At 42.8% G+C, this 57671-nt stretch carries 46 protein-coding genes and 1 riboswitch; of the genes, 40 read left to right on the top strand and 6 right to left on the bottom strand.

The features are described 5' to 3' along the window. Nucleotides 1-144: 144 nt before the first annotated feature. The 9 genes from MHI53_RS19505 to MHI53_RS19465 all read left to right on the top strand — a co-directional run bounded on the left by MHI53_RS19505 (nucleotide 145) and on the right by MHI53_RS19465 (nucleotide 15606). Nucleotides 145-1671: a sugar ABC transporter ATP-binding protein gene (locus tag MHI53_RS19505; RefSeq protein ID WP_340372015.1), complete on the top strand. Its 1527-nt coding sequence runs from the start codon at nucleotides 145-147 to the stop codon at nucleotides 1669-1671. Then, nucleotides 1652-2653 (top strand): ABC transporter permease, encoded by a 1002-nt coding sequence (locus tag MHI53_RS19500; RefSeq protein ID WP_260320100.1) that lies wholly within the window; start codon nucleotides 1652-1654, stop codon nucleotides 2651-2653. Before MHI53_RS19505 ends, MHI53_RS19500 begins: the two co-directional genes overlap by 20 nt. Next, entirely contained in the window at nucleotides 2653-3705 is a 1053-nt protein-coding gene (yjfF, locus tag MHI53_RS19495; RefSeq protein ID WP_340372014.1) for a galactofuranose ABC transporter, permease protein YjfF, read from the top strand. Before MHI53_RS19500 ends, yjfF begins: the two co-directional genes overlap by 1 nt. A 400-nt stretch (nucleotides 3706-4105) precedes the next feature. Further along, entirely contained in the window at nucleotides 4106-7483 is a 3378-nt protein-coding gene (locus tag MHI53_RS19490; RefSeq protein ID WP_340372013.1) for a PA14 domain-containing protein, read from the top strand. Between the two features lie 495 nt (nucleotides 7484-7978). Further along, nucleotides 7979-8575 carry a TlpA disulfide reductase family protein gene (locus MHI53_RS19485; RefSeq protein ID WP_340372012.1) on the top strand — a complete coding sequence of 199 codons (597 nt, stop codon included), beginning with the start codon at nucleotides 7979-7981 and terminating at the stop codon, nucleotides 8573-8575. A gap of 124 nt (nucleotides 8576-8699) precedes the next feature. Beyond that, on the top strand, nucleotides 8700-12203 hold the full coding sequence (locus MHI53_RS19480) for a family 16 glycoside hydrolase (protein ID WP_340372011.1): 3504 nt from the start codon (nucleotides 8700-8702) through the stop codon (nucleotides 12201-12203). A gap of 191 nt (nucleotides 12204-12394) precedes the next feature. Beyond that, a riboswitch (ZMP/ZTP riboswitch) is annotated at nucleotides 12395-12473 on the top strand. Between the two features lie 147 nt (nucleotides 12474-12620). After that, a complete protein-coding gene (locus tag MHI53_RS19475; protein ID WP_061140792.1) occupies nucleotides 12621-13820 on the top strand; it encodes a phosphoglycerate dehydrogenase in 1200 nt (399 codons plus the stop codon). Nucleotides 13821-14190: 370 nt separating this feature from the next. Beyond that, the gene (locus tag MHI53_RS19470; protein WP_340372010.1) at nucleotides 14191-15252 is read left to right on the top strand and encodes a M4 family metallopeptidase; all 1062 of its coding nucleotides are present in this window, start codon (nucleotides 14191-14193) and stop codon (nucleotides 15250-15252) included. Between the two features lie 33 nt (nucleotides 15253-15285). After that, a complete protein-coding gene (locus MHI53_RS19465) occupies nucleotides 15286-15606 on the top strand; it encodes a protealysin inhibitor emfourin (protein WP_061140790.1) in 321 nt (106 codons plus the stop codon). 53 nt (nucleotides 15607-15659) lie between these two features. On the opposite strand, the gene MHI53_RS19460 is transcribed toward MHI53_RS19465, so the two are convergent. Next, nucleotides 15660-16190: a DUF4309 domain-containing protein gene (locus tag MHI53_RS19460; protein ID WP_340373708.1), complete on the bottom strand. Its 531-nt coding sequence runs from the start codon at nucleotides 16188-16190 to the stop codon at nucleotides 15660-15662. Between the two features lie 524 nt (nucleotides 16191-16714). On the opposite strand from MHI53_RS19460, the gene MHI53_RS19455 reads away from it, so the two are divergent. From MHI53_RS19455 to MHI53_RS19445, 3 genes are all read left to right on the top strand, one after another. Further along, nucleotides 16715-17815: a DNA sulfur modification protein DndB gene (locus MHI53_RS19455; protein WP_061140787.1), complete on the top strand. Its 1101-nt coding sequence runs from the start codon at nucleotides 16715-16717 to the stop codon at nucleotides 17813-17815. After that, a complete protein-coding gene (locus MHI53_RS19450) occupies nucleotides 17802-18833 on the top strand; it encodes a DNA sulfur modification protein DndB (RefSeq protein WP_061140786.1) in 1032 nt (343 codons plus the stop codon). Before MHI53_RS19455 ends, MHI53_RS19450 begins: the two co-directional genes overlap by 14 nt. Nucleotides 18834-18983: 150 nt before the next feature. Next, a complete protein-coding gene (locus MHI53_RS19445; RefSeq protein ID WP_061140785.1) occupies nucleotides 18984-19541 on the top strand; it encodes a competence protein ComK in 558 nt (185 codons plus the stop codon). A gap of 51 nt (nucleotides 19542-19592) precedes the next feature. On the opposite strand, the gene MHI53_RS19440 is transcribed toward MHI53_RS19445, so the two are convergent. After that, the gene (locus MHI53_RS19440; RefSeq protein WP_061140784.1) at nucleotides 19593-20489 is read right to left on the bottom strand and encodes a LysR family transcriptional regulator; all 897 of its coding nucleotides are present in this window, start codon (nucleotides 20487-20489) and stop codon (nucleotides 19593-19595) included. Between the two features lie 325 nt (nucleotides 20490-20814). Between MHI53_RS19440 and MHI53_RS19435 the strand changes: the two genes are divergently transcribed. From MHI53_RS19435 to MHI53_RS19400, 8 genes are all read left to right on the top strand, one after another. Then, a complete protein-coding gene (locus MHI53_RS19435; RefSeq protein WP_340372009.1) occupies nucleotides 20815-22128 on the top strand; it encodes a GntP family permease in 1314 nt (437 codons plus the stop codon). 36 nt (nucleotides 22129-22164) lie between these two features. Continuing rightward, nucleotides 22165-22596, top strand: a complete 432-nt coding sequence (locus MHI53_RS19430; protein WP_061140782.1) for a lipocalin-like domain-containing protein — start codon at nucleotides 22165-22167, stop codon at nucleotides 22594-22596. A 37-nt stretch (nucleotides 22597-22633) separates the two neighbouring features. After that, nucleotides 22634-23389 carry a 3-hydroxybutyrate dehydrogenase gene (locus MHI53_RS19425; protein ID WP_185113016.1) on the top strand — a complete coding sequence of 252 codons (756 nt, stop codon included), beginning with the start codon at nucleotides 22634-22636 and terminating at the stop codon, nucleotides 23387-23389. 269 nt (nucleotides 23390-23658) lie between these two features. Then, the gene (locus tag MHI53_RS19420; RefSeq protein WP_061140780.1) at nucleotides 23659-23928 is read left to right on the top strand and encodes an excalibur calcium-binding domain-containing protein; all 270 of its coding nucleotides are present in this window, start codon (nucleotides 23659-23661) and stop codon (nucleotides 23926-23928) included. A 195-nt stretch (nucleotides 23929-24123) separates the two neighbouring features. Then, entirely contained in the window at nucleotides 24124-25101 is a 978-nt protein-coding gene (locus MHI53_RS19415; RefSeq protein WP_340372008.1) for a D-glycerate dehydrogenase, read from the top strand. Nucleotides 25102-25509: 408 nt separating this feature from the next. Beyond that, nucleotides 25510-27849: an RNA polymerase recycling motor HelD gene (gene helD, locus MHI53_RS19410; protein WP_340372007.1), complete on the top strand. Its 2340-nt coding sequence runs from the start codon at nucleotides 25510-25512 to the stop codon at nucleotides 27847-27849. A 181-nt stretch (nucleotides 27850-28030) separates the two neighbouring features. After that, on the top strand, nucleotides 28031-28162 hold the full coding sequence (gene sspL / locus MHI53_RS19405; protein ID WP_061140778.1) for a small, acid-soluble spore protein L: 132 nt from the start codon (nucleotides 28031-28033) through the stop codon (nucleotides 28160-28162). A 250-nt stretch (nucleotides 28163-28412) separates the two neighbouring features. Continuing rightward, nucleotides 28413-31583 carry an ATP-binding cassette domain-containing protein gene (locus tag MHI53_RS19400; RefSeq protein WP_340372006.1) on the top strand — a complete coding sequence of 1057 codons (3171 nt, stop codon included), beginning with the start codon at nucleotides 28413-28415 and terminating at the stop codon, nucleotides 31581-31583. A 70-nt stretch (nucleotides 31584-31653) separates the two neighbouring features. On the opposite strand, the gene MHI53_RS19395 is transcribed toward MHI53_RS19400, so the two are convergent. Together MHI53_RS19395 and MHI53_RS19390 are read right to left on the bottom strand one after the other, a co-directional pair. Beyond that, nucleotides 31654-32922 carry an ATP-binding protein gene (locus MHI53_RS19395; protein WP_340372005.1) on the bottom strand — a complete coding sequence of 423 codons (1269 nt, stop codon included), beginning with the start codon at nucleotides 32920-32922 and terminating at the stop codon, nucleotides 31654-31656. A 346-nt stretch (nucleotides 32923-33268) separates the two neighbouring features. Then, nucleotides 33269-34063, bottom strand: coding sequence for a DeoR/GlpR family DNA-binding transcription regulator (locus MHI53_RS19390; protein ID WP_061140775.1), 795 nt, complete (start codon nucleotides 34061-34063; stop codon nucleotides 33269-33271). A 369-nt stretch (nucleotides 34064-34432) separates the two neighbouring features. Between MHI53_RS19390 and MHI53_RS19385 the strand changes: the two genes are divergently transcribed. The 9 genes from MHI53_RS19385 to MHI53_RS19345 all read left to right on the top strand — a co-directional run bounded on the left by MHI53_RS19385 (nucleotide 34433) and on the right by MHI53_RS19345 (nucleotide 43895). Then, on the top strand, nucleotides 34433-35557 hold the full coding sequence (locus MHI53_RS19385; protein ID WP_061140774.1) for an alcohol dehydrogenase catalytic domain-containing protein: 1125 nt from the start codon (nucleotides 34433-34435) through the stop codon (nucleotides 35555-35557). Nucleotides 35558-35639: 82 nt separating this feature from the next. Continuing rightward, entirely contained in the window at nucleotides 35640-36911 is a 1272-nt protein-coding gene (locus tag MHI53_RS19380) for an MFS transporter (protein ID WP_340372004.1), read from the top strand. 148 nt (nucleotides 36912-37059) lie between these two features. Further along, complete coding sequence (rpiB, locus tag MHI53_RS19375) at nucleotides 37060-37542, top strand: ribose 5-phosphate isomerase B (RefSeq protein WP_061141044.1); 483 nt, start codon at nucleotides 37060-37062, stop codon at nucleotides 37540-37542. Then, the gene (locus MHI53_RS19370; RefSeq protein WP_061140772.1) at nucleotides 37526-38530 is read left to right on the top strand and encodes a dihydroxyacetone kinase subunit DhaK; all 1005 of its coding nucleotides are present in this window, start codon (nucleotides 37526-37528) and stop codon (nucleotides 38528-38530) included. Before rpiB ends, MHI53_RS19370 begins: the two co-directional genes overlap by 17 nt. A 13-nt stretch (nucleotides 38531-38543) precedes the next feature. Beyond that, nucleotides 38544-39194, top strand: a complete 651-nt coding sequence (dhaL, locus tag MHI53_RS19365; protein WP_340372003.1) for a dihydroxyacetone kinase subunit DhaL — start codon at nucleotides 38544-38546, stop codon at nucleotides 39192-39194. Between the two features lie 146 nt (nucleotides 39195-39340). Next, nucleotides 39341-40312, top strand: coding sequence for a class II fructose-bisphosphatase (gene glpX / locus MHI53_RS19360; protein WP_061141043.1), 972 nt, complete (start codon nucleotides 39341-39343; stop codon nucleotides 40310-40312). 382 nt (nucleotides 40313-40694) lie between these two features. Beyond that, nucleotides 40695-41153 (top strand): SRPBCC family protein, encoded by a 459-nt coding sequence (locus tag MHI53_RS19355; protein ID WP_061140770.1) that lies wholly within the window; start codon nucleotides 40695-40697, stop codon nucleotides 41151-41153. Between the two features lie 601 nt (nucleotides 41154-41754). Next, entirely contained in the window at nucleotides 41755-42987 is a 1233-nt protein-coding gene (hemA, locus tag MHI53_RS19350) for a 5-aminolevulinate synthase (protein ID WP_340372002.1), read from the top strand. Next, on the top strand, nucleotides 42984-43895 hold the full coding sequence (locus tag MHI53_RS19345) for a DMT family transporter (RefSeq protein WP_061140768.1): 912 nt from the start codon (nucleotides 42984-42986) through the stop codon (nucleotides 43893-43895). The genes hemA and MHI53_RS19345 overlap by 4 nt, the downstream gene beginning before the upstream one ends. 201 nt (nucleotides 43896-44096) lie before the next feature. Here the strand turns inward: MHI53_RS19345 and MHI53_RS19340 are convergent, their stop codons facing one another. Next, the gene (locus tag MHI53_RS19340; RefSeq protein ID WP_340372001.1) at nucleotides 44097-44870 is read right to left on the bottom strand and encodes an alpha/beta hydrolase-fold protein; all 774 of its coding nucleotides are present in this window, start codon (nucleotides 44868-44870) and stop codon (nucleotides 44097-44099) included. A gap of 347 nt (nucleotides 44871-45217) precedes the next feature. On the opposite strand from MHI53_RS19340, the gene MHI53_RS19335 reads away from it, so the two are divergent. The 8 genes from MHI53_RS19335 (at nucleotide 45218) to MHI53_RS19300 (ending at nucleotide 53281) form a co-directional block, all read left to right on the top strand. Then, nucleotides 45218-45967 carry an ATP-binding cassette domain-containing protein gene (locus MHI53_RS19335; protein ID WP_340372000.1) on the top strand — a complete coding sequence of 250 codons (750 nt, stop codon included), beginning with the start codon at nucleotides 45218-45220 and terminating at the stop codon, nucleotides 45965-45967. Further along, nucleotides 45960-46622 carry a methionine ABC transporter permease gene (locus MHI53_RS19330; protein ID WP_340371999.1) on the top strand — a complete coding sequence of 221 codons (663 nt, stop codon included), beginning with the start codon at nucleotides 45960-45962 and terminating at the stop codon, nucleotides 46620-46622. Before MHI53_RS19335 ends, MHI53_RS19330 begins: the two co-directional genes overlap by 8 nt. An 18-nt stretch (nucleotides 46623-46640) precedes the next feature. Continuing rightward, nucleotides 46641-47468, top strand: a complete 828-nt coding sequence (locus MHI53_RS19325) for a MetQ/NlpA family ABC transporter substrate-binding protein (RefSeq protein WP_340371998.1) — start codon at nucleotides 46641-46643, stop codon at nucleotides 47466-47468. Between the two features lie 197 nt (nucleotides 47469-47665). Next, entirely contained in the window at nucleotides 47666-48733 is a 1068-nt protein-coding gene (locus MHI53_RS19320; protein WP_061140763.1) for an iron ABC transporter permease, read from the top strand. A 3-nt stretch (nucleotides 48734-48736) separates the two neighbouring features. After that, the gene (locus MHI53_RS19315; protein WP_061140762.1) at nucleotides 48737-49498 is read left to right on the top strand and encodes an ABC transporter ATP-binding protein; all 762 of its coding nucleotides are present in this window, start codon (nucleotides 48737-48739) and stop codon (nucleotides 49496-49498) included. 16 nt (nucleotides 49499-49514) lie between these two features. Then, complete coding sequence (locus tag MHI53_RS19310; RefSeq protein ID WP_340371997.1) at nucleotides 49515-50537, top strand: ABC transporter substrate-binding protein; 1023 nt, start codon at nucleotides 49515-49517, stop codon at nucleotides 50535-50537. 127 nt (nucleotides 50538-50664) lie between these two features. Continuing rightward, the gene (locus tag MHI53_RS19305; RefSeq protein WP_061140760.1) at nucleotides 50665-52383 is read left to right on the top strand and encodes an ABC transporter ATP-binding protein; all 1719 of its coding nucleotides are present in this window, start codon (nucleotides 50665-50667) and stop codon (nucleotides 52381-52383) included. Nucleotides 52384-52954: 571 nt separating this feature from the next. Then, on the top strand, nucleotides 52955-53281 hold the full coding sequence (locus MHI53_RS19300) for a hypothetical protein (RefSeq protein ID WP_340371996.1): 327 nt from the start codon (nucleotides 52955-52957) through the stop codon (nucleotides 53279-53281). A gap of 89 nt (nucleotides 53282-53370) precedes the next feature. On the opposite strand, the gene MHI53_RS19295 is transcribed toward MHI53_RS19300, so the two are convergent. Then, on the bottom strand, nucleotides 53371-54564 hold the full coding sequence (locus MHI53_RS19295; protein WP_340371995.1) for an MFS transporter: 1194 nt from the start codon (nucleotides 54562-54564) through the stop codon (nucleotides 53371-53373). A gap of 292 nt (nucleotides 54565-54856) precedes the next feature. Here MHI53_RS19295 and MHI53_RS19290 point away from each other — a divergent pair, with 292 nt between their 5' ends. Genes MHI53_RS19290 through MHI53_RS19280 form a run of 3 tightly spaced genes read left to right on the top strand, consistent with a single transcriptional unit; the run spans nucleotide 54857 to nucleotide 57589 of the window. Continuing rightward, a complete protein-coding gene (locus MHI53_RS19290) occupies nucleotides 54857-56641 on the top strand; it encodes a T7SS effector LXG polymorphic toxin (RefSeq protein WP_340371994.1) in 1785 nt (594 codons plus the stop codon). A gap of 6 nt (nucleotides 56642-56647) precedes the next feature. Continuing rightward, a complete protein-coding gene (locus MHI53_RS19285) occupies nucleotides 56648-57079 on the top strand; it encodes an SMI1/KNR4 family protein (RefSeq protein ID WP_340371993.1) in 432 nt (143 codons plus the stop codon). Between the two features lie 48 nt (nucleotides 57080-57127). After that, entirely contained in the window at nucleotides 57128-57589 is a 462-nt protein-coding gene (locus MHI53_RS19280; RefSeq protein WP_340371992.1) for a YrhA family protein, read from the top strand. Nucleotides 57590-57671 lie beyond the last annotated feature (82 nt).

Here is a 57671-nt window from a genome sequence, read left to right as displayed (position 1 = left end):
TGGCTCTTCTTTATGCGTATGTAATGTATTCGCTGAAATTTGTAAAAAAAGACCCTTTTTTTTAAATACATAAAATTATCGCCACTTTATACTTAATTTAACAATTTACATGTTCATTAAATAGTGATAAAGAAGGTGTTATAGATGGGTCCAATTTTACTGAAGGCTGAAGGGATCACGAAATCGTTTCCAGGTGTTAAAGCATTATCGAACGTCCATTTCAATTTGCAACGGGGAGAAATCCACTCTCTTATGGGGGAGAATGGAGCCGGTAAATCGACATTGATCAAGGTGCTGACAGGCGTACATGAGAAAAACGGAGGCACGTTCTATCTGGAAGGTGAGAAGATAGAACCAGGGTCTCCCGAAGAAGCACAGCATTTAGGCATCAGTACTGTCTATCAGGAGATAAACTTGTGTGAGAATCTCTCTGTTGCAGAAAATATCTTCATAGGAAGGGAGCCGATGAAGAAAGGGAGAATCGACTGGAAGGAAATGAACCGAGGAGCAAAGAAGGTACTCTCGGAACGTTTGAATATTCACATCGATGTAACAAAGATTTTATCTTCCTATTCCACGGCGATCCAACAAATGGTGGCAATCGCAAGGGCTGTCGATATTTCCAGCGGTGTGCTGATCTTGGATGAACCAACTTCAAGTCTGGATAAGAACGAAGTGAAGCAACTGTTTGAGGTGATGCGAAGCTTAAAGAATGAGGGGATGGGCATCATTTTTGTCAGCCACTTTTTAGATCAAATCTTTGAAATTACCGATCGAATCACGGTGTTGAGAAATGGTGAACTCATTGGTGAATATGAGACGAAGACGATCTCCAGGGCAGAGCTTGTATCAAAGATGATTGGCAGGGAATGGGGAGAGGATTCTATACGAGATAACGAGAAAAAGAGGCATATTGGTCAGGAAGTCTTTGTGGATGCGAGCAGCTTGGGCAGGCAGGGAACGATAAATCCGTTTAACTTAAGCCTGCGGCGAGGTGAAGTCCTAGGGTTGGCGGGATTGTTGGGTTCGGGCAGGACCGAGGTAGCCAAACTGATTTTTGGCATAGAAAAAGCGGATGAAGGAATCATGTCCGTCGATAATGAAACGATCAGGTCGATGAACCCTAAGCTTGCTGTGGATATAGGGCTAAGCTTCTGCCCGGAGGATCGCAAACTGGAGGGAATCGTCAACGATTTAACGATTCGCGAGAATATCATTTTAGGATTGCAAGCTAAGCGAGGTTTATTCAAGTACATTCCGATGAAGGAACAAAGGGATATCGCACAAAAATATATCGAGTTGCTAAGAATCAAAACACCTAGCATGGAACAAAGAATCGATAATTTGAGCGGCGGGAATCAGCAGAAGGTTATCCTTGCGAGATGGTTGGCGACAAATCCTAAATTATTGATCTTGGATGAACCGACACGGGGAATCGATATTGGCTCAAAACGGGAAATCCGCAAGTTGATATTGGATTTGGCAGCGGCTGGAATCACGATTTTGTTTATCTCCTCGGAATTGGAAGAAGTGGTAGCCTGTTGTGATAGAGTCATTGTGCTGCGTGACCGAAACATCATTGGTGAATTACAAGGTGATGAAATGAGCGAATCCAAAATCATGGATATGATTGCAAAGGGGGCTGAGAGTATTGAATCGATACCTGTTTAGGCTGGCCCAAACGAAAATATTTTGGCCGCTCGTAGCCTTATTGGTCCTCCTGCTCCTGAATTTCTTTTTGATTCCTGGGTTTTATTCGGTTGAAATGAAGAATGGGCATTTATTCGGTAGCCTGATTGACATTTTGAACCGTGTCATCCCGTTATTGATCATTTCCATCGGCATGACTTTAGTCATTGCAAAAGGAGGGATCGATATTTCGGTCGGTTCCGTTTTGGCCATTTCAGGAGCCTTGGCCGCCTATATCATGGAAACCTCCTCCGTTTGGGTTGCGCTGATTGCAGCCGTCGGCGTCGGGATCGTATGCGGCATGTGGAACGGGGTCCTTGTTTCCATATTTGAGATACAGCCGATGGTCGCCACGCTCATACTTCTGACGGTTGGCAGGGGAATCGCCCAATTGATAACGGGTGGACAGATTTTAACGATCGATGATGAAATTTACAAATATATCGGCTCTGGATTCTTTATGGGGCTGCCATTTTCGATATTCATCGGCGGTGCCATTTTACTGATCATGTTCTATATGAAGAAAAGAACGGCGATGGGTTTATTCCTAGAATCGATCGGCAATAACATCACGGCAAGTAAATTCGCTGGAATTCAACCAAGGAAAATCATTTTTCTCGTCTATACCATTAGCGGAGTGTGTGCAGCGATCGCTGGAATCATTGTCAGTGCAAATGTAAGCAGCGCTGATGCTAATAACGCAGGATTATGGATGGAGCTCGATGCCATCTTGGCCGTAGTGATCGGCGGTACCTCGATGCGCGGGGGTAGATATTTCCTTGGCGGAACGGTGGTGGGCGCTTTATTCATTCAAACACTTTCGACAACGATCTATTCGGTCGGGATAAATCCCCAAATCGTGATGGTCGTCAAAGCCTTTGTGGTGATCATGGTATGTCTAGTTCAGTCAGAGCAATTCAGAAGCATATTTTTGCAGTTTAATAAAAAGAAGGTGTCCGTCTAATGAAGCATGTGAAGTTCGGAATTAAAGAGAATCATATATTCATAATGGCGACAATGGCATTGATCGTCTTGTTATACGGATATGGCTCGATTGCCTTTGCGGGGTTTTTTAGTACACAGGTATTTCTGAATCTATTTATTGATAATGCATACTTAATCATTGTAGCTACCGGTTTGGCCTTCGTCATCATTACTGGCGGGATCGACCTATCCGTCGGGGCCTTGGTTGCCTTCATCAGCATGGTTTCTGCCTCGTTGCTGGAAGCAGGCGTCAATGGGTATCTGGTGATGGCCCTTTCGTTACTGATTGGAATCGCCTTCGGTGCCTTCCAAGGCTATTTCATTTATCGCTTCGATCTCCATCCCTGGATCGTCACACTAGCGGGGATGTTCCTGGCAAGAGGTGCAAGCTTCCTCATCAGCACGGATAGCATCGTCATCACCAATGATACGTACAGTGCCATTTCGCAAGCGAAGGTCTATTTGATCGGCGATCATTACATTTCAATAGGGGCGGTCGTTGCCATCATGGTTGTGGCTTTTGCGGTTTATATCGCCAAATGGACGAGGTTTGGCCGCAATGTATATGCCATTGGCGGCAATGTCAAATCAGCTGCGTTAATGGGCTTGCCTGTTAAACGAACCACTATCCTGGTCTATGTTTTTTCAGGGTTTTGCTCGGCTTTGGGCGGCGTGGTATTTACCTTATATATGTTATCGGGATATGGTCTCCATTTATTGGGGATGGAAATGGATGCGATTGCAGCCTGTGTCATTGGCGGAATCCTGTTAACCGGGGGGTTTGGCTATTTAATTGGTCCGACACTGGGTGTAATGAGCATGGGGATCATTCAGACGATCATTATGTTTCAAGGTACACTCAGCTCGTGGTGGACAAAAATTGCAGTCGGGTTTTTACTGTTTGTATTCATTCTCCTCCAACGGCTCATCGTCATGAAAAGAAGGAAAAGGAAAGTCATTCGTCTCAAGAAAGTACCTAGCCATGTAAAAGTCCAGTCTCCATCACAGTCAGTTTCAAGTGAATACAAGTAGGTGTGCGAATCAGCATCGTTCAGGAAGTCCCAATGCTCTATCAGTGGGGCTTCTTTGCATGTCTTTCCAATCGATAGAAATGGCCCGCCTTCGCTGGGTTATTAATCGATGCTGCCAATGGACCTAGCACATGTCATCCACATTGGTGACACCGACCTATCTGTTGGAAAGCGATATGGGACCCCCGATGTGTTCAGGCGGATGGAGAAAAAACAATTATCTGAAAAGTGTAAAATGTAACTGCTTTTTACAAATAATTTTTCTTGAAGGCTTGGTAAAGTAGTAAGGGAAAGGAGTAGATATCGATGCATTAGTTGAGTGGTGTTTCGGATTATGATTTTGGAAGCGGTAACATAATGTTTTGGCAATGAACGTACTTAGGGGAGGGAATCATTTCATTATGAAGAAGACATGGATGGGTTGTTTATTCGTTAGTTCTATCGTAATCGGCGGCCTTAGTGGGTCACCTGCTTCAGCAGCCGGGGATGCTGCTGATGGGAACCACGGGCTGAAAGGGGAGTATTATACTTCAACCAAAGCCGGAGTATTCGATTTCAACCGATTGAAAACGACAATAATGGATTACAATATCGACTTCTCGGACCTTAATCCAGCACTACAGCAATTCACGGGGCAAAGTGATGCCGCAGCCGTGAGATGGACTGGGAAAATGATCCCTGAGCATTCTGAGGACTACACGTTTTATATGAAAGGCGACAACGGGTTCAGATTATGGATCGACGGGAAACTCGCCATCGATTTTTGGGAAGATAAATGGGACATTGAACAAAAAAGCAAGGAGATTGCGTTGGAAGCAGGCAAGGAATACGACATAAAAGTTGAATATTTCGAACATGAGGGCGGAGCGAATTTAAAACTATTATGGTCGAGCGACAGTGTGGCAAAACAGATCATTCCTAGCAGTGCCTTTTATTTGCCTGAAGACTATGAAATGGACGGGACGGTTCAATCTGCACAAGTCCTTGAAGATGGCAAACAAGTGGAGCTGACATTTGCAAGCCCATTAGATAAATTGCCTCGAAATCTTAAAGATCATGTCGCTGTCAAATTGAACGGAAGAGATTGGGAAGTTGAGGATGTCGCTTTTAAACAGAATAGCAAGTCTACTGTCGTCATTCACACTAAACAGCCCATTTACGAACGGACAGGCAATCAAGTCCTGATCACGTATGATGGAAAAGGTGCCTTGCGCTCGGATGGGAAGGATGTTCCAACCTTTTTGAACAGGGTGGAAAATCATTCACAATTCAACATTGAAACGAAATGGGCAGATAAGGTCAATAAGGAGAACGTGCTGCCAGAATATCCAAGACCTCAATTGGCCAGGCAAGATTGGATGAATTTGAACGGCGAATGGGAATTCCAAGGTGCCTCTGATGGAGATTCGCTGCCGACAGGGAAAAAATTAAAAGAGAAAATCCTCGTGCCTTTTCCAGTCGAATCAGCTTTATCCGATATCGAGAGAATGGAAGAACATATGTGGTATAAACGTGATTTCACCTTACCGGATAAATGGAAGGGCGATCATATTAAATTGAATTTCGGAGCAGTCGATTGGAAATCCACCTTATATGTGAATGGGGAAAAGGTAGGGACCCATACAGGCGGGTATGATGCTTTCAGCTATGATATTACAAAGTATTTGGTGAAGGGAAAAAATGAACTGATCCTGGAAGTGCATGATCCAACTGGCGGCGGACAGGCGAGAGGTAAACAAACTCGTGTGCCAGAGGGGATTTGGTATACACCAGCATCAGGTATTTGGCAAACGGTATGGATCGAGCCCGTACCAAAGGCTAATATAGCTTCGTTGAAAACGACACCTGATATAGATTCCGAGCAACTGAAATTAAAAGTAAACGCAGACGGTGTGAAAAACGAAACCGTGGAGGCCATCGTCTATAAAAAAGGCAAAAAAGTGAGCACAATAACGGGCAAGGTAGGCAAGGATATTGCCGTGCCTGTTCCCAATGCACGCCTATGGACAACAAAGGATCCGTTTTTATATGACTTGGAAGTGCGCTTAAAAAAGAATGGCAAAACAGTTGATACGGTAAAAAGTTATTTCGGGATGCGGGAAATTACCATTGGCAAGGTAGATGGTAAGCTGCGTCCGTTAATCAATGGGGAATTCATATTCCAGATGGGGCCATTGGATCAAGGATATTGGCCAGATGGAAACTATACAGCCCCAACAGATGAGGCATTGAAATTCGACATTCAAAAGACAAAGGACCTTGGCTTCAATATGATCCGAAAACACATTAAAGTGGAGCCAGCCCGCTGGTATTACTGGGCAGACAAAATGGGCATGATCGTTTGGCAGGATATGCCGAGTCTAGAAGGCTCATCAGCTGGAGGCAGGGCTACTGCAGATGAAAGGAAGCAATATGAAAAAGAATTCAAGGAAATGGTCCAAGAGAAGTACAACCATCCTTCCATTGTGCAATGGACCGTCTTCAACGAAGGTTGGGGACAATATGACACGGTGCGTTTAACGAATTGGGTAAAAGGGCTTGATCCTACTCGTGTCGTAACCAATGCAAGCGGCTGGACCGATTATCCTGTCGGGGATGTCATCGATTGGCACACCTATCCGAACCCAAGGTCACCGAATGTCGAGGAAGATAGAATTGCGGTCATTGGTGAGTATGGCGGTTTAGGATTGGATGCACCAGGCCATGAATGGGGTACGAGTGGCTGGAGCTATGCGAAGCAATCCAATAAGGAAGAAATTACGGATACGTACATCGAGTATATCGAATCATTAAAAGGATATATTCATGGCAACGGGTTAAGCGGGGCCGTTTATACGCAAACAACGGATGTTGAAGGTGAGCTTAACGGGTTGCTCACATATGACCGAAAAGTGACGAAAATGGATGCAAAAAGAGTGGCTGCGGCAAATCAGTCGCTAATAAAATCCGCTTCACCAAAATACGTATTAAAGGAAGAAATAGATAAAACGAAAGCGGTATTGAAGAGCGCAAAAATGGGCAGCACGCCTGGAACCTATCCGAATACGGCAATCTTTTTCCTGAAGAAATCGATAAAAAATGCCGAGGCGGTCTATGACAATAAAAAATCTACATCTGAGGAATTCTTTAAGGCGGCAGATCAGTTGAAAAAGGATATCCAAAGCTTTAAGTACGAGGTGAACTCTCCGATTGCCAAAAAAGCGAAAGTGGACCAATTTGATGGTCAAGTGCTGGATAAAAAGTGGTCGGTGTTCAACGAAAGCCTGCCTAATTGGAGCTTGAAGGAAAACCCAAGTCACCTAACGATCACTGCCCAAGCTGGTGATTCATTTCAGGAAGGCAATACACTTAGTAACCTCTTCCTGCAGAAGGCTCCAGCAGGAGACTTTGAGATAACGACGAAAGTTCATGCAGCAAACAGGAATAACCATGAACAAGCAGGTCTTTATGTGTGGCAGGATCAGGATAATTACGTGAGGCTTGGTCATGTCTGGGATAATGGATTGAAACTGGAAACGGCAAAAGAAGAAGCGATGAAATACAGCAAAGCCCAAAACCCGGCATCACACCCTGGTGATGATACATTATTCCTGAAGATTAAAAGAGTTGGCGATGTCTACTCCACCTATTATTGGGTGAATGGGAAATGGGAGAAAGCGGCAGATCCGATTACTGCCAAGCTGAAGAATGTGAAAATCGGCATCTATGCAGCAAGTCCTGTCAGCGGGAAAAATGTGAAGGCGAATTTTGATTACTTCACTGTTCAGGATATTCAATAAGAGTTAGATAGACACCCCATGTGAAACCGCATGGGGTTGAAGTAAATTAGTCAGCATTTCGAATCACTGGTGAAGGGAGACTCTTCAGAAACCTGGCAAGGTACATGTGTTAGGAAGGAAATGTACCAGTGCAGAACAAGACCGAGATGCGAGGAAAAGCAGTAAACCAGGCAAAATAAGAGCTTCATAGCGAACCCTTTTCGTAAACAACTAGATCATCCGTAAAGGTGGAAGAAGTTGAGTGCAAGCCTCGTTCATTCTATTAGATAGGAAATGTCGAACCTTCGCACCCCTTACCGAACAAGTAGGGGCTGCTGAAAGGGATAGTCACGTCAAGCGTTCCTCCTCTTTCGTTTACACAGCCAAACATGGGCTTTTTTTATGCGGAAAATCATAAAAATTCTATGTTTATTGTAAATACTTACAGAAGGTAACCAATTATGATGGATGTAAATGATTGCACTGCCATTATTAGCGGGCGAAGGAAGGTTTTTTATGAAGAAAAACGTATGGCTATATATTGCTCTCTTACTCGTTGCATGCTTTGCCGGCTTCCAGGCTGTAAATAATTTGACAGCCACCAAGGCCGAGGTAGGCGAGTCTCAAGGTCTAGATGCCAAGGGCTTGGAAAAAATCGTGGATCGGGCCAATTCCGGACAAAAAAGAAAATCAACAAATGTCAAAGCACCCTCATTTACACTGAAAGCATGGGATGGCTCCGAGTATGTGTCAATCGGAGGAAAAGGAAAAAAACCGGTCGTCTTGAATTTTTGGGCGAGCTGGTGTGATGCCTGCTCGGTCGAAGCTGTGGAGCTTAAGAAGCTTCACGAGCAGTATAAGGACCAGATCGATTTCTATGGAATTAATGTGACAACGGAGGAGCAGCCCGAAAATATTAAAGCTTTCGTTACGGAAAATGAAATGAAATACCCTATTTTGCTAGATGAGCATAAACACGCGGCCGATCTTTACGAGCTGCATTCGCTCCCCACCATGTTCTTGATTGATAAAGACGGTTATGTTGTTGATACCTTCCACCTTGTCGATCAGCTTGAGCTGGCAGAGAAGATCGAACGTCTTGCAGGGAAGTGAATGGCCTAATTCTAACAAAGGAGGTGAGCGATATGAGGAAAATCTACATAAGCGGAGGGGGCTAAGCTATGCCGATAAAAGTGAAAGAGTTGAATATTATTACATTCATAGTGAGGTGGATTCGTTGAAAGGAAAATTAACGATCGTTCAGCTTCTGATTCTGACTTTATTCATATCGTGTGCGTTCCCCTTTTCGACGCAAGCGGCCATACCGAAAAAACATGAAATACCCGATTATTTCGCGGATCATTTCGATAAAACGATCATTAATGATAAATGGAATGTAATCGAGGGTCCATGGTTTATCGATTCAGGCAAGCTGACTGTCAGTAAGGGTGCGGGATATAAGGCCATCGCCAATCAGACATCCGTTCAAGATGTTACGGTTGAGACCGATATCAGCCTCGCGGATCACAATGGAGATGCCGGGGTATTATTCCGGGTTAACGGTGCCGTGCCCGGCGTTGATCATGTCAAGGGCTACTATGCGGGCGTATCGGCAAACGGATCCGGTTCCGTGTTTCTCGGTCGTATGGACAATAATTTTACCGAATTGAAACGGACGGCGGTTACAATTGAACCAAAAACCTCCTATCAGGTAAAAGTGATAGCCGTTGGCAGCAAAATCCAAGTCTACTTGAATGGTGACCTGGTGCTTGAACAAACCGACAGCACATACAAAGATGGCCGTATCGGCATTAGGAGTTACAACTCCGAGCCTTTCTTCGATAACGTCAAGGCAAGTGTCCCGGACGGCAGCAGCCTATTCCAGGATCAGTTCGACAATGCTCCCAATCAGGCCATCCATTCTTGGAATATCGTGAATGGAAGCTGGCAGCTATCCTCAGGATCCTTAAGGGTAAATAAGGATGAAAACAATAAGATCGTCGCTAAGGATAAGGTGTTCGATGATATGACTTTGGAGGTTAACCTGAAAATACCTGATGATAAAGAAAAGGGAGATGCCGGTCTGTTATTCGGGTTGAAGAAAGTGTACCCTGGAGATGCCAAAGCAAACGGCTTTTATGCAGCAATTGGAGAGGATGGCAACGTTACGCTTAATGAATGGAAACATAACAAGCGATTGGTACTGCAGTCAACGAAGGTGTTTGATCGCATCGAAGCGAATAAGCCTTATCATCTGAAAGTTGTAACAAGCAAAAATACGATTAAGGTTTACGTGAACGATACAGTCACTCCGGTGATCGAATATAGCGATAAAGGCAGGGCGCTTAACGTTAAAGGCGGAGTCGGATTGCAAGCTGACCAAGCCGAAGCGTCTTTTGATAACTTCATTGCCAGCGCATATGTCGTACAGGAAAGAACCTACAAACAACCGGTCTCCAACAAAAAACCGCTCATTGAGACGCCATTTACCCCGCTGCCCCTAGGTTCGGTGCAGGCCAAAGGCTGGCTGCTCGAGCAGCTTGAGCTTCAGCGTGACGGAGCTACGGGCCATGCAGAGGATTTGTACGGTGAATTGGGAACGAATGCAGCCTGGCTTGGCGGCAGTGCCCCGGAATCCGATTGGGAACGGCCTGTTTATTATTTGAAAGGCTTGGTTCCTCTTGCTTATACCTTGAATGACAAGGAACTGATTGCCACCTCGCAAAAGTGGATCAACGCCATTTTGGCGAGTCAGCGGAAGGACGGATCGTTCGGTCCGGAATCCAATGATGATTGGTGGCCGCGCATGGTAGCTCTATATGCGATGAAGGATTATTACGAAGCGTCAGGAGATAAGCGCATCCTTCCATTCATGACGAACTACTTCAAGTATCAAGCCGCCAATTTGCCGGCACAGCCCCTAAAGGATTGGGGCAAAATCCGGGTTGGAGATAATATCGATACCGTCCTTTGGCTTTATAATCGAACGAATGAGGCATTCCTGCTGAAGCTGACGGATACGCTTGCAGGGCAGGCCTACCCGATTGCAGACATATTCAGCAAAAATGAATTTCAAGACTTTGGCAGCGACTTTCAACCGATCCATTCGGTCAATGTGAATGAAGCCATTAAAATGCCTTCCATTTACTATCAACGATCACATTCCAAAAGCGATCGGAAGGCTTTCAATGCCGGAGTCAAAAATTTAGATAATCATAATCAGATTACCGGCATGACCTCAGGTACGGAAATGCTAGCTGGAACTTCTTCCACGCAGGGAGTGGAGCTTTGTGCAATTACAGAGCGGATGCAAAGTAACGAGGAAGCGGCGATGATCCTTGGCGATCCGCAAATTGGTGATGACCTGGAAAAAATAACGTTCAATTCCCTTCCAGGCGCGATGGATAAGGAAATCAAGAACCATCAATATTATTCACTGCCCAATCAAGTGGAGAGCAACCATGCAGATCATGGATTTAAGCAAAACTATTCCAATGGCATGATGCCTTCGCCGACTTCGGGTTATCCTTGCTGCCGCTTCAATATGCACATGGGATGGCCATACTTCGTGAAGAATATGTGGGCAGCATCTGCAGATGGGGGCATTGGAGTCATTGCGTATGGCCCGAGCCAGGTATCTGTAAAACTGAAAAAAGCGGACATTACCATCAAGGAGAGTACCAATTATCCTTTTGAAGATAAAATCAAATTTAACATCAACACCTCAAGAACGGTGAAGTTCCCGCTCAAGCTGCGCATTCCCGCGTGGTCGGTGCAGCCTAGCATAACGGTGAACGGAGAGCCTGTTAAAGGTATAAAAGCGGGTGAGTATGTAAGTATCGATAGAAAGTGGCAGAGCGGTGATAAAGTGGTTCTGCAAGTACCGATGAAATTAAAAACAACAACATGGATCAATAATTCGATCGGAATTGAACGCGGTCCGCTCGTGTATTCCCTGAAAATGAAGGAGAATTGGCAGGTTAAAGACAAGCCGATTGCCCCAGCGCCAGGTTTCGATGCATCTGCTTTAGGCTTTAATGAGTATACGGTGAAAGCTGATAACTCATGGAATTACGGCTTGCTCATTGATCGCGAGGATCCGGAGAAATCCATTGATGTGGTTACAGGGCCGATGCCAAAGAATCCATTCAAACAAGCGACGACCCCGGTTAAGTTGGTGGCGAAAGGGAAAAAAATTCCGACATGGGGCAAATCCCCCAATAATGTGGAAGCCGCGGAGCCGCCTGTAGGACCGATTTTCTCTAAGGAACCGACTGAAAACATTACGCTTGTGCCTTATGGAGCACAGAACCTGCGCATCACCTATTTCCCTGAAGTGACCGAGAAATTGACGGATACGGGTGCAGCAAAATATGAAGCGGAGAAAGCCGAACTTTTTCATGCATCGGTAAGGACGAACGAACCCAATGCCTCGGACGGGAGCTATGTAGGGGGGATGGATTTTGCCGACAGCCAGGTGAATTTCAATTCTGTCAATGTTCCTAAAACAGGTAAATATAACGTCGATATTTGGTTTGCCAATGGACTTGATCCCTCCACGGGAAAAATCATCGTCAACGGTGAAACACACGTATTGAAATACCAAAATACACGTAATTGGGGACGCTTCATGGCAACCAAATTGGAAGTGCCATTGAAAAAAGGCACAAACACGATCACATTCATGAAGGATAAAGGGTTTTATGAATTGGATTATATCGTGGTTAGGCCGCAGCAATGAAGTGGTCGTTCATTCCAGCATTGCACACCAATTAAAACGATTAATGAAAGGACCCAGTGATTCCAACACTGGGTCCTTTGCATAAGCGCCGCCCTTCTTGGCATGTTTTACAAAACTCAAATGAATGAATGAAAAAAAATAAATTTTAAATTGAAGATTGCTGAATAATTTGATAAAATAAAATAAATGAAAAGACTATGTGCAACTGGCGAAACGCGGATAACCGTGAGGGAACACATAGTGTCGTAGCCGTTCGCCTGGGCAGAGGTAAGGGATTATATCCCTTGCCTCTTTCTGTTTATTATCAGACAATAGTGAAGTCTAAAGGAATACAGATTTTCATGAACTTGGATAGCAGTTAGGCTTGAAATCTTGTTATCATCAAAACTATCATAATTGAAAAGAGGAGCAAACGACATGAGTACAATCACTTTAGAAAAAGCGAAAACGATCAAAACGTTAAATAATATTGCACAAAGCGGGTTAAATGTATTCAATAAAGATGGCTTTACGATTGATAATGACAGTGAAAACCCTGATGCCATCGTTGTTCGCAGCTTTAATATGCATGCAATGGAATTGGGTGCCGATTTGAAAGCAATCGCAAGGGCAGGGGCGGGAGTCAATAATATTCCGGTCGACAAATGCACGGACCAAGGGATTGTTGTTTTCAATACTCCTGGTGCGAATGCCAACGCAGTAAAAGAAATGGTATTGACTTCATTGATGGCCTCATCTCGTAATCTCTTTGCCGGTGTTGCCTGGACAAAGACGCTGGATGGTGAAGGAGAACAAATTCCAAAGCTTGTAGAAGCAGGAAAGAAGCAATTTGTCGGTAAAGAAATCAAAGGTAAGACGCTAGGTGTCATCGGCTTAGGAGCGATCGGTGCACTTGTAGCGAATGATGCACTTGATTTGGACATGGATGTCATCGGGTTTGACCCGTTCATATCTGTCGATACAGCCTGGAATCTATCACGTAATGTACAGCGTGCGATGACGCTTGAACAGTTGTATGCGGAATCGGATTACATAACGGTACACGTTCCATTGACTGATGATACTAGAGGAATGTTCAACCAAGATACATTTAGCATCATGAAGCCGGGCGTTCATATTTTGAACTTCTCACGCGGTGAGCTTGTGAATGAAACCGATATGCAAGCGGCTCTTGAAGGAGGACAAGTCGGTCAGTTCATTACAGACTTCCCGAATGAAAATGTGCTGAACATGAAAAATGTCGTGCCGATCCCCCACCTTGGCGCTTCTACGCAAGAATCGGAGGAAAACTGTGCCATTATGGCCGCTCGTCAGGTGAAGAGCTTTTTAGAAACAGGGAACATTAAAAACTCCGTGAATTTTCCTAATACATCCCTTCCTTATACAGGTAAGCGACGTGTGGCCGTATTCCACGAGAATGTTCCTAATATGGTCGGGCAAATCACACTGGCTGTTTCAAGCTTGCATTTGAATATAGCTGATATGGTTAACAGAAGCCGAGGAGGCTATGCGTATACGATGATTGACCTTGACGGTGAAGTGAGTGGCGACCTCATTCCTGGTTTGGAGGAAAAAATCAAGCAAATCACGGGTATCGTTACGACTCGCATCCTTTAAACATACTTGAATGGCAGGAAGAGCTGATTGAAGTCTCCCTGCTTAGGTGAAAAAAGTCAGTGAGGGTCTCAATTCCTTTTTTAGGAGTTGAGGCTTTTTTATATGTCGCTAAGGGTGGTGCCGCAGGAAAGAATAATAGGAGACTCATATTTTACCTGGAATTGCCGTGTTGGAAAGGATGGAAAGGGAGGGATATGACATAAGCGTGGCGAAAGTATTCTATAGACATGTGCTGCACAAGAAGCGAGCACCCGGACAATAAGGCTTAACCTTAAGGGAATGATGTTGAAGGCTGGGCGCGTTAAGAAAAGCTGCACTCTTCAAAAAGAAACGGATATCGTTTTAAAAAAATCATGAAGGGGTGTCAAGTATGCACAAAAAAGGTTGTTCAAAATCGGTGTGCCAGTGTTTCATAGTACCTAACTATATTTTAGAGAATATGGCCCTGAATGATGTGGAAGCGGCACGGGTCAGTTTAGCGAAAAGCCGGCAAATGCGCAGGCGCAGAATCTTTAAGGAATATGATATCAAAGGTGTCACCGCTTTAACCGATGCTGGTTCGGGCAGGCATGGTGAGTCGGCACGGCATGTATATGATTGCAAGGGCGGAACGAAGCTGAGGGTGAATGAGGCAAGGAAAGAAGGGGACCGGTCAAGCGGTGACCATGTGGTTAACCAAGCATACGATTATAGTGGAGTCGTCCGTGATTATTTCAAGGAGGTCCTGCACCGCAATTCCATGGATAACGAGGGCCTTGATCTCATTCTGAACGTTCATTATGGGAATAAATTCACGAATGCCTACTGGGATGGCGATGAAATGGTATTTGGTGATGGCGATGGAATCATCTTTAGCAATTTTGCCGATTCACTCGATGTCATTGGTCACGAGCTTACACATGGAGTAACGCAGTTCACGAGCGGATTGGAGTATGAAGGTCAGTCAGGGGCCTTGAATGAACATCTTTCAGATGTGTTCGGTGTTACCATAAAGCAATATCATTTGAAGCAAACGGCGGCAGATGCCGATTGGCTGATTGGTGCCGATATAATGGGACCCACACTGAAGGGACAGGCGCTCCGTTCGATGAAAGCACCAGGTACGGCATTCGATAATAAGTTGATGGGGAAGGATTTGCAGCCGGATCATATGAGGAACTATTATAAAGGCGAGCGCGATAATCATGGTGTCCACATCAACAGCGGGATTCCAAACAAGGCCTTCTATCTTGTCTCGATGGAGATTGGAACGGACAAAGCAGCCTTGATCTGGTTCGATGCGATGCAGAATTTATTTGCGACAGCGAATTTCAATCAATTCGTCCAAGTTGTCATCAAGGCTGCCCAAAAGCTTGCTGATGGCGGAACAGTGCCTCATACAGCGATAAAAACGATTGAAGACGCGTTTAAAGCTGTTGGGCTGCCTGAGTAGGTAAATAGAAACGAACGGGAGGCAAAAACGGACATGCTCATCCAATTTAGCTGTGGCGGGGGAATGGCCAACCTCGATTTGAATGTGGTAATAGATACAGAAGAATTACCGCAGGGGAAACATGAGGAATTGCAGCATTTAATGGAAAAGGCCGATCTTTCCAACCTATCCTTAAGTAAAATCGCTGGGGCAAAAGCTCAAGGAGCGGATGCGTTTTCATACAAGCTGGATATCGCGGGGGAAACGAAGAAACAATCCTTCTCCTTTACAGATGTGACAGCTCCAGAGAAGGTACGGCCATTATTGGATTATTTACGTAATCTGGCGATTGAAGTGAAGCTAGCGGAAGAATAACGAAAGGCTGCCGGGATTCCACGGCAGCCTTCTTCTTCTATTTTACTGGCTCCTTATTTACTAGATTCATCCGCCGGTTCAACTGTATACATATTCAATATAGGGTTAGGGTTATTCCAGGCACTTTCAAACACGAAAATGATCTTATAATTCTCGTTATCCGTATAAGTGACATAGTACATCCCCTCTTGCTCCTTTGCACGATCAGGCTCTCCAAGCAAATTCTTTACCTCCACTAAATGAATCGTTTGCAGCTGCGGACTAAAATCATCAATGGCCGTGATCGTTTTTCTGCTGGTTGACCCGTCATAGAGGAAACGAACATGATGGCTCCAATAATTGGCTGCAACTGTACTTAGATCTTCCGGTTTGCCCCATGATTTTTCCGCTTTTTTCAACGAATCACCAACAGAAAAAGGTCTGCTGTTAATTGACTGCTGAGATTCAGAGGCTACCCTCATGATTTTGCCAATCAAACGATCAGGAGCGGACCTCGCCGTTTCTGAAGCTGCATGGACACTTCCACCGCTAAACATGACAGCCACAAGGATTAACATGGTGATGCAACGGACATAACCACTCATGTGTTTCAAGCTTGAACACCCTTTCTGCAATTGAAATTGACGAATTACTTAAATAGCATACGCCATTTTCCTGAAAAAAGAACACTCGTGCAGCACCTGCACATGTTGCTGGCATGATGGGATGAAATCCTTCAGGAAACAGCATGTACAAGCTGAAATGATTCCTTTTATGAAAGGAAGGATGATTACAAAGGCACAGTCCGACTCAAATTCCATTACAGATCAAACTTTATTTTTTGGTGTGGTGATTTCTTTACAAAATTGTCATCTTTTTTTACTTTTTGGCATGGTATTCGCTATTAATTCACAAAATGGACACAAACTATTCACTAAATTAAGGCGGGAATGATTTAGTTAGAAAAAGAAATGAAAAATTATATCTTTTAAGTGAAAATTTGTAAAGAGTAAACCAGTCCAATAGATAATTGAGTTACAAAAAGGAATGAATTTTAGAAGTGCAAAAATGAGAGTAGTTTTACAAAAAATGCTTAAAATAGGATAATGGTCGCAGAGAGGTGATAATCATGACATATCAGGAAATGAAAGTGTCGATTTCAGGAAACAGTTTTACCCAATTCGGGAAAAGAATATTAATCTCACAAATTCAATTCTCGACATTGGAGGCCATTTTCGAGGTCGATGAGTCGGTTCAAAGGAAGCTCGATCATAAACGAAGGGCGGAAATCAGGGAGTTCATCATAGAATCCGTTTCAGAAGGGGATTTCTACTTTTCGCCGTTCATCTTCTCGAGCAGGGGAGCGATCAAAGAAGTGCCCGAGGGCGGGGAACTGCCGCCAGGAAGTAAAATCTATATACTGGATGGCCAGCACAGAACGTATGCCCTCATTTCGGCCATCAGTCATTTAAGGGCACGCAAGGAAACGGAGGAAGAAATCGGTCACTTCTCCGAGGCCAAAAAGCTTCAAAGCCAAATTGATAAGCTAAAGACCTACCCCGTCACGATTCAAATTTATTTAAACCTCGAAACGAAAGAAGAAAGACAGCTATTCAATGATATCAATACAAAGCGAAAAGAGCCGCATGTCGGATTGGTGATGAAATATGACCAGCGCGATGAATATGCTGAACTGACAAGAATCATCGCCGGAAAATTGGAAAGCAAGATGGAGATAGAGACCACGCTGTCCAGAATAACAGTGAGCAGTTCCGCCTTGACCTCGCTGACGATCATGAGGCGCTGTCTCATCGCTTTATTCGAAGGGAAGATGACCGTCAACACCAGTAAAGCCAAGCTTGAAGAGCTCTCAAAGGATGAAATCCTTACGGTTGCCCATGCATTTTTCGAAGCATGGCTGGAAATCTTTCCGAAGAAGATGACAGACCGGAAGACATTCACTTCAGGCTATTCCGGCATTCAGATAGCCCTTGCCCAAACAACCCAGCAGCTCCACAAACATCATGAAATCCCCTATGAAGAAGCAATCGATCACCTGCTGCGGCTGAAGACGTCCTGCACTTGGAAGCATGGTGACGAGCTGTTTTCACACATCTACGACCCCGTAAAAAAAAGAGTCAAAAACCATTCCACCACGAATGCCATCCAGAAAACGGCTCTCCAGTTCAAACGGAAAATCGAAGGAGGATGGATCCATGATACTAAGTGAATTGGACCGGAAGCGAAGGACGATTGTCTCCTATTCTGTCATGGAACTGGTCGACATGTATCGCAATGGTCAAATTGCCACAAGGGAAACGAACCAGCCGCGCATCCGATCGATCAAGAATTATCTTTTGGAAAATGCATTAACGAAACAAATCTACCTGCCTCCGCTCGTTGCCAATTGCAGGGAAGGAACCCTCGCCATAAAAGAAGCCAATCAGCTCTCGATCATCGATGGAACTCAACGAATAGCGGCCTTCGCCCAATTGGAGGACAGTATCCTTAAAGCATTAAAGAAGGATGAAGAGAAAGTTAAACAAGCATACAAACTCGATTCAATCTTGAAGGACACCTCAATGGCCGTCCAGGTATTCGAAGGGCTTACAGAGGCGGAGGAATCACAGTTATATTTGGATCTTAATCTAAAAGGCAAGAAAGTGGCCCTATCGAAACGAATTTCATTCGACTCGCGAAACAACCTCAATGTCATCACCAATCAGGTGCTTCATACCCACCAAGCATTAAAAACAGCCGGTGTCGAATTCGAAAAACGTTCCATCAACCGTCCGGCAAACAAGAACCTGCTTTCCCTATCGCAGCTAAGGCAGGTCATCGGCATCTTCATGACAGGCAGGGTATACGTAAACATTGAAGAGAAGGTATCTTCCTGCCCGCTTGCAAACAGCGAATACATTACCCTCGTTCATCTATATTTTAATGAACTATTCGAATTGTTCCCGCCTGAACGAATGGGGGATCACGCGCAATGCATGCTCGCCAGCTATCCGCTTTTCGTTGCGGTTACCTTATATGCGAATGATAAGATGGAAAACCAGACTATCGAACAAAGAAAACGGTTGATTTCCACAAGGATGTCAAAACTGAAAGCGGTGGACTGGAGACCGGCGAATCCGATTTGGATGGAATTTAGCGGAACATATAAAGGCAGACCGTCCGTATTTCAGCTAAGCAACGATAAACACAATATCAGAGCGATGGTCCGTTGGCTGTATACCCTTTAAGGGAGGTGAGGAAAATGTGAAGGAGCCAAAAAACCCCTAGGTGAGAAAGTCATGGGAGACAGTCACCTAAGGGCATCGAGCAGGCGTATACCTGACTCTATGTCTTAGTATACTCCTAAAAAATCATTATGGAAATGGGGAGTGAACGGAATGATGATACGAAAAAAATATGTAATGAATAAGGATACGGTAGCGATGATGGAGCACTATGATTCGAATGGTGCGGAGCAGGCGATGGTGGTGGAAGGGGAAAACACGTTCCTTGTTGCACAGCCGCGCCTTGACATCCTCAATCATACGCTCAATCACTTTGGACTGGATCTTGATGGCGGCCTTGCAGGAGCCAAATCGGTGCTGGGCGGAAAGTACAGATTGCCAGTCTGCATCAACGCCCAGCTTGGCATGGTCTGGTTTTCCTCCCGTTCATTCCGATTAGGCGGGGGCGTCTGGTTTTCCTACATTCACGTCCATGACCTCGAGGAAATGAACGAAAAAGAAACCCTGGTCCATACAGACTATGGACATTGCCTTCCTGTATCCTTAAGCAAAAATCAACTCACCTTCAAAAGGGACCAAGCATCCTATCTGCATACCACCTTCCACGAACGCTCTTTAGGCAAAAAAACCTTTTATTACGAGCCTGGAAGCGGAGTCACCTTTTGCAAGGAACCTGGGGAGCTGCATTACAGGGTGAAGCGGAAGGAATAATGAAATCCGAGACGAAGACCGCCGAATCGGCGGTCTTTTGCTTGCAATAATTCATTGGTCTTCCCTGTCTGCCAGTTTCGTTTTAATGAACTCAATCCACGTTCGGGTAGCGAAGGAGATGTAGTTGCTCTTTTTCCAGGCAATTCCCACTTGCCAGTTTATAGCGGGGGTTAGGGGAATCGTAATCATCTCCTTATTACTAATATCCATCTCTTCCAAGTCACCTTTGGGGAGGACCGTTATGCCTTGATTGAAGGAAACCATTTCCATGATGAACTTCCACTGCGAGGTTTCACAAATGATATTCGGTTCAAAGCCATTCAGACTGCAAGCCTGCATGATCAACTCATGAACCTGGTAGCCTTCGCGAAAGATGATGAAGCTTTCATCCTTTAAATTTTCCCAGGAGACCGTTTCTTCTTTCGCAAGTCGATGGCTTTGATGAACAACAAGGCGTAAATCGCCTTTCATGAACGGAATGCTCTCAAAATCATCCTCGATGGGCAAAGGCATCACCACTAAATCAAGTTCACCTTGAAGTAAGGTATCCTTTAGATAAAGGGCGCCATCCTCGACGAAACGGACCGTGATGAAGGGGTATTCTTTGTGGAATTGGGCCATCAGTTCAGAGAAAATCTCCGTGCCGAGTGTTGAAAAAATGCCCATTTTTATATTTCCCTTTTTACTATTCTTGATATCATCCAATTCATCATAGAAATGCTCGATGGATTGGGAAATGCGTTGGCCATATTGATAAAGTAATTTTCCTGTATCGGTCAGTTCGATTTTTCTGGTGGTTCGGGTTAATAGCTTAGCATCCAATTCCTTTTCTAAATCCTTGATGGATTTACTAATATTTGGCTGCGATAAAAATAAATGTTCAGCCGCTTTGGAAAAGCTGCCACGATTCACGACTTCGGTAAAATACTGTATTTGTTTGAAATCCATCTAAACACGCCCTTATTTATTACTAATACTTATATAACATATCATTATTATATATTTCACTTATATGTATGGGAATATTATATTTGAATAGTAGTGAGCTTAAACGATTTTGAATCCAGTGGTTCGGGATTGGAAACAGTAAATTGATCATGTCTAAGGGGATATGAAAGGGTATGATTTTGAGCTGAACGCACCTACCATGAGGAAATGAACTCTTGGGCTATACTATCACTGGCAACCGAATGAACAGGTTCATTGGTGTTTTTTTCATGAATGTTCTGTTGTGGCTTGCTGCTATTTCTTACAAAAAAGGGGAAAACAAAGTATGGGTACAATCGGTATTTTAATTGCGATTGCTTTAATCGTCCTTATGGCAATGAAGGGCTTTAGCATCGTTTTTATTGCCCCGCTTGCCTCCATTATCGTCATCGTGACGAATGGCATGAATTTCTTTCCTTCTCTAATCGGAACTGAAACGTCATTCATGACAGGGCTGACAGGGTTTTTAATCAATTATTTTGGCGTATTTTTATTAGGTGCGATTTTAGCGCAATATATAGAGAAAAGCGGTGCGGCACAAGCAATCGCACAAAAGGTTTTATCCATCACTGGTACGGAAAAGCCCTTTTCCGTTTTAATTGCGATTTATGTGATCAGTGCGATTTTAACCTTTGGCGGCATCAGTTTATTTGTCGTCTTATTCGTGGTCATCCCTTTGGCGAAGCCATTATTCAAGCAACTGAATATCGGCTGGAATTTAGTCGTGATTCCCGTATTTCTGGGGATTGGAACATTCACGATGACGATGCTTCCCGGGACACCTTCGATTCAAAACGTCGTCCCAACGACATACCTCGGCACGACATTAACAGCAGCGCCGTTAATGGGAATCGTTGCAACCTTGATTTCCATTGTCATCGGGGTCATTTATTTGAGGTATACATTGAAAAAAAGCTTGGCAAACGGTGAAACCTTTGAACCCTATGCAGAAAAGGATGAAGAAAAGATTATCTTAAAAGAAAAGATACCTTCTTTCATCATTAGTATTTTACCCATACTGGTACTGATCATCATCATCTTTACAGGCAGTGCCTTGAAGGTTGCCAATATCGTATTGATTGGCTTGGCGGCAGCGATAGTAGTAGCCGCTGCATTATTCCATAAATACATTCCCTCACACAAAACGGCACTTAGCTTAGGTGCGAATGGCTCGATCACGCCGATTTTCTTTACGGCCGCGGCCGTGGCCTTTGGTGTCGTGATCACCATGGCACCAGGCTTCAAGGTGATTTCCGATTTCATATTAGGGATTCCGGGGAACCCATTGATTAGCTTATCAGTCGCCTCAGCGGCACTCGGCGCGATAACAGGCTCTTCATCAGGCGGCTTGGGGATTGCGATGGAAGCATTTGCGCAGTCCTATCTGGCGCTGGGAGTGAATGCGGAAGCGATGCATCGCATTTCGGCGATTGCCTCATCCGTATTTACAGCCCTCCCGCATGCAGGAGCTATCCTATCGATGTTCGCATTAACAGGCCTGAATCATAAAAACGCTTATAAATACTCATTCTATAGCACTACATTACCAAACTTCTTTGCGCTGATTGCCGCATTGATACTTGGGATCATTTTTTATTAAGGCAAAAGGATATTCCAATGAAGGAGGTGATGAAGGATGGAGAAATCAATGCGTGAACAAGTGATCGGTACATGGGCATTGGTATCATACGAAACGCAAGATGCAGCTGGAAACACGATTTATCCTTTGGGTAAGGATGCTAAAGGATTCATTATGTATAACCCAGATGGATATATGTCTGCGCAACTGATGGCATCTGGTCGCCCTGCTTACAAATCAGGGGATCTGCACACAGGGACACCGGAAGAAATGGCAGAAGCAGCACATGGGTACCTGGCTTATTCAGGTCCGTTTGAAGTGGATGAAGAAAAACAGGAGTTAACACATCATATGGATGTCAGCATGAATCCAACCTGGCTCGATCAAGCGCAGCCGCGGCTGGCGAAGATTGAAGGTGATCATGTGGTCATTTACAATGCTCTTCACCCAGAAGATAAGCTTATATGGAAAAAAGTGGCGAAACACTGAGGATTAAACGAATATACGACAAAGGGAGATCAAAATCATGACTAACGAACGCACAGTAATCGTAACAGGGGCAGCACAAGGGATTGGGTACGCTATTGCAGAATCATTCATTAATAATGGCGATTTTGTAGCTATATTCGATTTAAACGAAGCAGCAGCGATCAGTGCAGCTGAAAAACTAGGCAATGCAAAGGGCTATAAAGTAAACGTGGCTGACGAACCAAACGTTCAAGCGGCTGTTCAACAAGTCATCGCTGAACGCGGCACAGTAGATGTACTAGTCAATAATGCGGGACTTCAATTCATTTCTCCAGTGGAAGACTTCCCTGTTGAAAAATGGGATCTTGTAAATGATGTCATTCTAAAAGGAACGTTCTTATTGACCAAGCATGCGCTCCCAGCCATGCAAAAACAGAAAAAAGGACGCATCATCAATATCTCCTCAGCTCACGGCAGAATTCCTGATGCATACAAATCCGCTTATTGCGCCGCCAAGTTCGGCCAAGTTGGTTTTACGAAAGTAACGGCACTGGAAAATGCTTTGAAAGGCATCACCTGCAACACGATCATGCCTGGTCCCGTGCGCACGGAGCTAATTGAAAAACAACTGCCAATACTTGCAGAACAAGATGGAACGACCGTAGAAGAAGCACTGAACCATCATATCCTAGGCAAACAATGGATCAAACGCTTACTCGAACCATCTGAAATCGGCGCAACAGCCGTATTCCTAGCCTCAGATGGCGCTGCTGCCATCACAGGTGAAGAAATCGGTGTTGCAGGCGGAATTTAATGATCGATAAAAAAGGGGATGATTTCATTTGAAATCATTCCCTTTTGTTATACCTGCATCGTCACCACTGAGTGCCGCTTATCGTTTCGTTTGTGACAACATCCCACGTTTGTATAAATCTAAATGATCCCGCCTTCATGGCTAATCGGCCGCTGCCTATTGAATGTAATTTCAAAACTTCATTAATTTGGGAATATAGTTGTTGTAAAAAAGGATATGATCCATTATGATTAGTAAAAAGTTAATTTTTAGGAAGGGGATTACATATTTTGAAGCGTTCAATTACTATTTTACTATCTTTAGGCCTGGTTTTGGGGGTGTCTTTTGGAGCTCATGATGTTGCCGGTGCCAAAACAAAGGTGAAGACCTACAAAAACTGTACGGAATTGAATAAGGACTACAAAGGAGGAGTCGCTCGTACATCTTCCGTTAAAAATAAAGGTGGAAAAACGAAATATAAGCCCCATGTTTCAAAGGAGCTATACGATGCCAATAAAAAAAGTGATCGTGATAAAGACTGGATCGCTTGCGAAAAATAAGAATCAGTTAGCGGAGACCTTTTAAAAGAAAGGTCTCTTTTTATGTTGCTTGTAATAAAAACGTCTGCATATAGCAATAAGTTTAAAGCATGTAATGGTCTGATTTCATTCAAATTACTCTTATTCTTTATTGGAAAAATGGTAGATTATAGGGAGGGGGATTTTGCCTACTTTATTGGAAGCGAGGGATCGAAGATGAAGCCGAGAGTAATCATTTACAAGAAGGTGGATCAACAAGTGTTGGATTATATCCAAAATACATGTAAAGTCGTATATTTCGAGAATCTTGATTCGGAAAATTATCCTGAATTTCTGCAAGAGTTGAAGAAAGCACAAGGGATATTAGGGTCTGGATTAAAAGTGGATAAGCACTTACTGGACCAGGCACCGGAATTGAAAATTGTCTGTAATTCGTCGGTCGGCTACGACAATCTTGATGTAACGGAGCTGTCTAAACGTGGAATTATGGCGACGAACACGCCTGAGGTCTTAAATGAAACCGTCGCCGATACGATTATCGGCTTGATGTTATCTGCAGCGAGAAGAATGCCTGAGCTCGATCTATTGGTTAAGTCAGGGGAATGGACATCCTCAATGGGCGAAACATGGTTTGGAGTGGATGTGCACCATAAGGTATTAGGCATAATCGGTATGGGCGGAATAGGATCTGCCGTTACAAAAAGGGCTCGTTTTGGCTTCGATATGGATATCTTATACCACAACAGATCTAGAAATGAGGAAGCGGAGCAAAAGTTTGGGGCTACATACTGTACGATGGAAGAATTGTTAAGGGAGTCTGACTTTGTCTGCTTGATGACACCACTTACTCCCCAAACCGAAAAATTGATGGGTGAACAAGAATTCAAGCTGATGAAAAAGAGCGCCATTTTCATCAATTGCTCAAGAGGGAAAACGGTCGATGAGGATGCCTTGGTCACTGCGCTCAAAACAGGTGTAATTCGCGCGGCAGGACTGGATGTTTTTGTACAGGAGCCTGTCCAGGAAGACAATCCGTTGCTGTCGATGAAGAATGTCGTTACCTTGCCGCATATCGGTTCCGCAACATCCGAAACCCGATTGAAAATGGCGATGCTGGCCGCAACCAATCTTGTATCTGGGGTAAGTGGGAAAATTCCTCCTTCCTTGATCAAAACGGGTGTACAGGTAAAGTGAGTTGTTAGCTGGCGTTTATGAATGAAGCTGGATAGCCTTTTTTAGGGCTATCCATTTTTAGTCCGCGGATGTTTGCTTCGGCATGTTCCGAAGCAAATCGTGATGCGGTGTCGCAGCAACCATGAAAGTAGCGGGAAGCGAAACGGCGAGGTTTCCAAAGCTCAGCAGACATAAAAATAACCAGTCAAGCGAGGCTCAACTGGTTACTGACTTTAGATTTGAATGTAAAAGATGATTAATTTAGGCAACTGATCGGAAATATACATTGATATAAATGTTCGATTATGATAAGTTAGTATAGAAACACATTTATGATAAATATATAAACAGTTTACCCCTTACTTTAAGTATAAGGTAAAGCTCACCTCTAGTCAACCCCTATTTTTATTTTTCGAAGGAGTGTCTGATATGAACAATGAAATTCGGCAGGAGCAGGAGCGTTTGGATGAGGTGCTCGAAACAATTAATCAACAAATCGGCAAAATAGAAGGAGAGACCTCACAACGCAAAAAAGAAGTTGTGAATATCCGTAAACACTTTTGGGATGATCTCAAGGTGAATGTGGATACATTCGATGACTACCTCGAGACCATCATCGGCTTAAGGCAACAGGCTCAAGCCTTGTCAGTAAGCGAAGGTGAACATAGATATACCTCAAAGAGACTATCGACATTGCGCCGCATGAAGGAAGCTCCCTATTTCGGACGGATAGATGTCACGGAAGAGGGGTCTTCGCTTACGGAGCATATTTATATAGGGACCTCGACCCTTACAGATCCATCAGGAGAAAACTTCATCATTTACGACTGGAGAGCCCCGATTTCGAGTGTTTATTATGACTATCCTCCCGGTCCGATGGAATACTCTACTCCCGGAGGCGTGATTAAGGGGATGCTGGAGAAAAAGTGGCAATATATCATCAAGGGTGGCGTTGTCGAATCCATGTTCGATACGAGTCTCACCATTGGAGATGAGATCCTGCAGCAGGTGCTGGGCAAGGGAAGGGATAAGCATATGCACAGTATCGTCTCCACCATTCAACGGGAGCAAAATAAAATCATCCGGAACGATCGCGGACGCCTGCTCATTGTTCAAGGGGCCGCTGGGAGCGGTAAGACATCGGCTGCCCTCCAAAGGATCGCTTACTTGCTTTATAAGAATCGAGATAAATTAAAGGCCGATCAAATCATTCTATTCTCTCCTAACTCCATGTTTAATAACTACGTATCCAATGTGTTACCGGAACTTGGCGAAGAAAATATGCAGCAAGTAACATTCCAGGAATACTTGGACCATCGTCTGGCCGACTCGTTTCAAGTTGAAGATCCTTATGAGCAATTGGAGTTTTTATTGACGGAAGCGGATGCTCCTTCCTATAGTACCAGGACAGCGAGTATTCAATTCAAGGCATCACTTCGTTTCTTTGAGATCATCAAAACATACAGACAATCACTGGAACGATCTGGAATGATCTTTAGAGGTGTAAAGTTCCGCGGGAAAACGCTTGTCTCCGCCAAACAAATCACAGAAAGATTTTATAACACAGACACCACACTAAGTTTTCATAATAAGATCGATAAGCTGAAAGAGTGGTTAGGCGAGCTGCTTGATGAAACGGAAAAGCTTGAGCTGAAAAAACCCTGGGTTGAAGAGGAAATCGAGTATCTTAGCAAAGAAGACTATCAAAAGGTATACAGCCAAATACAAAAAAAACGCGGCGATACTGAGGATTCCTTTGATGATTATGAGCAAGAGAATGAATTGCTCGCGCGGATGATCGTCCGCAAGAAATTGAAGAAGTTGCGCAAACGGATAAAAGCTCTTCAATTCATCAATATTAAAGCAATATACAAGCAACTTTTTGACGAACAAATAAGGAACGAACAATGGAAGGGCGGTAACACACCTGCCGAAAGGGAAATATGCTTATCCACGCAAAAAATGCTCGACGAAGGGAAGCTTTATTACGAAGACGCGACTCCTTTTTTGCTGTTGAAGGAGCTCATTCAAGGATTTCAGACGAATACGTCGATAAAATATCTGCTTGTAGACGAAGCACAAGATTATTCCCCCTTTCAATTCGAGTTTTTGAAAAGGTTGTTTCCTTCTGCAAGGATGACCGTGCTCGGTGACTTTAATCAGGCGATATTCGCTCATGCCAGTGAAAGGGTGAATTTCGAGACGCTTACAAGTTTATATGGAATGGATAAAACAGAAAGTATCACCTTGGAACAAAGCTACAGATCGACAAAGCAGATCATCGAATTTACACGGGAACTAATTCCTGAAGGCCATCTCATTAAGGCAATTGACCGTGAAGGAGAAAAACCTCTGCTGACCCAAGTGTCTAGCCGGGAGGAATTGCACGACAATATTGTATCAAAGGTCAAAGACTGGCAAAGTCGTAGGTACAATACGATCGCGATTATATGCAAATCTGCTGCGGAAAGTGCCGCTGCATTCAAAGCGCTAAGTCCCATCAAAGATATGAAACTCGTCCAGAGAGGGACAAATGAATATGAACAGGGCGTTGTCGTTATCCCTGCTTATTTGGCCAAGGGCATCGAATTTGATGCTGTCATCATTTATGATGCATCTGCGCAAACATACGGTGATGAAAGCCTGCGTAGATTGTTCTACACCGCATGTACGAGGGCCATGCATAACTTACAGGTATATTCGGTTGGCGAGCCTAGTCCTTTCTTGCTCAACGCTAGCGCGGACAGCTTACTTGCGACAACCAATTAACGAAGAAGCTGATTGATTTTAGGGATGTTTGACGCCTGTATAGACTTAGTTCTATGCAGGTTTTTTAAGGGTTCATTTTAAGCTCCTCCTATCATGGGGGGAACGTATTAACATACAGAAAGGGGGGATCTCATTTTTAATTTATAACGGTTCGGACATAATAATCGTGGAGGTGAAGGAAATGAGCAAAAAGTCAGGAAGAGGCCGAATCGCACCAAGTGTTAACCCACAGGGACATGGAAAAGATGTCGAATTCTCCACAGAGCCCAAAAGCGAGCTTGAAAATAAGGCAAAAAAGTCCAATACAAAATAATCGTATTTAGTAAAGCAAGCCCTTCTCTTTAATCGAGAGGGGCTTTTGAAGGAGAAATGCGAGACAAAAGCTGTAGCTAGGCCCACTCACAAAACGGAATGAAACCAATTTTATTCCATATTCATACGTTTTCAAGGCTGGGAAATGTGAAAGAATATAAGGATAGGGTTACCGTTTAAAAAAATACCAAATACAGATAGCGCTGTGCTACATTAAAGATTGGATAAATATAAATGGAGAGGATCCACAGATGAAAATAAACCAATTAATAGCGAACAATATTAACGAACTGGATGCAGTATTGCCAGGCGATCAATCCTTGGGGATTGCCGGGTTATCTGGTTCAGGGAAAACGACCTTTTGTCAGGCCATAGGGGAAGAATCGAAGAAGCGTCTCGTTTCCTTATTGCCGAAGTCTGAATATCAATATTTATTTTCTGATATTATGGAAACCAATTTCAGCGCCATCAAGATGGAGGAAATGCCGCTGGTCCTTTTTCTTGGAAAATCGTCCATCTCATCCAATCCCCGTTCGACCATTGGCACCCATACTGGTGTGTTTAAAGAGATTCGTGTTTGTCTTGCTGAAAAATTCAATCTTTCTCCAGAAGTTTTTTCCTTTAATAATGCTTTAGGCTGGTGCACCGCTTGTAAAGGACGCGGCACGACGAAGAACGTCGAATGTCCGAAGTGTGAGGGAAAGCGTTACAATCCAGAAGTCGAGCAATATACGATTGAATTATTCGATCGCCCGCATACTATTTCCGATATCAACGAGTTAAGCATCGAATCGATCCTTTCACTTTCAGAGATCTTACATATTAGTGAAGCCAAACAGCATATTCTCCAAAATATAATCAATATGAATATTGGTTATTTAAGCATGAACCGGATCATGGGGACCGTGTCAGGCGGAGAATTAACCCGGCTTTACTTGGCTGAATTCCTGGCAACAAGCGAAAATACCGTGATCATCATTGATGAAATCTCCGTAGGGCTGGATCATCAGACCCTTTTGAAAATATTGGAACAGATTAAGTCATTAGGTGATAAGAATCAAATATGGCTCATTGATCATTCAGACACGGTGTTGGATAGCACGGACGAGCAATTGTTCTTTGGACCCGGCAGCGGGAAATATGGCGGCAAAATTGTGGAGGAATCACCTCGTCCCAAGCCGATCAGCTGGGAACGAAATGAGGCAACGCCAAATGAATTCTACCAATTTCATGATCTTTTTTGCCGAAATATACAAATGGAAGAAATCCACCTTCCTAAGAATAGACTCGTTACCTTTACGGGTGAGTCGGGCTGCGGGAAATCCACACTTGTCAATGAATGTATCGCCAAAGATTTTCAGGTGCGCTATCCAAAGGATAAACTCGTCATGGTCGGGCAGGACCGAAATAAATCGATTACCAGTCGCTCAACTGTTGCGACGTTTCTTGATATCAAGAAGAAGCTCACCAAATACAGGGATGAAATTGATGATATCTTTCAGCGTTCGATCGAGGATATCATCGAAGAACTGCCAAATGAGGACATCACCCATAAGCGCTTGAGCCTATTAATCAAGCTTGGGCTTGGGTATTTGACGTTAGAGCGAAAAACCCAATCGCTATCGACTGGCGAATTTCAATGTGTTCACTTAGTTTCGGAGCTGTTCGCGAAAACAAGGAACCCGCATACGCTATTCATTTTTGATGAGCCTTCAAAAGGGTTATCGCAAAACATTTTAAATCAATTCATCGATAGCATCAGGGTCATCCTCGAGGATGAATCGGTCTCGATCATCATGATTGAACATAATCGGTATATGCTGGAAGGCTCGGATTATATCGTGGATTTCGGAAAAAGACAGCTTGAGCCAGTCCGGCATCTTGATGTTGTCAGCCATGATGAATACTATCGCCATAACAATATCGAAGATCGAGAGGAGCCCCTGCATATCTCCTCTGCACTCCGGTCAAAAAGCGGCATCCATTATTTGCAGGAAAACCAATTGGACCATTTCAAAAGGGCAGAGAACATCTATAAGGGCGGCATCCTAAAAAGCTTGTCGTCGATGGCCCGTTTAATTTATGGGGAATACGAATCTGACACGATCGCACCCGTGATCGCGATCGATCTTGAACGGCACTTGTACAGCCAATATACGTTTCTATTTGAATTGGGCGGCATGATCAATCATCTGGTCGCGTCACACCCGACCAATAAAGATACAAGAAGCTTCGATTTTTATTCTAAAGAGAATCATTGTCCAAGCTGTTCGGGCCGCCGTGTCATTGAAAAATTTGATATCGATGTTGTCATTCAAGATAAAAACGTACCTTTCTGGGATGGCTTATTACATCCAGACGTGATGGAAGTACTGAAATATTATCAATATCCAAAGCTGCAATTTTTGTTTGATGAAATCAAGAATGAGCTCGGTCACGACATGAGTAAAAGCTATAATGATATGACGGATGCAGAGAAGCAGACGTTCTTATATGGATATTGGGAAAAGTCCTTTTATGATAAAGCAGGCAAGGCCTCTCGTACTTGGGAAGGCTTCAATCTCATCATCGGACGTTATATGTTCATCTCGAAATCGATCATTAAAGAGCAGATGAAAGCATCTAAAGAGAATATCACCTGCCCGATCTGCCTTGGAACGATCTTGAACCATCATAAAAAGCTGAAATTTGCCGACATGGACATTCGTGAAATCATCCAACAACCAATGGATGAAGTCATCAAAATAGCAGGGAAGCTGCCAGAGCTGGAAAAACTAAAAGCGATTGTAGGCGGCGATATCGCATGGACGGAGGATGTTTCATTCCTTTCCCGTGAAACACAAGCCGCATTGAAAATGCTTGAGCTGGAACTGGCAAGCTTCCAAGGCTATGAAGTGGTCCTGCAAAATGCGCTGCCATTCTGGGCCGGCATCACAGGCAGCATCGAAGCCATCAGCACCAAAAACCAGATCACCATCTGTGATTTTGCCAATATTAACGAAACAAGAGAAACGATCATTGATAAATATTTCACCAATGGCAAATATAAAAAACTAACCTATGTTTATGAGGCGTTTGGCTACAAGAAAATCGTGACGCAAATCAATAAAATCAAAGCAAGTCATAAATGCCCGTTTTGTAATGGGAAGAAAGCCATTTCCGAGGATGGCCTCCATGACGGCGTCCATAAATTAACGATACCTTGTGTGAGCTGTCATGCCAGTGGCATCGATGATGAAGGACGTAAAGCGATCGTCGAAGATATCGATGTGGAAACCTGGCTGACAGGGAAGGTAAGCGATGTCGTGGCTGAAGGTGAACGTACCGAAGCCGTTGCCGATATTCCGATTTTCAACCGGATTCGTGAATTGAACAAACGTGACATGATGGCGGTTCATGCATGCCTTGAACGGAAAGCATAAATAAGACGGCAATCCAATGAAAAAAAGTCCGCCATGAACGGCGGACTTTTTATATGAAAAGATTGTTTACTTATTTTGCAGAAGTATCTTCATCATAAACAGGAAGTCCTACAGTGATCGTTGTTCCTTTATTCGAAGCGCTATTAATATGAAGCGTGCCATTCATCGTTTGGATCGTTTTGACAGCCACCATCGAACCTAGCCCTGTCCCTTTCTCTTTGGAACTGTAATAGGGCTCGCCAAAACGATGTATTTGTTCTTTGTTCATGCCAATTCCAACGTCCTTTATTTCGATAATGATGTCGTTATCATTTACATAGGAAACGATACGCAGTTCCCCGCCGCTCGGCATGGCCTCTATCCCATTCTTGATTAAGTTGAGGAAGCATTGCTTGAAATGCTGAGTATTGCCACGAGTGACACCTGGGGCCAGCTGTTCGGATATCGTAACTAAATTCATGTTTGCTAATGGTTTGATCATTTCAATGACATAGCCTATTTCACGGTCGATGGAAATGGAATCGACCTTTTCAATGGCAGGTTTGGCGAATGCCAAGTATTCACTAATGATGGATTCCGCACTATTAAGCTCCCGAACAACATGCTGGATATATTGCTCTTTTTCATCTTGGGTCAGATCGGGTGCTTTTAGCAGCTGAACGAATCCCTTCACAACCGTTAAAGGGTTTCTGACTTCATGAGAAATGCTGGCCGCAAGCTGACTGACGACCTCCATCTTTTCAAGCCGCACCATTTGTGTTCGGATTAAAATCGCATCCTTTAAAATTTCCATGATATACACAGCTAAACCGATGATGAAAGGAGGAAGAATGATGAAGTAAAAGATATAGGCCTCCGTTATTCGAAAAGAATCAGACATAGCGAGTGCAAGCAAGCTTGTTAGGATGCCTAGGAATACAATCAATAAGATCGAGCTATTTAGCTTACTTTTTCTGTTATACGCATTGAATTTAGAAGAAAATAGAGCAGTAATGACGAATATAACGATATAAACCATTAAAGTAAGGAGATTGAACCCATTCATAACAAACCTGCCAGTCAAGAGAATGACCAATAGAACAGCCCCGACAGGCCAACCGCCATACAGTGTCCCGATTATAAAAGGGATTTGCCTGAAGTCATGAACACAATATTCATCGATATAAATAGGGAACTTCATACATAATAGGATCGGAATGCTCATGCATGTAGTGATGAGGACCTTGCCATACTGACATAACCTTTTGCCGTGATCTAATAAAGTGGAATAAATTAAAATGCTTACCAGGATATAAAAGAGATTATCTAGAATGTGTTGATTAATATAAGTGAAATTCATCGGATTCTCCTGAAAAATTACAATTTGGTCTACCTACAAGAATAACACTAAAAAGGAGGATTTGAATAAAGTAATTTATTGTAAGAAAGATATTTTGAAAAAGAAAGATTCCTTTGCAATGTAAGTCAACGATCGTAAATCAATCGAAAAAGGCTTTGGAATCCACCATTCCAAAGCCTTTACTTTTGTTTTACGTATTGAACCATCCATCATGACACCGATATTACTCACTTTCAGCCTTATAGCTAATCAGTTCGAGTTTCGGGCTGCTTTAGTATGTTGGTAAAACGGTATATTCACTTCCGGCGGTTAAACTGTATGGTTAAAATTACCGTGGAGGAAGGGATTAATTAACGTGTTCGTCTGTTGATATCATTATGATCTTAACATTTTGTTCTTCGAGTTTCTTTGTGTAACTTCCTGTCATATCAAAGTCAGTGATTATCGTATCTATTTGATTGATTGAAGCGAATGAGGCAATCGAATTTTTATTGATCTTAGTATGATCAAGCAAGGCAACCACCTTGTTGGAGGCGCTGACCATGGCTTTTTTCAGTTCTACCTCATATACACTGAAATCCGTTAATCCTGATTCGAAAGTAAATCCATTAGCGGACGTAAACATCAGATCAATATTAATTTGGTTAAGAATATTTATTCCTAAACTGCCTTCTAAGGAAAAGGAACCTTTTTTTATAATACCTCCCAATAATATCACGGTGATATTGGGATTTTCATTTAACTCTAATGCAGTATTGATGCCACTTGTAACAACGGTCAGTCTAATTGGCATTTCTTTTATCGTGCGTGCAAGTTCAAGAGTGGTTGAGCTTGAATCGAGCATAATGCATTGCCCGTTTGAGAGAAGCTCAGCAGCTTTCTTTGAAATGGCAGCCTTTTCATAGCGATTCTTTAATTCTCGTGTAGTAAAGCTTGTATCGCTATCTTGTTTTTCGGATAGTATGGCTCCTCCATGTGTTCTTTTTAGAAGGCCTTCTTCCTCCATTTTGGATAAATCCGTACGTAATGTCGCTTCAGATACTTTAATTTCTTCTGAAAGCTCTTTTATGGTTACCCGATGCTGATCTGTTAGTTTTCCGAGTATGATTTTCCTTCGTTCTGACGCAAACATTTTTTTCATGTTATCACCTATATACCTAAGTTATTTTATCCAGTTTAGCTGCAAAAGCGGATTACTAGTCAAGTTATATATATAAGAAGCATTTATGATTCAAAAGAGGCTGAATGGAATCGACTAATTGAATTTTCTTTCAATATTATCATACATCATTTTTGTATATTTATCTAAAGTAATTGAAAATCGAAAGAAAACGAAAAATAAAATGAAAATAAACGATAATAAATATTGACCCTTCAATAATAAATGTAATATACTGAAAATAGAAAACAGAGAAAAACTGTAAATGTTAAGAGGCTTGACTGAAAATTTTCATTTTACACCGATTATGTAAGCGTTATCCAGGAAAAAATATTCGAGGAGAGATGTTGAATGGTCCAAAGTCATGAAACAGCGGTACAAGAAAATAAAAATAATCAATCAACCCCAGCAACAATGAAAGCGGTTGTGGCTTATTCCCCAGGTGATTATCGCCTTGAAGAAGTCCCTGTTCCGCAAATCGGAGATGGTGAAATTTTAGTCAAAGTTGAGGCATGCGGTATTTGTGCCGGAGACTTGAAGGCGTTTGACGGGGCGCCAAGCTTTTGGGGAGACGATCAGCAGCCGGCATACATTAAAGCGCCAATGATTCCGGGTCATGAATTCATCGGTCATGTTGTCTCACTTGGTGAGGGAGTCAAAGGAGACTTTAAAATTGGTGACCGTATTATATCCGAACAGATCGTTCCTTGCTGGGACTGTCGCTTCTGTAACCGAGGCCAATACTGGATGTGTGAAAAACATGACTTGTATGGTTTCCAGAACAATGTAAATGGCGGTATGGCCGAATATATGAAATTCACAAAAGAAGCGATTAATTATAAGGTGCCGGAAAATCTTCCAATTGAAAAAGCAATTCTGATTGAACCTTATGCGTGTTCCTATCATGCCGTTGAGCGGGCACAAATTCAATTGGGAGATGTGGTTGTACTGGCAGGGGCTGGAACACTCGGACTGGGGATGATAGGTGCAATCAAAAAATCAGGACCTGGCAAATTAATTGTCCTTGACCTGTTTGAAGAGCGTTTAGAAATGGCGAAACAATTCGGTGCGGATATGGTATTGAACCCAGCAAAAGATGATGTAAACGCGATTGTAAAACAGTTGACGGACGGTTATGGCTGCGACATCTACATTGAAGCGACTGGAGCCCAAAAATCCGTTGAACAAGGGTTGAACATGATTCGTAAACTGGGGCGTTTCGTTGAATTCAGCGTATTTAAAGAACCGGTAACAGTGGATTGGAGCATTATCAGTGACCGGAAAGAACTTGATGTACTGGGTTCTCACCTTGGTCCATACTGCTATGAGCCCGTTATTAAAGGCATTGCTAACGGTGATCTTCCTACAGAAGGCGTTGTCACACATGAACTTTCACTTGAAGAATTTGAAAAAGGATTTCAACTGGTGAAAAGCGGAAAAGAGTCATTAAAGGTCATCTTAAACCCAAATCTATAAAACTATCATAGTCGAATAGGTTCCTTCTTCGTTTCGGAACCTGTTTTTTGGAAATGAAAAGAGATGAAGAGGAGGAAAAACGATGAATCAGGGACTATTAGGGAAGCTGGGGATGGATTCCAAAATGGCAATGGGGTATCTTGGTGTACTGCTGTTTATGATGGGTGACGGTTTGGAATTGGGATGGCTATCTTCCTATCTAATCGATAATGGATTAAGTGTTCAGCAATCTGCCCTTCTGTTTAGTGTATATGGTTTCGCTGTTGCCATTGCTGCCTGGCTTTCCGGCGTCCTAGCTGAAGTATTGGGTCCTCGCAAAGCCATGTCCTTCGGGGTGGCTCTATTCATAGCGGGAACTCTGGTTTTTTTAACGTTCGGTCTCCCTACAATGAATCTGGCAATCATGCTTCCTACCTATTCACTTCGGGGACTTGGTTACCCTTTGTTTGCCTACTCTTTCCTCGTTTGGCTGACCTATTACGCGCCGGCAGAAAGACTAGGAACGGCTGTCGGCTGGTTCTGGGTCTCGTTTGCCGGAGGATTGAATGTTCTTGGAGCTTATTACTCCAGCTTTGCCCTTTCTTATCTAGGAGAATTGAAAACGCTTTGGAGTGCCCTTGTATTTGTGACACTTGGAGCCATTATTGCCATTTCCTTAAACAAAGATAAGGAAAGTAATGGAAGGAAATTCAATTCTAAAGCGGAAGCACTTAAATATATTTCCAAGGGAATCACCATAGCATTCGAGCGTCCGAAAGTCGGGCTTGGAGGCATCGTTCGTACGATCAACACGGCAGGCGCATACGGATTTGTTGTGTTTCTTCCAGCTTATATGATGGAAATTGGATTTACCCGAACTGAATGGTTACAGATTTATGGTGCATTATGGTCCAGTAATGTGATTTTTAACCTGATATGGGGTATTATCGGCGATAAATTCGGTTGGCGCAACACAGTTATGTGGTTTGGCGGTGTAGGATGTGCTGTATTCACAGCGGCACTCTATTATACTCCTTTCTTTCTTGGAGCGAATTACATGGCGGCAACAATTGTTGCCATTTGTTTCGGTGCTTGTCTTGCTGCATACGTGCCCCTTTCCGCATTGATCCCATCACTAGCCCCGGAAAACCGCGGAGCTGCAATGTCCATTCTGAACCTGGGTGCTGGTCTGAGTACATTCGTTGGTCCGGCTCTTGTCGGTCTTTTCATTGGAAGTGTCGGAACTGTAGGCATCATTTGGATCTATACAGGATTGTATTTGATCAGTGCGTTCATGATGAAATTTGTTACATTACCTAAAAAAATAGAAACAGAAACAGTGGATACGTCTTCTAACATGCCAGTAGTGCAATGATTGAACGATCATCATCATTTTCTATCGAATTCACCCGTGAACAAAGATATATGCAAACGAATGATAATATTTATCGATTCAATAATGAAAAAAATGAAGTGGAGAATGATGATAATAAAGCGGAAATAACATGAAAGGGCGTTGTATAATGAAAATTGGGTTAGGTTCTGATCATAATGCTTTTAATATGAAAGATAGTTTGAAAGATTATATTCAAGAATTGGGACACGAAGTTGTGGATTACGGTTCTGAAGATTCATGTACCGAGATTGATTATCCAGGAGTAGCTTTTCAGGTAGCTAATGACATTAATGAGCAAAAATTGGATCGTGCCATTTTAGTTTGTGGTACAGGTATCGGAATGGCGATTGCGGCAGGAAAAGTCCCAGGTATTCGTGCAGCTCTTTGCCATGACACATATTCAGCGGAACGTTCGCAAAAAAGTAACGATGCACAAGTGTTAACAATGGGTGCAAAGGTGATTGGAATCGAACCAGCTAAAAATATAGTGAAGGTGTATTTAGAGTCTGAATTTCCGGGTGGTAACTCAGCAAGAAAAGTTCAGCAAATAATGGATAAAGAGCAGGATTTTTTGAAAGGAGCTGCAGCAAAACATGAAAAAGCTCATTAATGATCCAATGAGAGTTGTGGAAGAAATGATTGAAGGATATGCAAAAGCTTATCCGAAACATGTAAGGCAATTAGCTGAAAACGACCGTGCACTTATTACGGCGAAGGAAACAAGAGACGGAAAAGTAGGCGTTCTCATCGGCGGTGGATCGGGCCACGAACCAGCATTTATTGGGTATGTGGGTGATGGCATGGCTGATGGTGTTGCCGTAGGGAATATTTTTTCTTCTCCTCCTCCGGATCCCATTTTGGAAGCGACGAAAGCCATTGATAAAGGAAAAGGCGTTATTTATATATATGGCAACTATGCAGGGGACGTAATGAACTTCGGCATGGCGGCAGAACTGGCTGATCTTGAAAGCGATATCCGTGTTGGTTCCGTGCTTGTAACGGATGATGTAGCTTCCGCGCCAAAAGAAGAAAAACAAAAACGCAGAGGGATCGCAGGGGAATTTTTCGTCACGAAGGCAGCGGGGGCTGCAGCTGATAAAGGATATAACTTGGCTGATGTTGTACGAGTGGCTCAAAAAGCAAACGATTACACACGGACAATGGGCGTCGGTTTAACACCGTGTTCACTACCACAAACAGGAAAGCCGAGCTTTGAACTTGCTGATAACGAAATGGAAATCGGTCTTGGTCACCACGGTGAACCTGGACTCGAAAAAGGTGACTTGCTGCCGGCTGATCAGGTGGTCGAACGCCTTATGCATGACATTTTGATAGACATGCCAGTTGTATCAGGAGAAAAAGTAGCTGTTCTTGTAAACGGATTAGGCTCCACTACAAACATGGAACTATATATAATGTTCAGACGTGTAGAACAAATTTTAAGTGACAAAGGCATTATAATACACCGTTCCTATGTAGGAAGCTACAGCACATCTCTTGAAATGGGCGGTGCGTCTGTTACCATTACAAAATTAGATGAAGAATTGGCAGAATTTATAGACCACCCTGCAGACTGTCCAATGTATGTCCAAATATAAGGAGGAGCTAGCGATGAAGATAACAGCTGCAGAATTCAAGGCCTTTTTGAAAAACGTTGTAACGATGATTGAAGAACAAAAAGATTACTTGTGTGAATTAGACCGGAAGCTGGGTGACGGCGATCATGGAGTCACGATGTCCATTGGCTGGCAGGCGGTTAACGAAAAACTGGATGGCGAACTGAAAGACGAGGAGGACTGCTCAAGAATTAGCATTTTAGCAGGCCGTACGTTTTTAAGTGCTGTCGGGTCATCTGTTGGTCCTCTATATGCAACTGGTTTTATGAGGGGTGCGAAAGCATTTCAAGGAAAGTTGGAACTTGGAGATCAAGAATTAAAGGATTTCTGGGTGGCTTTTGTGGATGGAATCAAGGAACGGGGCAAAGCGGAAGTTGGCGATAAAACGATGATAGATACACTGCATCCAGCAGCTGAAAGCTTGCAATCGAATTTTGCACATACGAATGACTTCGTTGCCTCTTTTACGGAAGCGGTGAAAGCGGCAGAGCTAGGAATGGAGTCAACAAAAGGATTGCTTTCTAAGCGCGGACGTTCAAGCCGTCTTGGTGAACGCTCACTTGGGACGAAGGATCCTGGTGCCGCTTCTTCTTACATGATTCTTAACACTTTTTTAACAACCATTAAATCGGCTCAAACAGTATAATTCAACACATCCAATAAAAAAAATTCACCGCATATCGAAAATATTTTGATTGTTTCGACTTATGGAAATGCCAAAATATGCGGGTGAATCTCGCTTATAAATGAATAAAAATACACAATTATGAATAACGAAGGGGCTGATTCGTGTTGTCTATTGTGAACGTTAAGCAAAAAGAAGATGTTCAATCACTAGCCGGTGACTTTTTGGCCGTCGCTCAAAAAGCGGCAATTGCGGCCTATCCTTGGATTGGAAAAGGCAATAAAATCGGTACGGACCAAGCTGGAACGACAGCAATGCGCGATGAGATGAACCGCATAAATATGAATGCGTCAATTGTCATTGGCGAAGGTGAAATGGATGAAGCACCGATGCTGTACATCGGTGAGAATCTTGGTGCCGGCACTGAACCTCAAGTGGATATTGCCGTTGACCCAATAGAAGGGACGACCCTCGTTTCAAAAGGGCAAGATAATTCGCTAGCAGTTATTGCTGTAGCTAAACGTGGCACCCTCTTGCATGCACCGGATATGTATATGGAAAAAATGGCAGTCGGCCCGGAGGCGAAGGGCTGTATCAATATCGAAGCGTCCCTTACAGAAAACATGAAGTCCGTCGCAAAGGTACTTGGCAAGGATGTAAGTGAACTGACAGTCATGATGCAGGAACGTACGCGTCACAATCATTTAATGAAACAAGTATTTAATCTCGGAGCAAAAGTTCGATTATTTTCAGATGTGGATATTACAGGAGCAATAGCTACAGCGGTTGACGAATTGGATGTCGATATCCTTGTTGGAACAGGCGGTGCCCCTGAGGGTGTGATTGCTGCAGTTGCATTGAAATGTCTTGGCGGTGATTTCCAAGGTCGACTTGTTCCCAAATCTGAAAAGGAACTTGTACGATGTAAGAAGATGGGGATTGCCAACCCTCATGCTCTGTTGACGATGGATGACATCGTGAAATCCCATGATTGTTTCTTTGTCGCAACAGGGATTACAGACGGCCCTTTATTAAAAGGTGTCCGCAAAAGGAACCATAAGCTGATAACACACTCTTTCGTTGCGACAGCGGAGCAGTCGCAGTTTATCGAAGCGCGCCACAAAGTTCCATTCATTTGAAATTGGAGGAACCGACAAGACTACTGCACTAATACGTCAAGAGTTACCGACCCTTGTAAGAGCAGGCGTATGAAAGTGTGAAGTGCGGAGTTTATGTTTTAGCTGATCAAAAGAAACGGCGTTAGCTAGCTACTTGCCTCCAATTCTGAAGTGGCTCTTGCTGTTGCAGCTCAACATACACTAGGAAAAGAAGGTTTTGAAGTTACTGTTGTCAGTATGCCAAGCTGGGATCGGTTTGAACAACATTCCAATGAGTATAATACCTTATGTCAAATCGTAAAAGGACACTTTTACGATTTTTTTGATTTTACCTTCTTCTTTAAATTAAACTGTTTGGATTTTCCTGAAAAAGTAAATATAATCGAGATAGAGGTGATGTTCAGTGAAATCGTGGAAAAAAGAGATCGAAATAAACGCTCCGATCGAACATGTATGGAGGTATCTTGACGGTTCTGTAGAAAATATGCAAAAAATCATGCCCCAAGTGATTGAACAAAAGCCCATCAAAATAACGGAGGAAGTGGTCGGGAGCATATATCGCCAAAAATATAGAGAAGGCAAACGAACAGAAGAATATGATATCGAAACACTCGCCTATACCAATGAAGCGGATGAGAAAAAGCTAAAAGTAGGCTTCATCCTTGCCAAAATGTTTGAAATTACAGCTTTATACGAAATGAATAAAATCAATGACAGCAGAACTTCCTTTACATACACAGTCAGCAGCCGCCCGTTAAAATGGTACCTGAAATGGTTATTACTATTCGCCACCGATAAAGTGGTCGTTGAATTTTTGGACCGTGTCAAGAATGTAGCTGAAGCGGAGTCCAGTGGAGGATGAATAAGGTTACTTAAGATGCAATCAATTAATATTCATTCATTCATTCATTCATACTCTATCAAACCCTTGGCACTTCTAGTGTCAGGGGCTTTTTATTTGTGGGGGAAGGTAGAGCAGGATAAACCATATAAAGAAGTTGAAGAATAGCCTATTTAATTTTATTTGAAATTTGCTGGGGGGAAGAATCCAACTTGAAAGACATGGTCCGAGTTGGATTCTTTTTGTTGTAAATAGTTCTGGATGGAGGTCGCTTTTATACTTTCCTAGTGGCCACTTCAAATTCAAGGGACAAATTGGTCTCCATTTGCTAGCGGGACAGATTAGAAGAAAAAGGTTCAAGGTACTTGGGTAAATAGAACGTATTTTTATAATATTTTATTGCTGAATAGCATTTGTAATAGGGGAGATAGGAGTATATGATTAAATATCAGAATATTATGTATGTTAAAATAATAATTTCAATTGACATTTTTCTTTTATTTGGTAATATTTCTTTATTATTCCATTTAAATTATTCATATCATCACTGATAAATTGCCAATTTGTCATTCTATTAATAATTTAAGTGGGTAAAAAATAAAATGACTTAGGTGGTTAAATCATGTATGAGAAAATCATTAACGGTGAGCTAAATAAACTAAAAGAAAGCGGGCAATATCGCAGTTTTGTCACGTTGAATCGTATAAATGGTCAATATCCCTTAGCCAAGTTGAATGGTGACGAAAATGGTAAACCGGTAGTGGTATGGTGCAGCAATGATTATTTAGGGATGTCCCAGCACTCACTAGTAACGGATGCCATGCACGATGCAATTAATATGTATGGGGCTGGCTCTGGTGGATCTCGTAATATAGGAGGGACACATTATCAATATGCGGAGCTGGAAAAAACGCTTGCAGAATGGCATGGCAAAGAATCGGCTCTTGTTTTCCCTACGGGTTATGGGTCAAATGATGCCACACTGCAATGTCTATTAAAGCTATTCTCAAATTGTATCGTGTTTTCGGATGAACGTAATCATGCGTCCATTATTAATGGTATTGGCAGTGCTAAAGTTGAAAAATCGATATTTAAGCATAATGATGTAGCTCACTTAGAAGGATTATTGGAAGGACAACCCCTTGATAGACCAAAGATCATTGTTTTTGAATCGGTTTACTCAATGGATGGGGATATTTCGCCGATCGAAGAGATTGTAGCCCTTGCTGAAAAGTATAACGCGATTACTTTCCTCGATGAAGTTCATGCCATTGGAATGTATGGACCCAGAGGTGCAGGGATTGCTGCAGAACTTGGCATTGCCCATAAAGTGGATATCATTCAAGGCACTATGGCCAAGGCCATTGGCGTAATAGGAGGGTATATTACTGCTTCTGTTTCAATAATCGATGCGGTTCGTTCGTTTGCATCAGGCTTCATATTCACCACGTCCCTGCCACCCGCAGTCATAGCGGCTTGTCACGCGAGTATTCAACATCTGCTATCATCGGATAAAGAGCGGATCGTACTGCAAGAGAAGACAAACACTTTAAGAGAGTATCTAACGAAGGCAGGCATTCCGATAATGGCAGCAAGCGAGACTCATATTCTTCCGGTTTTAATCGGAGATGCGAAGAAATGTAAGGAAGCAGCCAAGAGACTGCTTGAAAACCATCAGATATACTTACAACCTATCAATTCACCTACAGTAGCTGTCGGTACAGAACGCTTTAGGGTGAATGTCACACCCAATCACACTGAAGAACAGATAGCCCATTTAACCATTGCTTTAACGGAGGTTTTCACTTATTTTGATATTCCTTTCTCCAAAAGATTGGATTCAGTAAACATATGACCAACTTTATGTACATATTTTGTTTAGTAGTATGGGGGCTTAATTTTATTGCAGTAAAGATACAAGGTACACCCGTTAGTTTAGAATTATCTTTAACCTATCGTTTAAGTTTGACGGCAGTCTTATTCTTGATTCTGTTGTGCATTCTTAAACCTGCAGGTAAACCAAAGAAAAAGGATATTCCATATATTATCGTATTTGGAATATGTAATTTTGCCTTGAGCTATTTATGTCTTTATTACGCGACTATCTTAAGTTCAGCAGCCATGGTTACATTGATATTTTCATTGAAGGTTATTTTAACACCCATTGCTCTTCGGATTTTTTTGAAAGAGCCTTTGCATTTCCGTATCTTGATTGGCGGAATAATCGGTGTGCTGGCTGTGTGCATCGTTATTTACCCAAGCTTACATGACATTCATGGTTTTCAGGATATAAAAGGTATCATGATTGCCGTTCTTGGGACCATCCTGACGGCATTGGGCGATGCGAGCTCAGCTCGAAATGCCAAGAAGCAGGTGAACCCAATCTATGCTAATGTACTTGGGTTTGCAGCGGGGGGCATTCTTTTATGGGCAATCGTGTTCATTAAAGGGCAAGCTGTTAGTCTGCCTACATCCCTTTCATATTTATCTGCTTTGTTTTATTTAACGATATTCGCCTCCTTTGGGGCCTGGCTGTTCTACCTAAAGCTTGTAGATAAAATAGGTGGAGCGAAAAGCGGGTACATGGTCGCTCTTTTCCCAGCAATAGGAGGTTTGGCTTCAGTAATGATTGGTGATTCCGATCCCTCCATTTTCTTGGCTGCTGGCTGCCTTTTCAGTTGCATAGGGGCTGCGATTGCATTGGGAGTGGGCACGCGCAAGGGGAAGGTAAAGCTGAAAGAAGAAAATTCGATTCACCAATAAGGGTTTTGCTGTACCTATGCTGATGGCAATCACTTTATCGATGAAAGGCTGTTGAACAGTCTCAAAATCATGCTTATGTCGTGCCGACCATCATGAGCGGGGACTTTCGATTCGCCAATGGCTGAAGACCGTTGTAAAAAAGAAACCGCCAAGGCTTGGTGAACATCACCAATCTTGGCGGTTTTTGTGATAGGTAACGATTCAACCGTTTATGCCAAATAACCGGCGAAGTGCCTCAATGAAGTAGTTGGAGAAGAATAGGTCATCATGAGTTCCTTCTGGATTCAACTCAAATAATAGATTGGACTCCAAATAGCCTTCCTTGATGAATTCAAGGTGGGCCTTCTTCGTATAGTCGACCATATGCTTTTGTGCGGTTTCTTTATAAATGCCCTCCAATTCGCCAACATATAAATAGAGCTGATGATTCTGACGATTCACAGGTGGTTTGCTATAGCTTTTTCCTTGTCGTTCAATCTTTTCCCCCTGAAGATAGCGAAGAACATCCTCGTACCAAAAGGAAGGAGATAAGGAAATATACTGATGGAATACCTCAGGATGATAGTAGGAGGCGAAAATCGAAACGAGTCCTCCCAAGGAGCAGCCGGAAATGGCTGTATGTGAAGGCTCGGGATTCGTTGCATAATGGGCATCTATATAAGGCTTTATTTCGGTTACAACGGTATGTAAATAAGCGTGCGCCTGACCTCCAAAGTCAGTGCCTTGCGGGGCAAGCGAGGGGGCCGCCCATGGCGTATAGTCATCGTTGCGATGGATCGGGGCAATCCCGATGACGATCAGTGGTTCAATTTGACCGGAAAGAATCAAATGATCGATATAGTTTACAGCTTGCATGGCCGTTTTTCCCCCGTCATGCATATAAATCGTACGGTATTTCTTGGTTTGATCGTAACCAGAGGGCAGAATGACACATACCTCATGGTCGGCCACTTTTTTATTAAGGTATCGAATCATGCATGTGCCTCCATATTCTTCAGGTAAATAGTTGATAATGATAACCATTATCAACTATGATTATAATACACTCGCCATCATTTTGAAAGGCATTATTCAAATCATGGAGTGAAAACTTGTATCTGGTAAGCTTGATGATAATCATTCTTATCTAATTCGGTTATGAGAAAAGCCAGGAATTTGTTCTTTTTGGCTTTTTTAAAATGGAAAGAGGGAGCTGAAAGGGATTGGGAGTCTTTAACTGTTAATTTGTGTCTTTGCAATTGGTCCTCATTAATTGATAAAATAATGTGTCTTGATGAAAAGATGATGAGGAGCGATATACTTACAATGGAAAGTGGGATTTTATGATCAACCTGCATCAAGTGAGTAAGAAGTTTTCACAGTTTCAGGCCATTAAGTCTGTCACTTTGACCATACCAAGAGGGGAAATTCATGGCATAATCGGGGCAAGCGGAGCAGGGAAATCAACGCTGCTGCGACTGATGAATTTGCTGGAGACCCCAGATGCGGGCGAGGTGGAGATAAACGGCCAAAGCTTGACAATATTGAACAATAAAGGACTTCGAGAGGCAAGGAAGTCGATCGGGATGATCTTTCAGCATTTTAATCTTGTCGCAAACAAAACGGTTCATGACAATGTGGCAGCGTCTTTGGAGCTGGCAAGTTACCCAAAGAAGGAACGTCGGGGCCGTGTGGCAGAGTGCCTTCGATTCGTCGGATTGGAGGGTGAGATGGAGAAATACCCTGCACAATTAAGCGGGGGGCAAAAGCAGCGGGTTGCCATTGCACGGGCATTGGCAAATAACCCGCAAGTGCTGTTATGTGATGAACCGACCTCGTCCCTTGATCCAAATACAACGGCTGAAATATTAGAGGTACTGGCGAATATAAACGAACGTTTCGGTGTGACGATTGTGATTGTCAGTCATGAACTGGATGTCATCAAAAGTATATGCAACCGTGTAACGGTCATGGCAGCTGGTGAGATACATGACACTGTCATGATCGAACCGACGGGGATTGAAAAAAGCGATAATCGTCCAGAGTACTTCATCGAACAATTAGCTGAGAAGGGCGGGATCGGTCATGCCTGAGATTTTAGTGCAATATGAGGCAGAAATCTGGCAGTCGATTGCCGCAACGATTACGATGGTTGGTGTGTCCATCTTAGCTGCAATCGTGATTGGATTGCCGGTCGGGACCTTGCTGTTTCTTTGCCGGAAGGGCCAGCTGCTTGATAACCCGTGGGCTTTTTCGATTTTGAATTTATTGGTCAATATTATTCGTTCTTTCCCATTTTTGTTATTGGTCGTTTTTTTGATCCCGTTTACAAGACTCTTGATCGGCACAGCCATTGGTACGGCAGCGGCTTGCGTTCCATTGGCGATTATTGCGATTGCCCATTATTCACGTTTGGTCGAGCAATCTTTATTGGATGTGCCGAAGGGTGTGATCGAGGCAGCCATTTCCATGGGGGCTTCCGTGAAGGATGTCATCTTTCAATTTCTATACGTGGAGGCACGCTCAGGGCTGGTCCTTGGACTGACGACATCAATTATCAGCTTCATTTCCTATTCAACGATCATGGGCGTGGTCGGAGGCGGCGGTATCGGCGATTTCGCCATCAGGTACGGCTATCAGCAGTTTCAAACAGAGCTGATGATTTATATGATCATCATTATGATCATTCTCGTACAGCTGATCCAATTCATTGGCACAGCTGCAGCCAGAATGATCGACAAAAGATAAATAATGGAGGAAACCATCATGAAAAAAATACTCTTTCTCATGGCAGCAATGATGCTGCTTTTAGCAGGGTGCGGCAAGGCGAATGAAGAAAAAGAGAAAGAAACTGCGCAAAAAGAGGAGAAGGAAGAGGTAACATTGAAAGTGGCCTCACTCATCCCGCCGATGACGGAAATACTAGAGCTTGTTAAACCAAAACTGGCAGAGGAAGGCATTAACCTCGATATAGTCGTATTGAGTGATAATGTCCAGCCGAATACCGCACTCGCGGCAAAAGAAGTCGATGTGAACTTCTTCCAGCACGTTCCGTATATGGAGGAATTCAATCGAAACAAAAATGCCGAGCTTGTTCCAGTGAAACCGATTTACTTCGCCAATTATGGTGTATATTCCAAGAAATACGACTCCATGGATAAAATGCCGGAGGGTGCCGTCATTGCGATCGCAAATGACGTATCGAACATCGATCGGTCATTATCATTGCTGGCACAGCATAAAGTGATCACGTTGAAGGAAAAAAAGGGCCCATACTATACGATATCTGATATTACGGAAAACCCTAAAAATTATAAGTTTAAAGAAGTGGATTTATTGATGCTGGCAAGAACGTATGATGAAGCTGATGCGATCGTGATCACACCCGCTTACGCTGCACCGCTTGGTTTGACGCCAAAAAATGACGCTCTTCTCACGGAGGGTGTTGAAAATGACTTTGCAATTACCTTGGTGGCACGCAAGGATAATGTCGACTCCGAACCGGTCCAAAAGCTGGCAAAGGCGATGACAAGCCCGGAGGTACGCAAATTCTTAGAAGAAAAGTATAGCGAAACGGCCATACCGGCCTTTTGAATGTTAGGCAACGAAAGGGCCATTCCACTGGGAATGGCCCTTTTTTCTTGTTCTATCAAAGAAAATAATCGACTATAAAAAAAATTTATGTTGTATTATTTCAAGTTACATATTATGATGATTTTCGAGAATGATAATCATTATCAAATATATTTAGTCAAATTTATTCATCATACAGGAGGTGAATGTAGTAAGAAATGGCTACAAACGGAGCAAGTAAAAGTAATTACTATTATTTTGTTATTTTATTTTTAATAGGTTTGATTATGGTATCCGCCGTCTACTCGGTTTCGATAGGGCAGGTGCATATCCCTTTCAAGCAATCGATGGAGATCATGCTTCATACATTGACGAATGGCAGATGGGGTTCACTGAATGTCGAAAATGAATCCTATTTAAATATTATTTTACAAGTTCGAATGCCGCGCGTTATTTTTGCCCTGCTGATTGGTATGGGACTATCGTTGTGCGGAGCTGTGATGCAGGCCGTCGTGCAAAATCCGCTGGCTGATCCCTATATCCTGGGCATTTCATCAGGAGCTTCCCTGGGGGCAACCTTTGCCATCCTTGTCGGACTTGGAAGCGGTGCGATCCTATCGCAATTCGGAGTGGCATTCGGAGCATTTACAGGGGCCATGCTGACATCGATAGCGGTACTGGTTTTATCGAGTATCGGCGGTAAAGCAACATCAGTCAAGCTCGTCCTATCAGGTGTTGTCATTGGTGCATTATGCAGTTCCTTCTCAAGCCTGATCATCTACTTCGCCAACAATGCGGAAGGCATTAAAACCGTCACCTTTTGGTCGATGGGAAGCCTGGCATCATCAAGCTGGGGAAAAACACCGATCCTGGCAATCATCGTATTGCTTGGTTGCGCGTTGTTCCTCTTCCAGCATCGGGTGCTGAATACGATGCTGCTAGGCGATGAATCCGCGATCACGCTAGGGATTAACTTAAGCGCCTATCGTAAATTTTACATGATCGTTACAGCCCTTATCACGGGAACGATGGTGGCATACGCAGGAATGATTGGTTTTGTAGGGTTGATCATCCCTCATATAACTCGGGGGATATTTGGTGCAGACCATAAACGATTAACGTTAGGAACCATTTTGTTGGGCGGACTGTTTTTAATTTGGGCGGACATCTTGTCAAGAACGTTGATCACCAATGTTGAACTGCCCATTGGAATCATTACATCTGTTATTGGTTCGCCATTATTCATCTACATGATTGTGAAAAAAGGCTACAATTTCGGAGGGTGAAACATGCAATTAATCGCGAAAGATATGGGAATAAAAATTGGCAAGAAGGAAATTGTGAAGGACATATCAATTCTAGTAAAGAAACAACAATTTGTTGGCTTGATCGGTCCGAACGGCTGTGGCAAATCAACTCTATTAAAAAGTATTTATAAAAGCCTATCCCCTCATAAAGGTACGGTTCTATTAGACGATATGGATGTTTTGAAAACCTCTGAAAAGAAGGTTTCACAGCAACTGGGTGTCGTGGGCCAATTCAATGAAGTGAATTTCGATCTGACGGTGCACCAAATGGTCATGCTGGGCAGAACGCCGCATAAGAAAATGCTGGAGTCCGATAAACAAGAAGATTTCATGATCGTGGAAGAATCGCTGGCACGAACCAATCTGCTTGATTACAAGGACCGCAGTTTCCTATCACTTTCCGGCGGTGAGAAGCAAAGGGTCATACTAGCAAGGACGATTGCCCAGCAGCCGAAATTCATGATATTGGATGAACCGACGAATCACTTGGATATTCGCTATCAGATCGAAATTTTATCATGTGTAAGGAATTTACAAATCGGAGTGCTTGCAGCCCTACATGACCTGGAAATGGCTGCCCATTATTGTGACTACCTTTATGCCATAAAAGATGGAGAAGTCTACGCACAGGGTACGCCTGAAGAGGTCCTGACACCTGACACAGTCGAAGCATTGTATAAAATCAAGTGCCAAACGTATATCAATCCAGTTACGAATGGATTAGGTTTTGCGTATGGCGTATAAAATAGGAGGAAGACAATTGAAAAAGAGATTATTACTAGGAGTCGGGTTGGCGGCGATGTTAACGCTGACAGCCTGCGGAACATCAACCAAGACTAGCTCTGAAGAGAAACAGGAACCAAAAAGCCAATACCCATTAACCATTGAAAACTTCACGAAAGCTGAAGGCGGGACAACGTGGGAGAAAAAGGATCAAGTCTTCGATAAAGCACCTGAACGAGTCATGGCTAATACAAGACCGGCAGCAGAACTGTTATTGCATCTAGGATTAGGTGACAAAATTGTCGGTGTCGGCGCAAACTTCGGAGCGCCCGATAAAGCAGTCGAAAAAGAATACGATAAACTAAAAATGCTGAGTGACGAGTATGTAGGGAAAGAAGTTACATTAGGAACGGATCCAGATCTAGTCTACGGTCGCGGCGGTTTATTCGATAACGCTGATTGGGGAGTGGGAACAGTCGATTCACTTAATGAAATGGGCGTTAAAACGTACGTGCTGAATTCATCCGTCACGGGAGGAACGTATAATTCCATCTATAAAGATATTGAAAACCTCGGTAATCTGTTTAATGTACAAGACAAGGCAGATGGTTTCATTAAAGAACTAAAGGCTAAACAAGATTCGATCACTTCCAAATTATCAAGTATTAAAGAAGAAGAAACGTTCGCTTATTTACATATGAGTGATCCGAAAGAAGTGTATGTATACGCAGCTCATGACGAAACCTTCTTTAATGACTCATTTTCAATGGTTAAGCTAAATAATATTTTCAAAGATGAAAAGGGAGAGGTTAGTGTAGAAAGGCTGATTGAAGCTGATCCGGATGTATTGATCATTCCTGATTGGAGCACCGCTGATGGAGTAAGTGCAGATAAGATTAAAGCAGCACTATATGCAAATGAAAAGCTATCCAGCATGAAAGCAATCAAAAACAAACAAATTTATGCCGTCGATTACAACTATATGTTCAGCTATAGCTACAGTACGATAGAAGGAATGGAAATGTTAGCGAAGGAAATGCATCCAGATTTGTTTAAATGATCGTTACGGATCATATCATGTTAGATTAAGATTTTAATAGGAAGTGAATGAGGGAGATTTTCGTTGAAAATAGGTTACTTTCACGGAAATCTTCTTTCTTACTTTAAAGGAGGAAATCCTGGTTGTTATGTTAAAAGACTTTTTTGCTTACTATAAGCCGTATAAATGGTTATTCATCATTGATTTTTCTTGTGCGATTTTGGCCGCCTTACTGGAGCTCGCCTTTCCCTTGGCCTTCAATAAGGTGATCGATGATTTATTGCCTACAGGTAACTGGACCTTTATCATCTGGGCGTGCATTGGTTTATTGGGCATTTATGTAGTGACGGCCTTCCTGCATTATGTCGTTACATACTGGGGGCATATGCTCGGAATCAATATCGAGACGGATATGCGCAGAAAGCTATTCAACCATGTTCAGAAATTGTCCAATCGCTTTTTTGATAATACGAAGACAGGCCACCTCGTTTCACGGATGACCAATGATTTAATGGACATAGGGGAAATTGCCCATCATGGACCTGAGGACTTGTTCATTGCCGTGATGACACTGTTTGGCGCCTTTGGTTTAATGCTCTCCATCAATTGGAAACTCGCTTTATTAACATTCATCATCATTCCATTCTTAATTAGCCTATCCATTTACTTTAGTAAAAAAATGTCACATGCCTTCAATCAAATGTTTGCGGATATTGCAGATTTCAATGCAAGAGTCGAAAACAATGTTAGCGGCATTCGTGTCGTCAAGGCATTTACGAATGAAACACACGAAATGGAAAAATTCGCAGTGAACAATGGCCGTTTTCGTAAAACAAAGCTTGTTGCCTATAAGGTCATGGCCTGGAATTTCTCTATTAGTCATATGCTGATGAAGATCATTTCATTGTTTGTCCTAGGGTGCGGAACTTGGTTCGTCATTTATGGACAAATGACGTTTGGTGAATTCATCGCATTCGTGCTGCTTTCCAATGTATTCCTGACACCGATTAACCAAATCAACTCCGTGATCGAAACCTATCCAAAGGGAATCGCAGGCTTCCGCCGTTATTTGGAATTGCTGAACACGGCACCAGATGAGCTCGATGCACCGGATGCCATCGATGTGAAGCATGTAAAAGGAGACATCACATACAAAAATGTCACATTCGGTTACGAGGGAAAAGGAAACGTCCTCAGCCATATCACTTTCAGCGTAAACAACGGCGAAACCATCGCCCTTGTCGGCCCGTCCGGAGCTGGAAAAACGACGATTTGCAGCTTGCTTCCGCGATTTTATGATATAGATTCAGGCGAGATCGAAATCGATGGCATCAACATCAAAAGCATGACCATGGAATCCCTGCGTCATCATATCGGAATCGTCCAACAAGATGTCTTTCTATTTGATGGAACGATCAGGGACAACCTTACCTATGGAAAACTGGATGCAACCGACGAGGAAATCTGGGATACAGTAAGACGCGCCCAGCTAGAAGAGATCATTCACAATATGCCTGATGGCTTGGACACATTGATCGGGGAACGCGGCGTCAAACTATCAGGAGGTCAAAAACAAAGGGTCTCCATCGCCCGCATGTTCTTGAAAAACCCGCCGATCCTCATCCTTGATGAAGCCACATCTGCTCTGGATTCCGAAACGGAAGCAGCGATCCAAAAAGCCTTGAACGAACTATCCAAAGGGAGAACCACACTCGTGATTGCCCATCGACTGGCGACGATCAAAAATGCCGATCGAATCCTCGTCATCACCGAAGAGGGAATAACCGAACAAGGAACTCATCATGAGCTGATTGAAGTCGGCGGAAAGTACAGCAAGCTTCATCAAGCACAGTTTCAATGGGTGTAATCAATCAAACCTCTGACTTCTGTCAGGGGTTTTTCATTTATGGGGTTATCGCAGAAAACAAGCTGGAGGTTCCAAATATGAAATTCTCTATTTCATTTTTGGAACTGACCGGTCATATGATTTTGTAATCATTATGCCAGTAAAGGAGGCGGTGGGAATATCGATCCTAACGTATCTTCTTATTGGCTTGTATATGACCGGAAAAGGTTATTATTTAGACGGACACGCTCCAGAAATATTGGTTTTTGGAAGTTTCGGTTTTTAGGGCTTACTGTATTAATTCAGGCGGTTTGAATGCTAGCTTTACTAGGCGAATTGTCGAGTAAGCACCTAAGATGGGCGGAAAGTACAGCAAACTTCATCAAGCACAGTTTTAATGGGTGTAATATATCAAACCTCTGACTTTTGTTAGTGGTTTTTCATTTATGGGGATCCAAATATCGCAGAAGCAAGCTGGAAGTTCCGAATGTGAAATTCCCTATTTCATTTTTGGAACTGACCGGTCATGGTATTTTGTTATCATTATGCCAATACAAATCAGTAATCGAGGGGTTGGGGGAGGCTTAAGAAGATGCTAACGGAAAGTATGAGTGTCTATTTATATGAGCCGTTTTACATATCGATTTTATTGCTGCTGCTTGGAATATTATATATAGGTATTTTAGTATATAGTTTTACAAAAGTTACATTTACTATCCTAGGCTATGGTTTAATCGGAATTTCCATATTAACGTATCTTCTTATTGGCCTGTATATGACCGGAAAAGAATATTATTTAGATAAGGATGCTCCAGACATATTGATTTTTGGAAGTTTCGATTTTTTAGAGCTTACTTTATTAACCTATCCTTATATATTTCTTACTTTGGCGGCGGTTCTCGGTAAAAAAGGTGAGTAATTAAATCTTAGCAAATTAAAAGAAGTATCAAAGAACTCCATGTTCTTGATACTTCTTTTTTCTTATTCATGGCGTTCGTAAGCTTTCTCCTACGCTGCCTTCTTTTGTTGTTTTTGGTCCAAGCGATAACTTAGGAACGTTAGCAGACTTGCACAAATGGCAACGAGCCCACCGACCCATGTCACATTCAGTAAACTTCCCTGATGATATACGACTCCGCCGAGTGCGGAACCAAAGGCGATACCGACATTGCTTGCGACTGGCATCAGGGAAGCGGCCAGCCCCGTAGCTTTTGGCTGATAAATGCCGGCAAGGTCTATCAAATAAAGCTGGGTGGAGGTTGTTAAAAGGATGGCCATCAATGACATCAACCCAATATTAATCAACCCAATGATCAAACTATTTGTGGTCCAATATAAACCAATCAGAACGACTGCCTGCACGAGGAACACGAACCGGAGGCGTCCGATTGCATTGTGGCTGGCAATTTTCCCTGCGAGTATGTTGCTGAAAATGGAAATGAATCCGTAGCCGAACAGTATCAAACTGATTGAACTGCTTGGTGCTTCCATTCCTTTCAGGATCGGAACAAGATACGTATAAACGGCATACGTCGCGCCAAAACCAAGAGATGGAATGAAAAAAGCCATCAAGATTCGCGGATGTGTCAGCAAAGCAAATTGCTCACGCATTGAACTGCGAACGGTACTGTGCATAACAGGCAATACGAAAAAAGCTGCCAAAAACGCAATAGCTCCGAGAAAAGTCGTTAACAGGAAGGAGGCATTCCAATTGTACCAATCAGCAATGACCGTGCCTATCGGTACCCCAATCACGTTTGCGAGCGTAAAACCGCCAAAAACGAATGATATCGCCAGTCCGCGTTTAGCAATCGGCATGGTTTCACTGGCAACAGTCATCGCAAGCGAAATCAACACGCCTGTTACGATCGCCGTCAGCATCCGAAGGGCAAGGAGCATGGTGTAGCTCGACGAAAACACGCACAAAGCATTCAGGACGATGAACGAACCGATCAGAAACAACATCCATTTACGCTTTGGAAAATGACTTGTTGCCGACATCACGAGTGGTGTAGCAATGGCAAACGTAAGCGCAAACGCAGAAACGAGTGTACCTGCTTTGGCATTCGTGATATGGAGACTCGAGGAAATATCGGTTAAAATCCCGACAATAATAAACTCGCTTGTCCCGAGAACGAAGGTTAATAAAGTGAGTGTTAAGATGAGCAACCAATGTCGCTTCGTTAATTCTGTGGTGTGCATAAAAACCTCTTTTCTTAGCTGAATGTAAAAGTATACAGAGCAGATAAACAATTTACCTATCATACCATAAAAACATTTTTACGAGGAAAACCATTGCTTAGTTATCGTTGGTTATTTATTGGTAAAAGATGTTGTGTTAAAAACCTCACTAAATATGGTGTGAATTCCCCTTCAAATCTTGAATAAATGAAGAAACTCTTCTAAACTATATATAATCCACAATTTAACAATAAAAAAACATACATACAAAAAAATCTAGTTAGTAGAAAAGCAGTTGAAAGGACTTTCCACTATGTCACTGATATACGAATCTCAAACACTTTTATCTGCCATGCAAACGCGTGTCGAACAATATAAAACGATACAAGAACAGCTCAGCGAATTGAAAAAAGGATTCCAGAGCATCGTTACTTTGGATCAAGAGCTGCAAGGGCAAGGCGCCGAGGCCATCAAAGGGTTTTACAAAGCGCAGATCGATGTCGTCGATGCCTGGCTGCGCCTGATCCATCGGCATATTGCCTTCTTTAGTGGCATTCAAGGCGACGCAACCGAAGCGAACCTTCATGAAACCGTGGTCACGGTCCCTTTTTTAGAAGAAGAACTGGATAACGCCAATCGCAATGCCAAGGAAATGGTCATAGCCCAGAAAAACGACCTAAAAAAAATATTCGCCGAAATTGATGACATCATTCAGTTACAGCCATTTTCCGATGATGCGTTCTTTGAAAATATCGAGAAAGCTGAAACAAAACGGACCCAAACGATAGACAAAGTAAACGAAATCGATCATAAATGGACGACTGAATATGCCAAATCCGAAGCGGACCAAGTTGCATTAACGGCACTAATGGAACAACTGAAACTATCCAGCACAAGAGGAGGAGAAGTATCTCCGCTCTACTTTAACGCAACAGCCTACAAAAATAGCGAAGCCTATAAAAACCTGGAAGTAAGGAAAAAAGAAACCGCGGAATATCTCCAGGTGAAACAAGCGGAAGCGGAGAATCGCCGAATCAAAGACCTGAAGGCCCAGCTCGATCGTGTCATAGATCCAGACGAGTACCTCAAAATCGCCAAGCAAATCGGCTACGAAAACCTAGCACCCACCCAGCAACAGCTGGTCATGCAGCTAGAAAACGCCAAACAAACCGCAGACATCGCCAAAGGAATCGGCGTTGGCCTGTTCGATGTAGGAAAAGACTTCGTCACAGGCATTTATGACCTCGTCACAGACCCAGGGCAAGCGGTTGAAGGCGTAGCAAACTCAATACTGCACCCAATTCAAACCTATAAATATATCTCCAAAGCCATATCAGATTCATACGAACGAGATATGATAAATGGCGACGCCTACTCCCGCTCCCACTGGGTAACCTATGCCCTTGGAACAGTTGTCACATCAGTGGTGGGGACAAAAGGAGCGGGTGCTGTAGCGAAAACTGGGGTAGCCACAACCAAAGCCGCTGCAGTAAAAGGCGCAACGAAAGTAAAAGAACTAGCCTCGATTCCTAATTTGTTGCCTTATAATCCGAAAAACCAGCTGTCGATGGCAGGTGGAGTACCTTATAATGTGGTTGATGGGGTTGGGTTGAAGGAACGGTTGGTTTCGATGGCTAGGGTGGAGTCTGAACTAAATGGTAAGAGTAAGGGTAAAATTGATTATGATTTAGCTAAAGATTATATTAGAAATGTCGAGACAATAACAGGATTAAAGATTCATAAATCTCAAACGGAACAATTAAAGGAAGCCCTAAGAAATCATAAATTTGAAAAAATGACACCGATTGAGACTATTAAACATAGAAACAAGTTTAACAGTGTAAAAGACAAACTAATAAGTGAATGGGAAGGAAAAACAGGACAAAAATGGCCCCGTTATACTGAAGAAGTTTATGATAAGAACGGTAGAGTCGCAAGAGATATCGGGCAACCTTATGATGCGCATCATATTATAGAAAATAATTTTGGTGGTCCACATGAATGGTGGAATATACATCCTGCCAAATTTCCTGATGAACATCAGGCAGGCATTCATGGTAAAGGATCTCCATCAAATAAATTGTTTCCAAGGAGGTAATTGATAGTGGCTAAATTTGATTATATTAAAAATAGTAATCATAAGTTTTTTCCATTAAAAGAAAAAGACCTTATTAAAGCGGAGGAAAGACTCGGATTTAGATTTCCCTCTGAACTAAGGGAGTTTTACTTAGAAGTTGGTTATGGTTTTTTTAAAGGCAATAATGAGAATTCAATAAGTAGATTAATGGATCCTGATACTATTGCAGATATTACACTAAGGGAAGGTATCTATGAGTATGACCCTGACTTAGAGGGGATATATGAAGAAGCAGACAAACTTGTTTTTTATGAAGTAAACGAAGGTGTATATTTAACACTTGATCTAAATGATACTCAAAGGACCTCTGTACACTTCTTTGACAATAAAATAGCTGATTCATTAGAGAGTTTTATAAAAAAAGTTGATGAAGACAATGAATACTTTTTTGATATTTGAGGATTATGTTTACCCTTCAAAACGGTTTAAAAGAAAGGAGGAGTACATATGCCTCAGTGGAAAGACTTATTGATAGAAGTAGAAAAAATTGAAGGGAAATATGATGGTTCACTTAGGAATTCAGTATCGAATTCAGAAATTATAAAAATGAAACAAACCATTCAGCAGAAACTTGGAAACATTATTATTCCTGAGTCTTATATTGAATTTCTAAAGAAAGTAAATGGATTAGACTTTAATGGATTAGTAATCTATGGGGTTGATGAAACGCTACTTGATAACGAAGTAGATGAAGAGGTTCAGGGGTTTATTGAAACAAACGAGTTTTGGTATGAAAATGATTGGCAAAAGCAATACATATTTATGGGGGATTCTGATATTGCATGGTTTTGTTATGACCTAAATGAGAGAGTATATGTAGAACTTGATAAACCCTCTGGAACTTTAATTCAGTTCTTTGATAGTTTCGATTCTATGTTGAGTGATGCACTTGAAGCAAGCCTTCTGTAATTCTATACGTCGAAAGTTATAAAGAAGGATCATATAATGCTAGGATTGGGTGACATGACATTTTTTCCGAAGGGAATTTTAA

This window comes from Peribacillus sp. FSL E2-0218 (assembly GCF_037992945.1).
GTDB classification, from domain to species: domain Bacteria; phylum Bacillota; class Bacilli; order Bacillales; family DSM-1321; genus Peribacillus; species Peribacillus simplex_B.
This window is presented reverse-complemented; position numbering and strand designations above follow the sequence as displayed.

What these genes read in the sequence shown, in the direction of transcription:
- MHI53_RS19505 (WP_340372015.1), top strand. Translation starts at nt 145, where the DNA reads ATGGGTCCAATTTTACTGAAGGCTGAAGGGATCACGAAATCGTTTCCA.
- yjfF (WP_340372014.1), top strand. Translation starts at nt 2,653, where the DNA reads ATGAAGCATGTGAAGTTCGGAATTAAAGAGAATCATATATTCATAATG.
- MHI53_RS19490 (WP_340372013.1), top strand. Translation starts at nt 4,106, where the DNA reads ATGAAGAAGACATGGATGGGTTGTTTATTCGTTAGTTCTATCGTAATC.
- MHI53_RS19485 (WP_340372012.1), top strand. Translation starts at nt 7,979, where the DNA reads ATGAAGAAAAACGTATGGCTATATATTGCTCTCTTACTCGTTGCATGC.
- MHI53_RS19475 (WP_061140792.1), top strand. Translation starts at nt 12,621, where the DNA reads ATGAGTACAATCACTTTAGAAAAAGCGAAAACGATCAAAACGTTAAAT.
- MHI53_RS19470 (WP_340372010.1), top strand. Translation starts at nt 14,191, where the DNA reads ATGCACAAAAAAGGTTGTTCAAAATCGGTGTGCCAGTGTTTCATAGTA.
- MHI53_RS19465 (WP_061140790.1), top strand. Translation starts at nt 15,286, where the DNA reads ATGCTCATCCAATTTAGCTGTGGCGGGGGAATGGCCAACCTCGATTTG.
- MHI53_RS19460 (WP_340373708.1), bottom strand. Translation starts at nt 16,190, where the DNA reads ATGAGTGGTTATGTCCGTTGCATCACCATGTTAATCCTTGTGGCTGTC.
- MHI53_RS19455 (WP_061140787.1), top strand. Translation starts at nt 16,715, where the DNA reads ATGACATATCAGGAAATGAAAGTGTCGATTTCAGGAAACAGTTTTACC.
- MHI53_RS19450 (WP_061140786.1), top strand. Translation starts at nt 17,802, where the DNA reads ATGATACTAAGTGAATTGGACCGGAAGCGAAGGACGATTGTCTCCTAT.
- MHI53_RS19445 (WP_061140785.1), top strand. Translation starts at nt 18,984, where the DNA reads ATGATGATACGAAAAAAATATGTAATGAATAAGGATACGGTAGCGATG.
- MHI53_RS19440 (WP_061140784.1), bottom strand. Translation starts at nt 20,489, where the DNA reads ATGGATTTCAAACAAATACAGTATTTTACCGAAGTCGTGAATCGTGGC.
- MHI53_RS19435 (WP_340372009.1), top strand. Translation starts at nt 20,815, where the DNA reads ATGGGTACAATCGGTATTTTAATTGCGATTGCTTTAATCGTCCTTATG.
- MHI53_RS19430 (WP_061140782.1), top strand. Translation starts at nt 22,165, where the DNA reads ATGGAGAAATCAATGCGTGAACAAGTGATCGGTACATGGGCATTGGTA.
- MHI53_RS19425 (WP_185113016.1), top strand. Translation starts at nt 22,634, where the DNA reads ATGACTAACGAACGCACAGTAATCGTAACAGGGGCAGCACAAGGGATT.
- MHI53_RS19415 (WP_340372008.1), top strand. Translation starts at nt 24,124, where the DNA reads ATGAAGCCGAGAGTAATCATTTACAAGAAGGTGGATCAACAAGTGTTG.
- helD (WP_340372007.1), top strand. Translation starts at nt 25,510, where the DNA reads ATGAACAATGAAATTCGGCAGGAGCAGGAGCGTTTGGATGAGGTGCTC.
- sspL (WP_061140778.1), top strand. Translation starts at nt 28,031, where the DNA reads ATGAGCAAAAAGTCAGGAAGAGGCCGAATCGCACCAAGTGTTAACCCA.
- MHI53_RS19400 (WP_340372006.1), top strand. Translation starts at nt 28,413, where the DNA reads ATGAAAATAAACCAATTAATAGCGAACAATATTAACGAACTGGATGCA.
- MHI53_RS19395 (WP_340372005.1), bottom strand. Translation starts at nt 32,922, where the DNA reads ATGAATTTCACTTATATTAATCAACACATTCTAGATAATCTCTTTTAT.
- MHI53_RS19390 (WP_061140775.1), bottom strand. Translation starts at nt 34,063, where the DNA reads ATGAAAAAAATGTTTGCGTCAGAACGAAGGAAAATCATACTCGGAAAA.
- MHI53_RS19385 (WP_061140774.1), top strand. Translation starts at nt 34,433, where the DNA reads ATGGTCCAAAGTCATGAAACAGCGGTACAAGAAAATAAAAATAATCAA.
- MHI53_RS19380 (WP_340372004.1), top strand. Translation starts at nt 35,640, where the DNA reads ATGAATCAGGGACTATTAGGGAAGCTGGGGATGGATTCCAAAATGGCA.
- rpiB (WP_061141044.1), top strand. Translation starts at nt 37,060, where the DNA reads ATGAAAATTGGGTTAGGTTCTGATCATAATGCTTTTAATATGAAAGAT.
- MHI53_RS19370 (WP_061140772.1), top strand. Translation starts at nt 37,526, where the DNA reads ATGAAAAAGCTCATTAATGATCCAATGAGAGTTGTGGAAGAAATGATT.
- dhaL (WP_340372003.1), top strand. Translation starts at nt 38,544, where the DNA reads ATGAAGATAACAGCTGCAGAATTCAAGGCCTTTTTGAAAAACGTTGTA.
- hemA (WP_340372002.1), top strand. Translation starts at nt 41,755, where the DNA reads ATGTATGAGAAAATCATTAACGGTGAGCTAAATAAACTAAAAGAAAGC.
- MHI53_RS19345 (WP_061140768.1), top strand. Translation starts at nt 42,984, where the DNA reads ATGACCAACTTTATGTACATATTTTGTTTAGTAGTATGGGGGCTTAAT.
- MHI53_RS19340 (WP_340372001.1), bottom strand. Translation starts at nt 44,870, where the DNA reads ATGATTCGATACCTTAATAAAAAAGTGGCCGACCATGAGGTATGTGTC.
- MHI53_RS19335 (WP_340372000.1), top strand. Translation starts at nt 45,218, where the DNA reads ATGATCAACCTGCATCAAGTGAGTAAGAAGTTTTCACAGTTTCAGGCC.
- MHI53_RS19330 (WP_340371999.1), top strand. Translation starts at nt 45,960, where the DNA reads ATGCCTGAGATTTTAGTGCAATATGAGGCAGAAATCTGGCAGTCGATT.
- MHI53_RS19325 (WP_340371998.1), top strand. Translation starts at nt 46,641, where the DNA reads ATGAAAAAAATACTCTTTCTCATGGCAGCAATGATGCTGCTTTTAGCA.
- MHI53_RS19320 (WP_061140763.1), top strand. Translation starts at nt 47,666, where the DNA reads ATGGCTACAAACGGAGCAAGTAAAAGTAATTACTATTATTTTGTTATT.
- MHI53_RS19315 (WP_061140762.1), top strand. Translation starts at nt 48,737, where the DNA reads ATGCAATTAATCGCGAAAGATATGGGAATAAAAATTGGCAAGAAGGAA.
- MHI53_RS19305 (WP_061140760.1), top strand. Translation starts at nt 50,665, where the DNA reads ATGTTAAAAGACTTTTTTGCTTACTATAAGCCGTATAAATGGTTATTC.
- MHI53_RS19300 (WP_340371996.1), top strand. Translation starts at nt 52,955, where the DNA reads ATGCTAACGGAAAGTATGAGTGTCTATTTATATGAGCCGTTTTACATA.
- MHI53_RS19295 (WP_340371995.1), bottom strand. Translation starts at nt 54,564, where the DNA reads ATGCACACCACAGAATTAACGAAGCGACATTGGTTGCTCATCTTAACA.
- MHI53_RS19290 (WP_340371994.1), top strand. Translation starts at nt 54,857, where the DNA reads ATGTCACTGATATACGAATCTCAAACACTTTTATCTGCCATGCAAACG.
- MHI53_RS19280 (WP_340371992.1), top strand. Translation starts at nt 57,128, where the DNA reads ATGCCTCAGTGGAAAGACTTATTGATAGAAGTAGAAAAAATTGAAGGG.